At 66.0% G+C, this 55,400-nt stretch carries 54 protein-coding genes and 1 pseudogene (1 of these 55 running past the window's edge); 38 read left to right on the top strand and 17 right to left on the bottom strand.

All coding sequences use genetic code 11. The annotated features are described in order from the left end of the window. Positions 1-173 precede the first annotated feature (173 nt). From DNA98_RS11700 to DNA98_RS17820, 4 genes are read right to left on the bottom strand one after another with little or no spacing between them, the layout of a single operon-like run. Complete coding sequence (locus tag DNA98_RS11700; protein WP_110530884.1) at positions 174-563, bottom strand: hypothetical protein; 390 nt, start codon at positions 561-563, stop codon at positions 174-176. 55 nt (positions 564-618) lie between these two features. Next, on the bottom strand, positions 619-1,011 hold the full coding sequence (locus DNA98_RS11695) for a cytochrome c (protein ID WP_233493194.1): 393 nt from the start codon (positions 1,009-1,011) through the stop codon (positions 619-621). 28 nt (positions 1,012-1,039) lie between these two features. Beyond that, complete coding sequence (locus DNA98_RS11690) at positions 1,040-1,852, bottom strand: DUF5602 domain-containing protein (RefSeq protein ID WP_110530882.1); 813 nt, start codon at positions 1,850-1,852, stop codon at positions 1,040-1,042. A gap of 47 nt (positions 1,853-1,899) precedes the next feature. Next, positions 1,900-2,061 carry a hypothetical protein gene (locus DNA98_RS17820; protein ID WP_158531644.1) on the bottom strand — a complete coding sequence of 54 codons (162 nt, stop codon included), beginning with the start codon at positions 2,059-2,061 and terminating at the stop codon, positions 1,900-1,902. A gap of 29 nt (positions 2,062-2,090) precedes the next feature. Here DNA98_RS17820 and DNA98_RS11685 point away from each other — a divergent pair, with 29 nt between their 5' ends. The 10 genes from DNA98_RS11685 (at position 2,091) to DNA98_RS11640 (ending at position 13,792) form a co-directional block, all read left to right on the top strand. After that, positions 2,091-2,906: a 1,4-dihydroxy-6-naphthoate synthase gene (locus tag DNA98_RS11685; RefSeq protein ID WP_110530880.1), complete on the top strand. Its 816-nt coding sequence runs from the start codon at positions 2,091-2,093 to the stop codon at positions 2,904-2,906. A 65-nt stretch (positions 2,907-2,971) separates the two neighbouring features. After that, positions 2,972-3,613: a Crp/Fnr family transcriptional regulator gene (locus DNA98_RS11680; RefSeq protein ID WP_110530878.1), complete on the top strand. Its 642-nt coding sequence runs from the start codon at positions 2,972-2,974 to the stop codon at positions 3,611-3,613. Between the two features lie 77 nt (positions 3,614-3,690). After that, positions 3,691-5,205 carry a bacillithiol biosynthesis cysteine-adding enzyme BshC gene (gene bshC / locus DNA98_RS11675; protein WP_110530876.1) on the top strand — a complete coding sequence of 505 codons (1,515 nt, stop codon included), beginning with the start codon at positions 3,691-3,693 and terminating at the stop codon, positions 5,203-5,205. A 41-nt stretch (positions 5,206-5,246) separates the two neighbouring features. After that, positions 5,247-6,389 (top strand): SpoIID/LytB domain-containing protein, encoded by a 1,143-nt coding sequence (locus DNA98_RS11670; RefSeq protein ID WP_110530874.1) that lies wholly within the window; start codon positions 5,247-5,249, stop codon positions 6,387-6,389. A 95-nt stretch (positions 6,390-6,484) separates the two neighbouring features. Then, complete coding sequence (locus DNA98_RS11665; protein ID WP_110530872.1) at positions 6,485-6,886, top strand: hypothetical protein; 402 nt, start codon at positions 6,485-6,487, stop codon at positions 6,884-6,886. Between the two features lie 49 nt (positions 6,887-6,935). Next, positions 6,936-8,210, top strand: a complete 1,275-nt coding sequence (locus tag DNA98_RS11660) for a S41 family peptidase (RefSeq protein WP_110530870.1) — start codon at positions 6,936-6,938, stop codon at positions 8,208-8,210. 7 nt (positions 8,211-8,217) lie between these two features. After that, entirely contained in the window at positions 8,218-9,534 is a 1,317-nt protein-coding gene (locus DNA98_RS11655) for a S41 family peptidase (RefSeq protein ID WP_110530868.1), read from the top strand. A gap of 183 nt (positions 9,535-9,717) precedes the next feature. Further along, positions 9,718-10,860, top strand: coding sequence for a YbfB/YjiJ family MFS transporter (locus DNA98_RS11650; protein WP_199489390.1), 1,143 nt, complete (start codon positions 9,718-9,720; stop codon positions 10,858-10,860). A gap of 67 nt (positions 10,861-10,927) precedes the next feature. After that, entirely contained in the window at positions 10,928-13,081 is a 2,154-nt protein-coding gene (locus tag DNA98_RS11645; RefSeq protein ID WP_110530854.1) for an APC family permease, read from the top strand. Between the two features lie 72 nt (positions 13,082-13,153). Then, a complete protein-coding gene (locus tag DNA98_RS11640) occupies positions 13,154-13,792 on the top strand; it encodes a phospholipase A2 (protein ID WP_110530852.1) in 639 nt (212 codons plus the stop codon). Positions 13,793-13,806: 14 nt separating this feature from the next. Here the strand turns inward: DNA98_RS11640 and uvrA are convergent, their stop codons facing one another. The 6 genes from uvrA to DNA98_RS11610 form a co-directional block, all read right to left on the bottom strand. Further along, on the bottom strand, positions 13,807-16,749 hold the full coding sequence (gene uvrA, locus DNA98_RS11635) for an excinuclease ABC subunit UvrA (RefSeq protein WP_110530850.1): 2,943 nt from the start codon (positions 16,747-16,749) through the stop codon (positions 13,807-13,809). A 143-nt stretch (positions 16,750-16,892) separates the two neighbouring features. Further along, complete coding sequence (locus DNA98_RS11630) at positions 16,893-17,483, bottom strand: hypothetical protein (protein ID WP_110530849.1); 591 nt, start codon at positions 17,481-17,483, stop codon at positions 16,893-16,895. Between the two features lie 37 nt (positions 17,484-17,520). After that, entirely contained in the window at positions 17,521-19,512 is a 1,992-nt protein-coding gene (locus DNA98_RS11625) for a hypothetical protein (protein WP_233493193.1), read from the bottom strand. 71 nt (positions 19,513-19,583) lie between these two features. Next, positions 19,584-20,318 carry an ABC-2 family transporter protein gene (locus DNA98_RS11620; RefSeq protein WP_110530903.1) on the bottom strand — a complete coding sequence of 245 codons (735 nt, stop codon included), beginning with the start codon at positions 20,316-20,318 and terminating at the stop codon, positions 19,584-19,586. A 66-nt stretch (positions 20,319-20,384) separates the two neighbouring features. Further along, entirely contained in the window at positions 20,385-21,980 is a 1,596-nt protein-coding gene (locus tag DNA98_RS11615; protein WP_110530847.1) for a glycerol-3-phosphate dehydrogenase/oxidase, read from the bottom strand. A 27-nt stretch (positions 21,981-22,007) separates the two neighbouring features. Then, positions 22,008-23,009: an ATP-binding cassette domain-containing protein gene (locus DNA98_RS11610; protein WP_110530845.1), complete on the bottom strand. Its 1,002-nt coding sequence runs from the start codon at positions 23,007-23,009 to the stop codon at positions 22,008-22,010. 75 nt (positions 23,010-23,084) lie between these two features. Here DNA98_RS11610 and pdxH point away from each other — a divergent pair, with 75 nt between their 5' ends. Genes pdxH through plsY form a run of 3 tightly spaced genes read left to right on the top strand, consistent with a single transcriptional unit; the run spans position 23,085 to position 25,162 of the window. Further along, entirely contained in the window at positions 23,085-23,720 is a 636-nt protein-coding gene (gene pdxH, locus DNA98_RS11605; protein WP_110530843.1) for a pyridoxamine 5'-phosphate oxidase, read from the top strand. 9 nt (positions 23,721-23,729) lie between these two features. Further along, entirely contained in the window at positions 23,730-24,509 is a 780-nt protein-coding gene (locus tag DNA98_RS11600) for an ABC transporter permease (RefSeq protein WP_110530841.1), read from the top strand. Between the two features lie 32 nt (positions 24,510-24,541). Further along, positions 24,542-25,162, top strand: a complete 621-nt coding sequence (plsY, locus tag DNA98_RS11595; RefSeq protein WP_110530839.1) for a glycerol-3-phosphate 1-O-acyltransferase PlsY — start codon at positions 24,542-24,544, stop codon at positions 25,160-25,162. 160 nt (positions 25,163-25,322) lie between these two features. On the opposite strand, the gene DNA98_RS11590 is transcribed toward plsY, so the two are convergent. Continuing rightward, positions 25,323-25,946, bottom strand: coding sequence for a hypothetical protein (locus DNA98_RS11590; RefSeq protein WP_129865716.1), 624 nt, complete (start codon positions 25,944-25,946; stop codon positions 25,323-25,325). A gap of 99 nt (positions 25,947-26,045) precedes the next feature. Here DNA98_RS11590 and bshB1 point away from each other — a divergent pair, with 99 nt between their 5' ends. Then, positions 26,046-26,723 (top strand): bacillithiol biosynthesis deacetylase BshB1, encoded by a 678-nt coding sequence (bshB1, locus tag DNA98_RS11585; RefSeq protein ID WP_110530836.1) that lies wholly within the window; start codon positions 26,046-26,048, stop codon positions 26,721-26,723. A gap of 18 nt (positions 26,724-26,741) precedes the next feature. Here the strand turns inward: bshB1 and DNA98_RS11580 are convergent, their stop codons facing one another. Together DNA98_RS11580 and DNA98_RS11575 are read right to left on the bottom strand one after the other, a co-directional pair. Next, on the bottom strand, positions 26,742-27,611 hold the full coding sequence (locus tag DNA98_RS11580; protein WP_110530834.1) for an alpha/beta fold hydrolase: 870 nt from the start codon (positions 27,609-27,611) through the stop codon (positions 26,742-26,744). After that, the gene (locus DNA98_RS11575; RefSeq protein ID WP_129865715.1) at positions 27,608-28,279 is read right to left on the bottom strand and encodes a hypothetical protein; all 672 of its coding nucleotides are present in this window, start codon (positions 28,277-28,279) and stop codon (positions 27,608-27,610) included. The genes DNA98_RS11580 and DNA98_RS11575 overlap by 4 nt, the downstream gene beginning before the upstream one ends. 128 nt (positions 28,280-28,407) lie before the next feature. Here DNA98_RS11575 and DNA98_RS11570 point away from each other — a divergent pair, with 128 nt between their 5' ends. After that, entirely contained in the window at positions 28,408-29,010 is a 603-nt protein-coding gene (locus DNA98_RS11570) for a TetR/AcrR family transcriptional regulator (RefSeq protein ID WP_158531643.1), read from the top strand. 156 nt (positions 29,011-29,166) lie between these two features. Here the strand turns inward: DNA98_RS11570 and DNA98_RS11565 are convergent, their stop codons facing one another. After that, positions 29,167-32,472 (bottom strand): MDR family MFS transporter, encoded by a 3,306-nt coding sequence (locus DNA98_RS11565; RefSeq protein WP_110530828.1) that lies wholly within the window; start codon positions 32,470-32,472, stop codon positions 29,167-29,169. Between the two features lie 2 nt (positions 32,473-32,474). Further along, positions 32,475-32,900, bottom strand: coding sequence for a MarR family winged helix-turn-helix transcriptional regulator (locus tag DNA98_RS11560; RefSeq protein WP_110530826.1), 426 nt, complete (start codon positions 32,898-32,900; stop codon positions 32,475-32,477). A gap of 156 nt (positions 32,901-33,056) precedes the next feature. Between DNA98_RS11560 and argF the strand changes: the two genes are divergently transcribed. The 8 genes from argF (at position 33,057) to DNA98_RS11520 (ending at position 39,967) form a co-directional block, all read left to right on the top strand. After that, a complete protein-coding gene (gene argF, locus DNA98_RS11555; RefSeq protein ID WP_110530824.1) occupies positions 33,057-33,998 on the top strand; it encodes an ornithine carbamoyltransferase in 942 nt (313 codons plus the stop codon). A 17-nt stretch (positions 33,999-34,015) separates the two neighbouring features. Further along, positions 34,016-34,561 (top strand): Uma2 family endonuclease, encoded by a 546-nt coding sequence (locus DNA98_RS11550; RefSeq protein ID WP_110530822.1) that lies wholly within the window; start codon positions 34,016-34,018, stop codon positions 34,559-34,561. A 3-nt stretch (positions 34,562-34,564) separates the two neighbouring features. After that, positions 34,565-35,521 carry an N-acetyl-gamma-glutamyl-phosphate reductase gene (gene argC, locus DNA98_RS11545; protein WP_110530820.1) on the top strand — a complete coding sequence of 319 codons (957 nt, stop codon included), beginning with the start codon at positions 34,565-34,567 and terminating at the stop codon, positions 35,519-35,521. 163 nt (positions 35,522-35,684) lie between these two features. Continuing rightward, a complete protein-coding gene (gene bshA / locus DNA98_RS11540; RefSeq protein ID WP_110530818.1) occupies positions 35,685-36,935 on the top strand; it encodes an N-acetyl-alpha-D-glucosaminyl L-malate synthase BshA in 1,251 nt (416 codons plus the stop codon). After that, on the top strand, positions 36,926-38,074 hold the full coding sequence (gene argJ / locus DNA98_RS11535; protein WP_165364055.1) for a bifunctional glutamate N-acetyltransferase/amino-acid acetyltransferase ArgJ: 1,149 nt from the start codon (positions 36,926-36,928) through the stop codon (positions 38,072-38,074). Before bshA ends, argJ begins: the two co-directional genes overlap by 10 nt. An 84-nt stretch (positions 38,075-38,158) precedes the next feature. Beyond that, positions 38,159-38,623, top strand: a complete 465-nt coding sequence (locus tag DNA98_RS11530) for a hypothetical protein (protein WP_129865713.1) — start codon at positions 38,159-38,161, stop codon at positions 38,621-38,623. Between the two features lie 156 nt (positions 38,624-38,779). After that, positions 38,780-39,238, top strand: coding sequence for a hypothetical protein (locus DNA98_RS18100; protein ID WP_110530813.1), 459 nt, complete (start codon positions 38,780-38,782; stop codon positions 39,236-39,238). Positions 39,239-39,262: 24 nt separating this feature from the next. Further along, positions 39,263-39,967, top strand: a complete 705-nt coding sequence (locus DNA98_RS11520) for a hypothetical protein (protein WP_110530811.1) — start codon at positions 39,263-39,265, stop codon at positions 39,965-39,967. Between the two features lie 109 nt (positions 39,968-40,076). On the opposite strand, the gene DNA98_RS11515 is transcribed toward DNA98_RS11520, so the two are convergent. Beyond that, positions 40,077-41,360 carry an Nramp family divalent metal transporter gene (locus DNA98_RS11515; protein ID WP_110530809.1) on the bottom strand — a complete coding sequence of 428 codons (1,284 nt, stop codon included), beginning with the start codon at positions 41,358-41,360 and terminating at the stop codon, positions 40,077-40,079. A gap of 8 nt (positions 41,361-41,368) precedes the next feature. After that, positions 41,369-42,082 carry a manganese-dependent transcriptional regulator MntR gene (gene mntR / locus DNA98_RS11510; protein WP_110530807.1) on the bottom strand — a complete coding sequence of 238 codons (714 nt, stop codon included), beginning with the start codon at positions 42,080-42,082 and terminating at the stop codon, positions 41,369-41,371. A gap of 139 nt (positions 42,083-42,221) precedes the next feature. On the opposite strand from mntR, the gene prfA reads away from it, so the two are divergent. The 15 genes and pseudogenes from prfA to DNA98_RS11430 form a co-directional block, all read left to right on the top strand. After that, positions 42,222-43,316: a peptide chain release factor 1 gene (gene prfA / locus DNA98_RS11505; RefSeq protein WP_110530806.1), complete on the top strand. Its 1,095-nt coding sequence runs from the start codon at positions 42,222-42,224 to the stop codon at positions 43,314-43,316. Positions 43,317-43,431: 115 nt separating this feature from the next. Next, positions 43,432-43,899, top strand: a complete 468-nt coding sequence (locus DNA98_RS11500; protein ID WP_110530901.1) for an NUDIX hydrolase — start codon at positions 43,432-43,434, stop codon at positions 43,897-43,899. A 134-nt stretch (positions 43,900-44,033) separates the two neighbouring features. After that, the gene (locus DNA98_RS11495; RefSeq protein ID WP_110530804.1) at positions 44,034-45,464 is read left to right on the top strand and encodes a mannose-1-phosphate guanylyltransferase/mannose-6-phosphate isomerase; all 1,431 of its coding nucleotides are present in this window, start codon (positions 44,034-44,036) and stop codon (positions 45,462-45,464) included. 15 nt (positions 45,465-45,479) lie between these two features. Then, on the top strand, positions 45,480-46,547 hold the full coding sequence (locus tag DNA98_RS11490) for a glucose-1-phosphate thymidylyltransferase (protein ID WP_165364057.1): 1,068 nt from the start codon (positions 45,480-45,482) through the stop codon (positions 46,545-46,547). Next, on the top strand, positions 46,547-47,272 hold the full coding sequence (locus tag DNA98_RS11485) for a sugar nucleotide-binding protein (RefSeq protein WP_110530800.1): 726 nt from the start codon (positions 46,547-46,549) through the stop codon (positions 47,270-47,272). Before DNA98_RS11490 ends, DNA98_RS11485 begins: the two co-directional genes overlap by 1 nt. Continuing rightward, entirely contained in the window at positions 47,269-47,802 is a 534-nt protein-coding gene (locus DNA98_RS11480; RefSeq protein WP_233493192.1) for a dTDP-4-dehydrorhamnose 3,5-epimerase family protein, read from the top strand. Before DNA98_RS11485 ends, DNA98_RS11480 begins: the two co-directional genes overlap by 4 nt. Positions 47,803-47,860: 58 nt before the next feature. Continuing rightward, complete coding sequence (gene rfbB, locus DNA98_RS11475; protein WP_199489389.1) at positions 47,861-48,856, top strand: dTDP-glucose 4,6-dehydratase; 996 nt, start codon at positions 47,861-47,863, stop codon at positions 48,854-48,856. A 278-nt stretch (positions 48,857-49,134) separates the two neighbouring features. Next, positions 49,135-50,529 (top strand): UDP-glucose/GDP-mannose dehydrogenase family protein, encoded by a 1,395-nt coding sequence (locus DNA98_RS11470; protein ID WP_110530796.1) that lies wholly within the window; start codon positions 49,135-49,137, stop codon positions 50,527-50,529. After that, positions 50,530-52,848, top strand: a complete 2,319-nt coding sequence (locus tag DNA98_RS11460) for an NAD-dependent epimerase/dehydratase family protein (RefSeq protein WP_174720039.1) — start codon at positions 50,530-50,532, stop codon at positions 52,846-52,848. Continuing rightward, positions 52,845-53,843 (top strand): UDP-glucose 4-epimerase GalE, encoded by a 999-nt coding sequence (gene galE, locus DNA98_RS11455; protein WP_110530794.1) that lies wholly within the window; start codon positions 52,845-52,847, stop codon positions 53,841-53,843. Before DNA98_RS11460 ends, galE begins: the two co-directional genes overlap by 4 nt. After that, positions 53,840-54,229, top strand: a pseudogene (locus DNA98_RS11450) (HEPN domain-containing protein). The gene galE and the pseudogene DNA98_RS11450 overlap by 4 nt, the downstream one beginning before the upstream one ends. Further along, positions 54,177-54,545 (top strand): nucleotidyltransferase domain-containing protein, encoded by a 369-nt coding sequence (locus DNA98_RS11445; RefSeq protein ID WP_110530791.1) that lies wholly within the window; start codon positions 54,177-54,179, stop codon positions 54,543-54,545. Before DNA98_RS11450 ends, DNA98_RS11445 begins: the two are co-directional and overlap by 53 nt. A gap of 9 nt (positions 54,546-54,554) precedes the next feature. Continuing rightward, a complete protein-coding gene (locus DNA98_RS11440) occupies positions 54,555-54,866 on the top strand; it encodes a nucleotidyltransferase domain-containing protein (RefSeq protein WP_110530789.1) in 312 nt (103 codons plus the stop codon). 70 nt (positions 54,867-54,936) lie between these two features. Beyond that, the gene (locus DNA98_RS11435; RefSeq protein ID WP_233493191.1) at positions 54,937-55,167 is read left to right on the top strand and encodes a nucleotidyltransferase family protein; all 231 of its coding nucleotides are present in this window, start codon (positions 54,937-54,939) and stop codon (positions 55,165-55,167) included. Further along, a protein-coding gene (locus DNA98_RS11430; protein ID WP_110530788.1) for an HI0074 family nucleotidyltransferase substrate-binding subunit crosses the window boundary here: on the top strand, positions 55,155-55,400 show its 5' portion. 129 nt of this gene lie beyond the right edge of the window; the window shows 246 of its 375 coding nt (coding positions 1-246); it begins with the start codon at positions 55,155-55,157; the stop codon falls past the right edge of the window. Before DNA98_RS11435 ends, DNA98_RS11430 begins: the two co-directional genes overlap by 13 nt.

Genomic DNA, 55,400 nt, shown 5'->3' with positions numbered 1-55,400 from the left:
TCGGGACGGAGCAAGCTCCGTACACCCGGAGGTAGATTCCCTTTGGGACCGGCGGAGCCGGTACACCTAGGGGACCAATCCCCTTCGTACGACATGGGATGTACTGAGGATTGGGGTGGGGATACGCCGCACGCAAAACGCGGCGGATCGTCCCGGAGTGCTAGAGGAGGCGGTTAGAGCCGGCGATAGCGGGTCGAGAGCAGGTCATAAAACTGCTGCGCCTGCTCCTGCGGGGAGCAGTACACGAAGCCTACGTCGGTGCGGCCCTGGGCCGGGATTACCTGGCAGGTTACTTGCAGCCGCGCATCTTGCATCAAGAAGCTGAAGCTAGTGCCCAAGGCCAGCTCGGCCACAAAGGACACGCTCGAGCTGCCCCGGTCCACGATGCGGTAGTTGGTGTAACCGGCTCCGGGGTGGATGGTCGGCCCGAGTTGGACCAAGGCGTCGTAGAGTTGCTGCGGGCTGGCGGCAAACCCCACCGAGGGGACCTGGGTGGCCTGTTGGGGAGCACAGGCCGCCAACAGGGCCAGCAGGGCGAACAGGGCCAAAGTTCTGAATCGCATGGCTGCACTGTACAAAAGCCTGGCGTATCGCTTCAAGCATCGGCTAAAGGCGGGCTCAGGGCCCTCCGATGACGAGCCGATCGAGCCCATCCATCCGCAGCTCGGCCCCTGCGGCTGGGTAGCCGTTGGCTTGCAGGATGTAGGCCAGCAGCTCGAGGGTCTGCGCCTCGTTCAGGATTCCCGCCCGGCCCAGCGGCATCCGGCGGGCGATAAACTGCCCAAGCTCCTTGGCGCTTTTGCCCTTCCAGTGCTCGAGGAAGCGCGGCCCGCTAAGCGGGGGTCCGTAGCGCCCAGCCAGGCTCGCCCCGTGGCAGGCGGCGCAGAGCTCCAGGCTCAAGGCGCGACCGCGCTCGGCCTGGAGGGTGAATCCCCCGGTTTGCGCCAGGGCCACCAGTAGCAGGGCGAAGAGGCTGGGCAAGGCCAGAAGGTGGGTCGTGGCGAGTTTCAACAATGCACCTCGAGCCCGGCGAAGGGGGCTATTTGTCGGTCATGGTGAAGCCGCTGAACACGAACTGGTAGGCGTTGCTGGCGGAGTCGTAGGTCACGTCGAACCGGGTGGGATAGAGGGTCTTGCGGCCCAGCACCGGCGGACGCGGCACGGACATGCTCAAGGTTTGCTTCTTGAGCAGCAACTCGCGGGTGATCATCGGTTCCAAGAAGGCGAACTTGCCCGCATAAGCCCCGGCGATCATCACCTGGTCGAAGAGGCCGGGCTTGAGCTGGCCGGGAGCGGAAAACTCCGAGAGCGGTAGGGCGTGGAAGCCCATCAGCGGCACGCAGAATTCCTCGGGATTGGCCTGCGGCGGCACGGCGGGCGCATAGCCCTGGGGGGTCAGCTCGGGGGTGGGAACGGTCAGGTCCTTGCAGTCGATGGTCTTGGTTTCGCTGGCCGGGAGCCCGAAGAAGTGGAAATCGAAGTGCGGGGTCAGGTAGCGATCCGGCGGGTGGCCCAGCGGCTCCCACCACAGCTCCATGTGGTCGAGGAAGGTGGCTTTTTTGACCACGTCGGGGAACTCGAGGTTCACCTCCGGCCCCATCTGCATGTTCATCCCCTGGTGGTTGGGGTCAGCGGCGGGGGCTTTCTCGATACCGCTGAGGGGAATCGTCACCCCGGCTTCCATCACCTGCCCGTTCGCGCCCAACTTGGCCCAGCTCGAGACCTTGGCGCCGTAGAGCACCGCGCTCGGACCGGCCACAGTCTGCTGCGCCTGGCCGATAGCGAGGAGCCCGATGGTCGCCAATGCCCCGGCCCCCACGAGGGGGATGAGCCGCTTCGAGTACGCTTGCATCTTGACCTCCTGGGCCTTAGCCCGCGATCAGAATGCTCCGGGGGGTGTTAAATCGGCGTTATATTCCCCGCCCCTCCAAAAAACTGGCCTTCCTCGAGCCCCAGCGCCAGGTGGGCAGGCTGGGGCTCGGTCGAGGCCGGGTTGCCGCTGGGGGGCAATACGCTGAGCGAACGCGGCGGTTGCTGGGTCTGGTGATCTGGTTCCTGCACGGTCGCGGCTGGCCGGGTAGCATGGCCGGGTGGAACTCGGTTACTCTTTTTGTCCCAACGATACCTTCATCTTCTACGCGCTCGTCCACGGCAAGGTCGCGAGCCCTTTCCCGGTAGCGGAAACCCTCGAGGACGTGGAAACCCTCAACCGCTGGGCCATGGAGGGCCGCCTTCCCCTCACCAAGATCAGCTATGCCGCGTATGGGCGGCTCCGCGAGCGGTACGTGGCCCTGCGTTCGGGGGGGGCCCTGGGGCGGGGGGTGGGGCCCTTGTTGGTGGCCCGTGCCCCTGTGGATAACCTTGTGGATAAGCGCATCGCCATCCCCGGCACGAACACCACCGCGTCCATGCTCCTGTCCCTGTACGGCACCGGCTTCGTCCCGGTGGAGATGCGCTACGACCGGATCCTGCCTGCCGTGCAGTCGGGTCAGGTGGACGCCGGGCTTATCATCCACGAGTCGCGCTTCACCTACCCCCGCTACGGGCTAGTCAAGGTGTTGGACTTGGGCGAATGGTGGGAGGCGGAGACCGGGCTGCCCATCCCTTTGGGGGCCATCCTGGCCCGGCGCGACCTGGGCGAGGCCGCCATCCGCTCGCTGGACCGGGCGGTGCGAGAGAGCCTCGAGTACGCTTACGCCCACCCCGAGGAGACGGTGGCCTACATCAAGCGCTATGCCCAGGAACTCGAGGACGAGGTGATCTGGGCGCACATCCACGCCTACGTCAACGAGTTCTCGCTGGACGTGGGCGAGGAGGGAGAACGGGCGGTGGCCGAGCTATTTCGCCGGGCCGAGGCCAGGGGGCTCATTCCGGGCTCGAGCCAGGGCAATTTTCTCGCGCGGTGAGGGTCCCCGCCATCGTATCGCAGCATCCGGTGATCCAATCACAATTAGGCGATAAAGTAAGAGCCATGATTCCGCAGTTCCTCGCTGCGTTGCCCCCCGAAGCCCGTGGGGAGGCTGAGCGGGTTTTTCACCCGTTCTCGGCCCGGCGGGGCAGCTACTTGTGCTACCCCGAGGACGAGGCCCGCACGCTGTACTACGTGAAGGAGGGCTGGGTACGGCTGTTCCAGCTGGGCGCCCAGGAAGAGGAGATCACCCTCACGGTGGTGGGGACCGGGGAGATCTTCGGTGAGGCCGCGTTGCTCCCAGAGGGGCGCTATGGGGTGTTCGCCGAGCCGCTGGTGGACTCTGAGCTGTTCTCGGCTTCCCGGGAGGATTTGCAGCGGCTGATGTCCCGTTTCCCGGCGGCCCAGACCGCTTTTCTGATCCTGCTCTCCCAGCGGTTGCGCAAGGCCGAGGAGCGCCTGCGCGACCTGCGCTTCAAGGAGGTGCTGCCCCGATTGGCCAAAGCCCTGTTGGCGGCCATGCGCGAGGGGGAAGAAGGGTACGAGATCACCCTTTCCCACCAGGACCTGGCCCACCTCGCCGCCTCGACCCGCGAGACCGTGACCAAGGTGCTGGGCGAGTTGGCGCTCGAGGAGACCATCGAACTCGGCTACCGCCGCATCTTGGTCTTGCGCCCGGAGGAGCTGCGCCGGGTAGCGGGATAGGGGCAGGCAGCGCTCGGATTGTGATCTGCTGCAACCGGCCTTGCGGGAATTGTCCGATGCTCTGATGGAGATTTGCCGTGCCGACCACGTCCGAACGACTCCGCCCCTACCTGCCCTATGGCCTCGAGGATTTGCCCGAGCTGCTCGAGCGTCCCCGCCCGGCCCCTCGGGCCGAATTGATGGCCGGGCTGCTAGCCTACTTACACCGCATCGGCGCCCCCCCCGCCAGCCTCGCCGCCGCCCGCCGGTTGGGGGAACCGCATAGCCGGGCCATCGTCACCGGGCAGCAGGCCGGGCTCCTCACCGGCCCCGCCTTCACCTTTTACAAGGCCCACTCTGCCTTGGCCTTGGCCCGCCAGTACGACGCCCCTGGGCGGGCGGTGGTGGCGGTGTTCTGGGTCGCCTCGCAGGACCACGATACCGACGAGGTGCGCTCGGTGCGGCTGCTGGACCTGGACGAGCGCTTGCACACGCTCGGCCTCGAGCTGCCCCGTTCCCGCCCCACGGGCCGTATCCCTTTCGGCCCTTACCTGGAGCAGGTCTGCGCCTTGCTGGGAAGGTTTGGGGGGGTCCCTTCGGTGCGGGAGCGGATCTGCCGGGCGATGGTGGGGGAGTGGTCGTATAGCGAGGTGTTCGCCCGGTTGCTGCTGGAGTTTCTGGGAAGCGAGGGGCTGGTGGTCCTCGACCCCATGGCCCCCGAGCTGGCCCCGCTTTTCGTCCCGGCGCTCGAGCGCGAGATCGCCATGCCCTTGGCTTCCGCCGAAGCCATCAACCAGACCGCCGCCCGGATGCGGGCCGATGGGCTCGAGCCGGCGCTGGGCCGGGGTGAGGCCGCGACCAACCTGTTCCTCGAGGGCGAGGATGGGGTGCGCCGCCTGCTGCGTTTTCGGGAGGGCCATTTCGAGGACGGCGAGCGCCGCTATACCCCGGCCGACCTCCTGGCGATCCTGCACCGCCACCCTGCGCGCATCACCCCGGCGGCGGGGCTGCGCCCGGTGTTGCAAGACCTGGTGTTGCCCACCGCCGGCTTCGTGGTGGGGCCGGGCGAGCTCAAGTACGTGGCCGAGCTGGGCGGGGTCTACCGGCTGCACGGCCTCGAGCCTCCCGCGGTGATCCGGCGGATGGGGGCCACGGTGCTCGAGCCCCCTATCCGGCGCATCCTGGGGCGCTACGGCCTCGACCCCTGGGCCTTCCAGTCCGATCCCGAAGGGAAGTTCCTGGAGGCGCTGGCCCGGCAGCACGCCTTGGCCCGGCAGCTCGAGGCCTCCCTCGGCGAGATCGCGGCCAAGTTTGCCGAGGTTCAGGGCTTGCTGGCGCAGTTCGAGCCGACCCTAGAGCACTCCCGCCGCCGGTCCCAAAAACGCGTGACCCACGAGCTCGAGCGGTTGCACCACAAGCTCTTGCAGGCCGAGCTGCGCAAGGAGGGCCTCGTGCGCGCGCAGTTCGAGCGCCTCAGGCTCCACCTCACCCCGGGTGGTGCGCCCCAGGAGCGGGTTTATCCCTTCTTGATGTACCTCCTCAAGCACGGGGAAGGGGTGCTCGAGCGGTTGCGCCAGGCCCCGGCGGTGGGGAGTGTGGGGCTCGAGGTTTAGCCGTCACAGCCTCGAGCCCACCCCCGCGTATACTGTTTGGGATGACCCTGCCGCGCTGGCTCTTGGCCCTCGCCGTTTTCCTGGCCACGGCCCTGGCCCAGCAGCCCGACCTCTTGCTGCGGGTGCTGTTGCTGGAGGCCCCCAGCGCCCAAATAACCCTGGGAAGCCACCAGCGGATCACCGCGGGGGGCCGCCAGGCTTTTCCGGGCGGCCCGGTGGGCCTCGCCCAAAGCGGGAGCGAGGTGCTGGTAGACGGGCAGAAGGTCGGGCCCTGGGTCGAGCTGGCCGGGGATGGCTTCATCCTGGGGGATAAAGCTTACCGCGGGAGCCTTTTGGTGGTGGCCCAAAACGGGCGGCTGTTGCTGATCAACCGGGTCTGGCTCGAGGACTACCTGTTGGGAGTGCTGCCCGCCGAGGTTCCGCGCTCCTTTCCCGCTGCGGCGTTGCAAGCCCAGGCCATCCTGGCCCGCACCTTCGCCCTCAGCCGGCTCAACCCCAGCGGCCTCTACGACCTCTGCGCCGATGAGCGCTGCCAGGTCTATGGCGGGCGCGGGGTGGAGACCCCCGAACACACCGCCGCCGTGCAGGCTACCCGCACCCTCATCGTGAGCTACGCCAACCAGCCCATCGCCGCCGTCTACCACGCCGATTCGGGCGGTTACACCGCCGCCGCGGAGGAGGTCTGGGGCCGCTCGGTTCCCTACTTGTTGCCGCGCCCCGACCCCTACTCGCAAAGCCCCAAAAGTCCCTGGGCGCTTACCCTCTCGCCGGCTGCGGTGGCCCAGCGGCTTTTGGCCCAGGGGGCTGCGGTGGGGGAGGTGCTCTCGCTCGAGGTCCTTTCCTACACCGACTCGGGCCGCCCCTCGCGCGTCCGCGTGCGGGGTAGCCTGCGCGCCGTCGAGCTCGCCGGGGCCGAGGCCACCCGCTTTCTGCGGGGCTTGGGCTTGCCCTCCACCCGCATCTCGATCAACGGCTGGCAGGTGAGCGGGCGTGGGCTAGGCCACGGGGTAGGGATGAGCCAGTGGGGGGCCAAGGGCTTCGCCCAACAGGGCTGGGATTTCCGTCAAATCCTCGGCTACTACTATCCGGGCACCTTTCTCAGCAGCTTTGAGGTGGTAAGCGGTCTCCACGACAAGCTAGTGGCGGCGGGCTATCCGGTGGGGGCCACGGTCGCCCAGCGGTAGCCGGGCTTGGCCTCGACCTCCGTTTAATCGCATCTCCATCGTTAGAAACCCCCTTGCAGGGCGACGCTATTCTGATATTATCAGAATATATGCCCATGAATTATCCCGTTGACAAAATCCCCTTGCGCCACGGCAGTCGGGCGCTCGTGCTGAATGCCCCCGCGGGTTACCTCGAGGCTTGGCAAGCTGCTGCCCAGGGGGTGGAACTCCTCCGGCAGCCCCCCACCGGCGGGGCCAGCTGCGACGTGGTGAAGGCATTCGTGCGCTCCGAGGCCGAGCTTCGCGCCCTGCTGCCGGTCGCCCTGGGCGTCCTCAAACCCGGCGGGCAATTCTGGATCGCCTACCCCCGCCGCCCGGACAACGAGATGCACCGTGACACCGCCTGGGACGCGGTCTTCAAGGAAGGCTTGCGGGTGGTGACGGTGGTGGTCTTGGATGCGGAGTGGCAGGCCGTCCGCTTCCGCCCCCTCGGGAAAGGGAGGGCTCGAGCCCGTTGAGACCGCCCCGCAGCCATGCAATTAATCTTGCTCTGCGTATAGTTGAGCCATGCCGCCGTTCAACCCCCCGCTGGGTAGGTTGCTGCTCGCCGTTGGGCTAGCTCTTTCCCTTGCCGCCCGAGCGGCTCCTACCTCAGGGTCTTTGGCCCAAGCGCTGTTCGACCAGGGAACTTTTTTCCTGGGCTTTTACTATAACGGCCCGGCCCAGCTGCCTTCGTTTCGCGAGCTGCGCCGCCTCTACCAGCCCCAGCTCGACCAGGCCTGCGCCCCCGATAAGGACCGTTGCGGCTACGAGCCGGCCCGCCGGGTGCTCGAGGAGATCCTCCAGAAGCTGGGCGACCCCTTTACCCGCTTCGTCAGCGCCCGCGAGCTCGAGGACGCCCGCCGCTACGAGCAGGGCCTGGGTCCGGCGGCCCCGCGCATCGGGGTATGGGTCCGTGAGACCCCCAAGGGGTTGGTGGTGGTGGAGTCCTTCCCCGGCGAACCGGCTTTCGAGGCGGGGTTGCGCCGGGGCGACCTCGTCACCGAGCTGGCTGGGCAGCCCGCCACTTTGGCCAGGCTGGAGGAGCTAGAGACGGGCAGCGGGAGCCCCTTCACCCTCACCTACAGCCGCCAAGGGACCCTCCGGAGGGCGAGCCTCGCCGCTCGGGTGGCCCAACAGACCATGCAGCCCCGCTACGAGCTGCTGGGCAAGGTGGCTTACCTGAAGGTTTACCACTTCTATAGCTCTCCCCAGTTCAGCGTGGCCGAGCGCATCTACGAGGCCGCCCGGCGGGCCGAAAGCGCGGGGGCCAAGGGGATGATCCTCGACCTGCGCGATGCGCTCACCGGCTACGACGTAGAAGCCCTGCTGGCGGCGGGGGCTTTTATCTCCAAGTTCGGCTTCATCTACGACCAGCGCTTTCAGGGCCTCGACGAGACCGTGACGCTCGAGAACGGCCAGGTGTTCAGCCAACGCGAGGGGCAAGGGCGCGAGCTGGAGCGGGCGGTCCCCAACCCCTACCAGGCCAAGCTCCCGCTGGTGGTGCTGGTGAACCGCTACACGGTGAACTCCGCGGAGATGCTGGCCTACTTCCTCCAGGCGGCGGGGCGGGCCAAGGTGATTGGGGAACCTACCGCCGGGGCTTTGGGGGTTTCGGGCGACGCCGAGGGGCCGCTCATCAGCGGAGATTTCATCTCGGTCTCGAGCCTCAGGATGCGGGCTTTAGACCAAACCCCTTTCCCCCTCAAGGTGACCCCGGATGTGCTGCTGCCGGAGGATCTGGAAGCCCTGAGCCAGGGGCGCGACCTGGCGTTGGAAAAAGCCCTCGAGCTGCTGAAGTAGGGATTCGATGCAAAGGGATCTGATGCGCAAAACTCGCCGATTCGGCCTCGCCTTGATGGCGGTTTTCGCCACCTTGGGGTGGGCCAGCCCGGCCCAAGACCTCTTCGATCAGGCCAGCTTTTACCTCGAGTTCTACTACTACGGTCCGGCCAGCGCCGACCTGCACGCCCTCACCGCCAAGTACCAGAAGAGCTTGGATGCCGCCTGCGCCAACCAAAAGGAGAGCTGCCCCTACGACACCGCGGTGGGCGTGATCCAGCGCATGGTCAGTGAGCTGGGCGACGGCCATACCTACTACCAATCCCCGGAGGCGCTGGGGCGCTTCCGGCAAACTGGCCGTGGCCAGGTTCCTTCAGGGGGTTTACGGATCGGGGTGGAGCACCGGTCCATTCCTGGCTCGCGCGACCGGCTGGTGGTGGACGTGGTGGAGGGCAGCCCGGCGGACCAAGCCGGGCTGCAGTACGGCGACCGGATCGTGGCACTGAACGGTAAAGCCCTGGGCGAATACGCCAGCGACGACGAGGTCGCTCAGGCCCTCAGCCAGCTGGTCCAGAGCGGGCAGCCGGTGCGCCTCACGGTGCTGCGCGGCCCCCAGCGGCAGAAGCTCGAGGTTGTCGTGACCGGGCGCGAGATCAACCTGGCCCGGCTTCCCTCGCTCAAGATGCGCCCGGATGGGGTGGCGGTGCTGCGCATCCCCGACTTTCTGGCCGAGGGGCAGGTGGGGCAGCGGGTTCACGAGCTGGTGCAGCAGGCGCAGGCCGCCGGGGCGAGGGCTATGCTGCTCGATCTGCGTGGCAATAGCGGAGGCAGCGCGGTAGAGGCCCTCATCAGCATGGCGGCTTTCGTGGATAACCCCTATGTGCTTTTTACCGACCGCTACGACGTCGAGCGCAACGAGCTGGTGGTCCAAGATGGGCGGATCACCGCGCGCGACAAGAGCGGGGCCGAAGTGCTTCGCTTGAGCATTCCCAACCCGGCTCGCTGGAGGGGGCCTTTGGCGGTGCTGGTGAACGGCGAAAGCGCCTCCGGGGCGGAGTATCTGGCCTCTGCGATCCAGTTCGCCAAGGCTGGGGTAGTAGTTGGGGAGCCCACCGCCGGGGTAGGTAACACCACCACCCGCACCTTCGGCCTCATCAACGGGGGTGGGCTCAACATCTCCTACAACCGGGCCTTTCTGCCGGGGGGAAACCCTTACCCGGCCCGGGTCACGCCCGATATCGCGGCCCCCGACGACCTGCGCGCCCTGGCCGAAACCGGCCACGACCTGCCCACGGAAAAAGCCCTCGTGGCGTTGTTGCCCCGAACGCAGGGAGGGGGATTTTAGGGCCCTGGGGATCTCCCTCGAGCTCACCGCCAGCCCCAAGACCCGAGTGGGGGCTATACGCACGGGGCTGGGCCTCGACTGCGACGAGCGGAGCGCTGGGCGGGTTCTTCCCGCCTCGGTATAGTAAGGTGTGGAACCCGACCTGCTCGCCCAAGCGCGCGAACATCCCCGGGGGATGGCCCGGTGAGCCTGTTCCGTATGGCTTTGGGCCTGGCCCTGGGGCCGGCGGTGGCGCTGGGTTTCGCCCGCTTTGCCTACGCGTTGGTGCTCCCGGCCATGCGCGAGGATCTGCACTGGTCCTACGCTCAGGCCGGGGGGATGAACACCGCCAACGCCCTGGGCTACCTGCTGGGCTCGCTCCTGGCGAACCCGGCCATGCGGCGCTGGGGCTACCGGGCCACTTTCCTGGGTTCGCTGGCCCTCACCGCCTTGGCCCTCCTTTGCTCCGGCGTTGGCGAGAACTACTTCGGGTTGGTGGCGCTGCGGCTTCTGGCCGGGGTGAGCGGGGCGCTGGTCTTCGTCTCGGGTGGGGCCTTGGCCGCGCACCTGGCCTCGCGTGACCCCAGCCGCTCAGCGTTGGTGCTGGGGGTGTACTTTGGCGGGGTGGGCTTGGGCATCCTGGCCTCGGGGGTTTTCCTGCCGGTGCTGCTCGAGGATCGCCCAGGGGCCTGGCCGTGGGCTTGGGTGGCCTTGGGGTTGCTCTCGGGGGTGGGTGTCGGGGGGGCATACCTGGCCGCCCGGCGGGTCGAGGTACCCCCACCCGCCCTCGCGGGCAGCCAGGGCGGGAGCTTGGGGAGCTTACTGCCCACCGCTGTAGCTTATTTCCTCTTCGCGCTCGGGTACATCGTCTATACAACTTTTGTGATCGCTTTTGTCCGCGCTGAGTTGGGCGCCCTCGAGGTGACCCTCTTCTGGTCGGTGTTGGGGATAGCGGTGATGGCGGGCGGGAGGATATGGGGCGAGCGTATCCAGAAGAGCCGCGACGGGAGCGCGCTTAGCCTGGTCCTGTTCACGATAAGCGCTGGGGCGGCGCTCCCCTTGCTCTCCAGGGCTTTCTTGCCGATGCTGGGCTCGGCTTTGCTGTTCGGCTCGTTTTTGTCGGTGGTTACGGCCATCACCGCCTTGCTGCGCCGGGCCTTGCCTCCTGCGCAGTGGGGTTACGGGATCGCGGTTTTCACGGTGATCTTTGCGGCGGGGCAGAGTCTGGGGCCGTGGCTTGCGGGGCTTCTCACCGATGCTTTGGGGGGCTTGCAAGCGGGGTTTGCGGCCTCGGTGGGGGTGTTGGTGCTAGGGGGGTTGGTCGCCCGGCTGCAACGGCCGACCTGATCCCCTCGACCCACCGGCCACCCGCAAAACTTGTAGTTTCCAGTACACTTATTCGGTAGGCGATGCTATGGCCCAGTCCCAAACCTACTGGCGGCTTTTCCGCAAGCGCTTCAAAAAGTGGCTCACCGAAGGGCAGCACAGCCCAGGGGAAAGCTACCACCAGCCGGAAAAAGAGGTCCACCAGACCCACCCCTGGTACCGGGTGATGTGCCTGACCGGGGTGGATTACTTTTCCACCCTGGGCTATCAACCTGGCATTGCCGCGCTGGCCGCGGGGATGCTCTCTCCCTTCGCCACGTTGGTGCTGGTGCTGGTGACGCTTTTCGGCGCGCTGCCGATGTACCGCCGGGTGGCGGAGGAGAGCCCCCACGGGGACGGCTCGATCTCCATGCTGGAGCGGCTGCTGGGCGGCTGGACTGCCAAGGTGTTCGTGCTGGCCCTGCTGGGCTTCGTGGCGACGGGCTTTGTCATCACGATCACCCTCTCCGCCGCCGACGCCTCCAAACACATCATCGAAAACCCCTTTTGGCCTCGAGGCTGGAATTACCAGGTCGGCCTCACCCTGGTGCTGATCGGCTTGTTGGGGGCCATTTTTCTCAAGGGATTCCGCGAGGCCATCGGGGTGGCGGTGGTGCTGGTGGTGATCTACATCGGGTTGAGCCTAGCGGTGGTGATAACCGGGTTGCTGGAGGCTTTCCGGCACCCTGAACTCATCGCCCGCTGGACCGACCTCATCCACCAAAGCTACGCCAGCCCTATGGCGATGATCCTGGCCGCGCTATTGGTGTTTCCCAAGCTAGCCCTGGGGCTCAGCGGCTTCGAGACCGGGGTGGTGGTGATGCCCTTGGTGAAGGGCGACCCTGACGACGATCCGGCGCACCCCAAAGGCCGGATCCGCAACTCGCGCAAGCTGCTCACCACCGCCGCCCTCATCATGAGCGTGATGCTCATCACCAGCAGCCTGGTGACGACCTGGCTGATTCCCCCCAGCGAGTTCTGGCCCGAGACCTCGGTATCGCACGAACTGCGGGGTGGGGCCTCGACGGTGGACGTTCCCCTCAACGGCAACCCCCAGGACATCTACACCTACCGCGTTCCGAACCGTACCGGGAACTTCAGCGAGCGGATCTCGCTCGGCCCTCGAGGGAAGATCACCCTCTTGGTCAGCGTGGTCGAGGACGGCGGCGTTCGGCAGGTAACGGTGGTCAAGCCAGCGGGCCAGGCCAGCGGGCGGGCGCTGGCTTACCTAGCCCACCGCCACCTAGGCGAGCTCTTTGGCACCCTCTACGACCTCTCTACCATCCTGATCCTGTGGTTCGCCGGGGCCAGCGCCATGGCCGGGCTGCTCAACATCGTGCCGCGCTACCTTCCCCGCTACGGGATGGCCCCGGAATGGGCCCGGGCCACCCGCCCGCTGGTGCTCATCTACACCGCGATCTGCTTCGTGGTGACGCTGATCTTCCGGGCCAGCGTGGATGCCCAAGCTGCCGCTTACGCCACCGGGGTGCTGGCCCTGATGACTTCGGCGGCGGTCGCCGTGACCCTTTCCGCGCTGCACAAACGCCAGCAAGCCTCGCTGATCGCTTTTGGGCTGATCAGCCTGGTTTTCATATACACCCTGGTGGTCAACATCCTCGAACAACCCGGTGGCCTCCAGATCGCCAGCGTCTTCGTGGCCGCCATCGTGGTGGTCTCCTTCACCTCGCGGGTACTGCGCTCCACCGAGCTGCGGGTGAAAGAGGTGATTTTGGATGAGGAGGCCCGGCGTTTCATCGAAAGCATCCCGGGTGAGATCCGCATCGTGGCCCACCACCGCGAGACCGGTAAGGCCTACGAGTACATCGAGAAGGCCAAGCGGGTGCGGGAGTTCACCCACCTGCCCGCCAAGGAGCCCATCCTCTTCCTCGAGGTGGGGGTGATCGATGCCTCGGAGTTCTCCGGCACCCTCCGGGTGCGGGGGCTCGAGGTGGGGGATTACCAAGTGCTCCGTACCGAGGCTCCGGCGGTGGCCAACGCCATCGCCGCGGTGGCGCTGCACATTCGCGATCTCACCGGCAAGGTTCCCCACATCTACTTCCAGTGGTCCGAGGGCAATCCCGTGCAGCTGGCGCTGCGTTTCGTGCTTTTTGGTGAAGGGGACATCCCCCCCCTCACCCACGAGATCCTGCGCAAGGCCGAGCCCAACCTGAAGCGCCGCCCCATCGTCCACGTGGGCGGGTAGAACTATTACAATAGCCTCCTATGCTGAACTAGGTGCCCGCGGAGCCTACTTAGGCCGTCAAAGGAGGTAAAGATGCGTGTAGCGTTGTTGGTGCTTTTTTTGCTGCTGGCGGCGTGCGGATCGCAGACGAGCGCCCCTAGTTGGACCCTCGAGCGGATTGCCGCCCTCACCCCGGAGCAGATCGACGCCCTGAGCGAAGGGGAGCTGCAGGAGATCCAGGGCGTGCTGCAACCCGAGTTTGCCCGGGTGGAGCGCGAGCTCGCCCAGCTCCAGTCGCAATTGGAGGGGCTGAGCGGGATAACCGCCCAGGAGGCGCGCTGGCCCAACTTCGACTACACCGTCTACCTGGCGACCGCCATTCCGTACACTACCTTTTTCGCCCGTTACTACCGCGCCTACAGCGGCCCCGATTGGAGCAACAACGGGTGCAGCTATTCCCCTGACAAACCGCTGCTCCTCAACTTTAAAGACCCCTGCAACCACCACGACTTCGGCTACCGCAACGTGCCGCAGTACGCTCGAGGGCGCAGCGAGACCTATCGCAAGTACGTGGACGACCGCTTCTTGTCCAACCTGAAATCGGTGTGCGGCGACCTGCCCTGGTGGGACCCCCGTAAGGACCAGTGCTACGTCCTGGCCTACACCTACTACGCGGCGGTGCGAAACCTTGGGAAAGGGGCTTATTACAGCACCCCCCAGCGCTACCCCTGAGGGGGTCCGCCGGGTTAGTCCGCCGCTACCTGTAGGTTACGGGCGATCTCGGGGATTTTGAGCAGGAAGTGCCCGGTGGGGCTCCCGGCTTTTTGCGCGACCGCCTCGGGGGTCCCCTCGGCCACGATCTCGCCGCCCCGGGCCCCGCCCTCGGGCCCCAAGTCCACCACCCAGTCGGCGGTCTTGACCACGTCCATGTTGTGCTCGATCACCACCACGGTGTTGCCCGCGTCGACCAGCCGGTGCAGCACCGCCAGCAGCTTGGACACGTCCTCGAAGTGCAGCCCGGTGGTGGGCTCATCAAGGATGTACAGGGTACGCCCGGTGGCCTTGCGGCCTAGTTCGGTGGAGAGCTTGATGCGCTGGGCCTCCCCGCCGGAGAGGGTAGGGGAGGGCTGGCCCAGCTTCATGTACCCCAGGCCCACGTCCACCATCAGCTGCAGCTTACGGGCGATGGTGGGCACGTTTTGGAAAAACTCCAGCCCCTCTTCTACGGTCATGTCCAGCACGTCGGCGATGCTCTTGCCCCGCAGCTTGACCTCGAGCGTCTCCTTGTTGTAGCGCTTGCCTTTGCACACGTCGCAAGGCACATAGAGATCGGGGAGGAAGAGCATCTCGATCTTCACCGTGCCGTCACCGCCGCAGGCCTCGCAGCGGCCGCCCTTGACGTTGAAGCTGAAGCGCCCGCTCTGGTAGCCGCGCTTGCGGGCCTCGGGGGTCTTGGCGAAGAGTTCGCGGATCTCGTCGAAGATGCCGGTATAGGTGGCGGGGTTGGAGCGCGGGGTGCGCCCGATGGGGGACTGGTCGATCTCGATGACCTTGTCGAGGTGTTCTATGCCCTCGAGGCCGCTGAACTTGCCGGGGATGGTCTTGGCCCGCATCAGCTCGCGCGCCAGGGCTGCGTAGAGGATGTCGTGGACCAGGGTGCTTTTGCCCGAACCCGAGGGCCCCGTGATCGCCACGAACTTGCCCAGCGGGATGTGCAGGTCGATGCCTTTGAGGTTGTGCTCGCGGGCCCCCCTTACGGTGAGCCACTTGCCGTTGCCCTTGCGCCGCACCGGCGGCACCGGGATGCGTTTTTCACCCCGCAGGTAGGCCCCGGTGAGGCTCTTGGGGTGGTTGATGATGTCCTCGAGCTCCCCTTCGGCCACCACCTTTCCCCCGTGGACGCCCGCGCCCGGCCCCATGTCGACGATCCAATCCGCTTCGCGCATGGTCTCCTCGTCGTGCTCGACCACCAGAAGGGTGTTGCCCAGGTCGCGCAGCTTTTTGAGGGTCCCGATCAGGCGCAGGTTATCGCGGGGGTGCAGCCCGATGCTAGGCTCGTCCAGCACGTACAGCACCCCGGTCAGGCCGGAGCCTACCTGGGTGGCCAGGCGGATGCGCTGGGCCTCTCCGCCGGAGAGGGTGTTGGCCCCGCGGTCCAGGGTGAGGTAGTCGAGGCCCACGTCTTCCAAGAAACCCAGGCGGTTGTGCACCTCGCGCAGGATCGGCAGGGCGATCTGCCGCTGCATTGCGCTTAACTCGCGCGGCTCCGATGGGTCGGCCAGCCCTTCCAGGCGGATGCGGTGGGCTTGCATCCGCTCGGCCTCTTCCAGGGCCCGGCCTTCCGCCACCGCCTCGAAGAAGCGCTTGGCCTCGCGCACCGGCAGGTTGGAGACCTCGGCGATGTTGAAACTGCCCACCCGCACGCTCAGCACTTCCCGTTTATAGCGGGTCCCACCGCAAGCGGGGCAGGCCCTGAGGCTCATGTAAGCCTCCAGGGTTTCGCGCAAGCCCTCCGACTCGGTTTCGTTGTAGCGGGACTCGAGCCAGGGGATCACCCCCTCGTAGCTCACGCTGAAGCGCATAGTTTCGCGCCCGTTGCGCTTGAGCACCACCTCGAAGGGTTCCGGCAGGCCGTAAAGCACCGCCTCTTTGGCGCTTGGCGGCAGGTCCTTGAAGGGGGTGCGCAGGTCGAAACCCAGGTGCTCGGAGAGCGCGCGCAGCCGGTCCCAGAGGTAGCCCTTGCCGGTGTCGCGGCCCTTGGCCCAGGGGATGATCGCGCCCTCCGCCAGGGAGAGTTCAGGGTTGGCGACCAGCTCGGGATCGAACTCCCGTTTGTAACCCAGCCCCGAGCAGTCCGGGCAGGCGCCGTAGGGGGCGTTGAAGGAGAAGATGCGGGGCTCGAGTTCTTCCAGAATGCTGCCGTGTTCGGGGCAGGCGAACTTCTCCGAGTACAGCTCCTCGAGGCCGTCGTCGGGGTAGAGGACCCGCATCAGCCCTTCGCCGCGCAGCAGCGCGAGCTCCACCGACTCGGCCACGCGGGGGCGCTCTTCCTCCTTGAGCACCACCCGGTCCACCACCAGGTCGATGTCGTGCTTCTCGTACTTCTCCAGCTTGAGGTCGGCGGCCTCCTCGAGGGTGTAGATGATCCCATCCACCCGAGCCCGGGCGTAGCCCTCCTTCTGGAGCTGCTGGAAGAGCTTGCGGTACTCCCCTTTGCGCCCGCGCACCACCGGGGCCAGCAGGATGGCCCGGGTACCCTCGGGTCGGGCGAAGAGCTTGTCGGTGATCTCGCTGGCCGATTGCCGCTCGATGGCCCGCCCGCAGTGCGGGCAGTACGCGGTGCCCACGCGGGCGAACAGCAGGCGCAGGTAGTCGTGGACCTCGGTCACCGTGCCCACGGTGGAGCGGGGGTTGTGGGAGGTGGTCTTCTGGTCGATAGAGATCGCCGGGGAGAGCCCTTCGATGCTCTCTACCTCCGGTTTGTCCATCACCCCCAGAAACTGCCGGGCATAGGAGGAGAGGCTTTCCACGTAGCGCCGCTGCCCCTCGGCGTAGATGGTGTCGAAGGCCAGGGTGCTCTTTCCCGAGCCGGAGACCCCCGTGATCACCACGAATTTCCCGCGAGGCAGCTCGATCGTGATGTTCTTGAGGTTGTGCTCGCGGGCTCCCTTGACGACGATGCGGTCCATCCGAACGAGTATAGCACCGCTGTTGGGTATCCCCAAGTCTTGATTCTTTCATTCTGCTTGTGCCATAATCCCAGGTAAGGCTGCCTGCGAATGGCTCGAGGGGGTCCGAAGCACGGGAGAACTCCCTGGGCCGCTCCCCCGTTCTACCGGACGGAAAGGCTTTCCACCCAGACCAACTCGCAGGCCCCCTCGCCGGTGTCTTCGCGACTCAGGGAAGTATTCCAATAAAACCCCTCGGGACCCTGGGCGTTGACCAGATAGCCGCGTATCCGCACGATATGGCCCGGTTTGAGCCCCTTGAGCCGCCGTTCGATGTAGGCATTGGCCGGGATCATGTGCATGTTGGCGCTCGAGCGTTCGATCTCCTCGCGGGGGATGGGGTATGCCGAGGTCTGCCAGAAGTAGAAGCGGGCGCTTTGCCAGAAGCGGATGTGCCGCAGCACCGCGGTATCCGACATGCGGCCCCAACCCAGGACCAGATCCACCGGGGCGATGCGGGCCCCGGGGTCGTGATAGATATGCTTGAGAATAACGCGGGCCTCGAGCTCGAAGCTGGCCAGGGCAGTGAGGTGGATGCCGTTCTTCTCCAAACCCAGGGCTGGGGACAGCTCCACCTGGAGCGGAATCCTCGGCGCGACCACGCCGGGGGGGCGCTCGATAGGGCGGGCGTCCATGGAGCGCAGCAGGAAAAACCCAGCGATCCCCAACCCCACCATCCACCACAGCCAACGCATACTTTTCAGGATAGGGGCAAGGTGCAAACGGGGCGATTTACTCTTGGCCCAGCCAGTTCACGAAGGCATTCACCACGTCGCTATCCCCGATCAGCTCGGGGTTTTGCGCCGCCGCCTCGAAAAAAGCCCGCAGCACTTGTTCGTCGGCCCTATCCATCAACTCCAGCACGCTCTGCCCGGCGTAGGGGCCCTGGGTGAGGGGCTGGCTCAATCCCTGGAGTTCCCGTTGCCGCTGGGGGTTGTCCTTGGCCTCGTCGCGCAGGAACTGCACCACCTCGCGCAGCGCGGCGGTGGTGCGCTCGAGCAGGAGGCGATCCCCCTGCGGCCCCAGCATCTCCCCTTCGCTGAGCAGGGGCCGGTCGTTCAGGTCGCGGATTTGTAGCCCGGCCACATAGAGGCGCCGCGCCAGGCTAGGGGGGCTGGCGCTCACGCTTTGGGATAGCTTTTGGTCTCCGTAGAGCACTTCCAGGTAATAGCGCCCCTCCCGGGGCAGGGTTACCGCGGGGGCGGCCTCGATCCGTTCGGCAGTCATGGGCCGGAAGGCGATCTCCTTGCGCTGTTCCAGCAGCACCCGCCCGTTCTCGTCGAGAAGCCGCGTCACCAGCGGGGCGCGCATCAGGTAGGGGCTGCCCTCGAGCCTCACTATCGGGAAGACCGCCTCTCCGGCCCGGAAGGGTTGGGCGTCGGGGCCTGCGGGCTGGAGGGCGAGCTTTTCCAGGGAAATCCGGAGCTCGAGCTGGATTCGGCTGGCCCGCCGGGCCGCCGGGGCCAACGGGTGCTGGGGGTTAGCCTCGGCGAAGCGCTGATAAAAGGCCCGGGCCTGGGCCACTTCGCCACCTCGCTCCGCGAGGTAGCCCTGCCAGTAGGTGAGGAGCGGGTTCTTGGCTTTGGCCAGGTCTTCCAGCGCGGCCTCGAACTCCTGTTCGTCGTCGCGTTGCAGCGCCTGATCATAGGCCTGCTTAGCCCCGTACACATCCCCGTATAGGGCCTTGACCAGCCCCAGGTTGTAGGCCGGGGTGGGGCTGGACTCGCCGAGCGTAAGCGCCCTGCGGCTGGCCTGGATCGAGCGGGCCCGGTCCCCGGTAAGGTAGTAGGCCCAGCCCAGGTTGGTCCAGTAGAGGGGCTTTTGCGGCAGGAGGGCCAGGGCCTTGAGCAGCGCGTCGCGGGCTTCGCCGGGCTGGCCCTCGTCGAAGGCGGCAAAGCTCACCTCCTCCCAGGCGATGGGCAGCTCGGGGGCGATCTGGGCCAGCTTGCGGGCGGTCTGATGCCAATCCCCCTGCCCTGCCGAGCGCTGAATCAAGAGCGCGGTGAGCCGCTCGTAGGCCAGGCCGTCGGCCAGCTTGCGGGCCGCCTCGAGGGCCTGGGCTTGCCTCCCGGCGCCCAAATCGGCCAGGGCCTGGTAAGCCGGGGACAGGCGTCGCTGGGCCAGGTTGGTCCAGAAATCCAGCAGCGGCTTGGGCAGGAGGGCCGCTAGGTCGGGGGTAGGGGCTCTCCCCTGGCGGGTCTCGAGGGCGGCGGCATATAGCCCCCGCAAGGCCGCATCGGTGATCACCGAGAGCTCGCCCTGGCTCATCCTTTGGTAGGTTGCCTCCAGGCCGTGCGCGAGCCCGGGAAAGGGATGAGGGAAGAGACCCAGCTTTGCCTCGAGCCAGCGCTGGGCCAGCTCGAGGCGGCTAAAGCGGGCCCTGCGGCTTTCCTGGGGGGTGGAGAGGTAGATCGTGACCCACCCGTCTTGGCCCACCTCGCCCACCGCCAGCCAGTCCGCCCCGCTCACCTCGCGGGCCAGCCGGGCTCCGCCGAGGCTCTCGATGCGCCCGGAGGCGAGGTCGTAGCCATCCCGCCAGGGAAGGTCGGGGAGAAGGAGGGCGGCGAGCGAGGGCGGGGCCACCCGCAATCCCTCCGCCAGGGCGTGGGCCGCGCCCTGGCCGCCCGGCCCGGCGAAGGGTAATACCAAGCCTTTGGGGGGTTGCGCTAGCGCCAGACCCAGCAAGGCGGACATCCAGGCGAAAAGCCGGAGCAAAGCGGACATGGGGTTATGGTAGCAGCCTCGGGGCGGGTCGAACGTCATACGCCCTACGCCGTAGCTCCGACGCTTTCGATTTACGCCCCCATCCCGGAAAACTGCCGCAGCCCTTTGCGCCATAGCCAGCGGTTGAGGAGGAAGAAAAACAAGGCCCAGGCTAAGAGCACCAAAAACCCCTGCCCGATGTTGACCGGCTGCCCGGCCAGGATCGAGGCCGGGAAGTAGACCAGGTAAGGGAAAGGGGTGAGCAGGGCCAGGTTCCGCACCGCCTCCGGGAAGACCGAGAGCGGGGCCACCAGGCCGGAGAGGAAGAGGTAGAGGATGAACCAGCCTTCCTCCAGGCTGCTGGCCCGCTCGGTCCAGAAGGCTACTAGGGCAAAGGTATACTGCATCAAAAACCGCATCGCAAAGCTGGCCGCGGTGGCTAGCAGCCCAAGCAGAATCCCCTTCCAGCTCGGCGCGAAGAGGGCTCCCGGATACAGCAGGAAGAAGACCCCCAAGAGCAGCAGGGCGAAGGGCAGCCGGGCTACCCGCTCGGAAAGGTGCGCGGCCACGTGATCCCACACCGGGTCTATCGGCCGCAGCAGCTTGAAGGAGAGCCGCCCTTCCACCACCTCCCGTTCGAAGTCCCAGATCACCCATACCACCGTGAGCTGCCGCACCAGGAAGACCATCAGAAAGTAGCGGGCGAACTCGTCGGGGGTAAGCCCGAAGCCCCCGCCCTGGGCGGCCTGGGTCCACACCCCCATCAGGATGATCGGGAGCAGCCCGGCGATAGCCCACAGGATCAGCTCGGCGCGGTACTCGAGCATGTAGGCGTAGTAGACCTGGAGAAGGGTTTTAGCCTTGCGCCACACGTGGCAGTTTACTCCCAAAGGTTAGATCGCCACCGCCAGCCGTTCCTGGGCTTGATGCTCCTGGGCCGTGCGCTCCTCGGCTTTCCAGCCCAGCTCCTTCGCCAGAAGCCGGGTCACCTCGGGGAGGGCGGCCTGGGCGGCTTGGGTATCCAAAAAGGCCAACCGGGTGCGCCGGGCCAGCACGTCCATGGGGGTCTGGGCCAGCTCGTGGCGGGCGGCGTAGATCACCTCGCTGGCGATGTAGGGGTAGCCGGGGGCCAGGCGGAGGTTCTGACCGATCTCGGCGACCCGACCCGCTCGGCTGCCGTAGGAGCGGTGGAGGTGTTGGGCGATATCAGGCTCGAGGCCATACTCCTGAGCCAGCTTCTGAGCTCCATCGGGATCGAAGCCCCACCCGCCCACCAGCCGTCGCTCGTGGGTGCGGCTGGGCCCGGCGCGTAGGCCGAATCTCCCCACCGCGTAGTTCAGACAGTCCAGGGCCATCTTGCGGTAGGTGGTCCACTTGCCCCCGGTGAGCGTGAGGAGGCCGGAGGGGCTCTCCTCCACCAGATGATCGCGGGCCAGCCGGGCGGTATCGGCAGCTTGTGGCCGGGCGACCAGCGGCCTGAGCCCCGCCCACGCCGCCCGGACCTCCTCCCGGGGGATTCTACCCAAGTAGGGCTCGACCTGGCGCAGGATGTAGGCGATCTCCTCCTCGCGGGCCTTGGGGTGCGGGGTGGGCTCGGCAGGATCGTCGGTGGTGCCGACCAGGGTCTGCCCCAGCCAGGGCAGCACAAAGATTACCCGCCCGTCTTCGGTATGGGGGATCAGCAGCCCGGTATCGGGCGGGCTGTACTTTGGGTCAAGGACGATGTGAACCCCGGAGCTCGCCCTGACCAGCGCGGGGGCGGCGGGGTCGTCCAGGTGGCGGATGTGGTCGGAGAAGGGGCCGGTGGCGTTGATCACGACCTTGGCCCCTACCTCGAGCTCCTGCCCGCCCAGCCTGTCGCGTACCACCGCTCCGCGGAGCTTCCCATCCTGTTTCAGCAGGGCGGTGACCTCGGCGTAGTTCACCGCTACGGCGCCCTCTTCCAAGGCGGTCAGGATGAGCTCGAGGTTATACCGGGCGTCGTCGAACTGCCCGTCCTGATAGGCCACCGAGCCCACCAGTCCCTCCCTCCGCACCGCAGGGAAGCGGCGCCGGGTCTCCTGCGGGCTCAGGTAGCGGGATAGCGCCAGCCGGGCCTTCCCCGCTAGCAGGTCGTAGAGCTTGAGGCCGGTCCAGTAGTAGGGCATCTCCCACAGCTTGTACAGCGGGGTGAGGAGCCAGAGGGGGCGGGTCAGGTGGGGGGCCAGCCGGAGCAGCGTGGCCCGCTCGTGCAGGGCGTCGCGCACCAGGTTGAGCTGGACGCGGTCAAGGGTTTTGACCGCCAGCTCGAGGTAGCGCACCCCGCCGTGGATGAGCTTGGTAGAGCGGCTGGAAGTCCCCTCGGCAAAATCCAGCCGTTCCACCAGGGCCACCTTGAGCCCCCGCGTGGCCGCGTCGAGGGCCACGCCCGCGCCGCTTGCTCCCCCTCCGATGACCAGCAGATCGAAGCTTTCGTTGTTGAGACGCTCGAGCAGGGCAGTTCGGTTCATCTATCTAAGTTACCGCAATCTGCCCCCTCAGCTCGTCCGGGGGGCTTCGACTTCCGCTCCGCTCTCGAAGACGCGCCCGATGACCTCTTCCACCGCGGGCTCGCGCACCTCCAGGTCGGCCACCGGAAGCTCCTTGAGGATCTGGGCGATCCCCTCCACCAGCGTTTCCCGCCGCAGCAGAAGCCGGGCTTGGCGCACTTCGTACTGGGCCACCTCCCCGTAGCGCTCGAAGGTTTCGCGAGAGACCGGGCGCTCGAGCTCGAGGCGCACCTCGCGGTAAGGGGCGAAGCGCTCCAAAAGCCCCTGCAGGCCGCCGTCGTAGATGAGGGAGCCCCGGTGGATCAGCAGCACCCGCTCGGCCAGGGCGGTGATGTCGGCCATGTAGTGGCTGGTGAGCAAAATGGTGGCCCCATAACGGCGGTTATACTCGCGCAGGAATTCACGCACGGCGTTCTGGGCGTTCACATCCAGGCCCAGGGTGGGTTCGTCGAGGAAGAGCACCTGGGGACGGTGAAGGAGGGCGGCCAGGAGTTCAGCCTTCATCCGCTCCCCCAAGGAGAGCTTGCGCACCGGTTGGGTCAGCTTGCCCCCCAGCCCCAGCATCTCGGCCAACTCCCCAACCCGCTTCTTCAGCTCAGCATCGGGGATCTCGTACACCGCGGCGTTGATGGCGAAGGAGTCCCCCGCCGGCAGGTCCCAGATGAGCTGCTGTTTGTTACCCATCACCAGGGTGATCTTCCTGAGAAACTCGGCCTCGCGGCGGAAGGGGAGGTGTCCGGCCACCTCGACCCGCCCGGCGGTAGGGTGGATCAGGCCGGTGAGCATCTTGAGGGTGGTGGTCTTGCCCGCCCCGTTGGGCCCCAGAAAGCCCACGATCTCGCCCGGTTCGATCTGGAAACTCACCCCCTTGACCGCCTCGATCTGCCGGTATCTGCGCGCCAAAAAATGCCGCAGCGTGCCCGCCAGACCAGGGTCTTTGAGGGCCACCGGGTAGCTTTTGCTGAGGTTCTCTGCGCTGACGATAGCCACACGTACACTATAGAGCGCGGGGGAAAGCGTGGCCCGCCCTATAGCGCCTTGGGATGAACCATGTAACCTGTCGGCATGGACCTTCGCAACCTCCGCTATGACTACACCAAGGGCGAACTCCACGAAGCCGACGTTTCGCCCGATCCCGTTGAGCAGTTCGGGGTCTGGCTCGCGGCGGCCCTGGCCGCTGGGCTCGTCGAACCCTACGGCATGACGCTTTCCACGGTGGGGGAGGGGGGTCGTCCCAGCAGCCGGGTGGTGCTGCTACGGGGATTTTCTGCCGAAGGTTTCGTCTTCTATACCAACTACCACAGCCGCAAGGGCCGCGAGCTCGAGGCCCACCCCTACGCCGCGCTGAACTTCTGGTGGCCCTCGCTCGAGCGCCAGGTGCGCATCGAAGGCCGGGTGGAAAAAGTCTCCGCCGAAGAGTCGGACGCTTACTTTGCCGGCCGCCCCTACGAGAGCCAGGCGGCCTCGGCCGCGAGCCCCCAGAGCGAGCCTATCCCCTCGCGGGAGGTGTTGCTGCAATGGATTGAACAGACCAAGCAGCGCTATCCCAGGCAAGTTCCCCGGCCAGCCCACTGGGGGGGCTACCGGTTGGTACCGGATTACTTCGAGTTCTGGCAGGGCCGTAAAAGCCGCATCCACGACCGGCTGGCCTACACCTTGCAGCCGGACGGAGGCTGGAAGATTACGCGCTTGGCGCCCTAAGCTATAGCTGTGCGCTACGGTAAACTTCTGCTCCGCTTCTGGGGGAGTGCCCTGGCGGCGGAGCTCGAGTACCGGGGGAACTTTCTCTTGGCCGCCCTTGCCGCGGTCGCGATGCTGGCCGGAAGTGTGTTTAGCCTCTCGCTCTTGTACCAAGGGGGGTACCGCCCGGGAGGGTGGCGGTTTGACGAGGCCTTGCTGGTGTTGGGGGCGTTTACGATCCTCGAGGGCTTCTCCAACACCTTTCTGGGCCCCAACCTCAACCGCATCGTCGAGCAGGTGCAAAAAGGGACCCTGGATTTTGTGCTCCTGAAACCGGTGGACAGCCAGTTCTGGCTTTCGACCCGTTTCTTCTCGCCCTGGGGGTTGCCCAACCTGCTGTTTGGGCTAGGGGTTTGGATCTACGCCGGAAGCCGTTTGGGGATGGGGGTTCCCGACCACCTTGTGGGGCTTGGGCTGCTTGGGGTAGCGAGCCTGCTGCTGTACAGCTTGTGGTTCATTCTGGGTGCGACCAGCATCTGGTTCGTCAAGATCTACAACGTCACCGAGGTCCTGCGCGGCCTCCTGGAGGCCGGACGCTACCCCATCGGGGCGTACCCGGCCCTCTACCGCTTTTTCTTCACCTTCGTGGTTCCGGTGGCCTTCCTCACCACGGTTCCGGCGGAGGCCGCGCTGGGGCGGCTCGAGGGCCAAACCCTCCTCGTCGCGTTGGGCATCGCCCTGGGCATGTGCGCCTTCGCCCGCTTTTTTTGGCGGCTGGCCTTGCGCAGCTACACCTCTGCGAGCAGCTAATGTGGCTCATGCTCCGGCGGTAGAATTGCAACGTGGCCTGGGAGATCGTCATTGTCCTGTTGCTGGCATATTTGTTTGGCAGCATTCCGGCGGGAGCGCTGGTGGCGCGGGCCCGTGGGGTGGATATTCAGAAGGTCGGTTCGGGAAATATCGGCGCCACCAACGTGCTGCGCACCCTGGGACCGGGCCCGGCAGCGCTGGTGGCTTTTTTTGACGTGTTCAAGGGAGGGATCGCCCTCCTTATCGCTCGCTTGGCGGGATTGGACGGCCTGGTGGCGGGTCTGGTGGCGGTGGCGGCGGTGCTGGGGCACAACTACTCGGTCTTGCTGCGCTTCTCCGGCGGCAAGGGGGTTGCTACCAGTTTTGGCACCTTGCTGGTGCTGGACCCGCTGGTGGCCTTGCTGACCCTGCCCATCGGGGTGGCCACCATGGTCCTGACCCGTTACGTCTCGGCGGGAAGCATGATCGGGGGGGTGGCCTCGGTGGTGATCGCCCTAGGATTGGGGCGGCCTTGGTGGGAGGTCATCACCCTGGGGCTTTTGGCCGGGCTTATCTTCTTTACCCACCGCGAAAACATCCGGCGGCTTCAGGCCGGGACCGAACGCCGTTTGGGAGAGAAAACGGTGGCCTCCAAGCCGGAGGCCACCGGCTAGAGCCGGGAGTTCGCTTGCGCCGAAAGGAGCCTTTCGCTACCCCGCCTACCGGCGGCGAAAGAAGCGTCTCGCTCGGCGAAACTACGCCACCCCACGGCTTGCGCCGAAACAAGCGTCTCGCTCGGCGAAACTACGCCACCCCTCGCTCCGCTCGGGGAAACTACGCCTCGAGGTGCAGCTTTCCCCGGGCCGCCGCCACCGCGAGCTCGTTCCCCAGGGATTGCCGGACCGCCTGGTAGATCTCTTGCCAGTCGCTGTCGCTCAGCTCCGGGTTGGTAACCAGGCGCACCAGCAGGGCATAGGGGTGGGTCCCGGCGGCTAGGGCCATGGCGGTCTCGTCGAGTTGCTCGGCTCCTTTAAGGGCCCGCAGCATCCCGATGGCCTCGAACTGGATCTCCGAGAGGGGCATGAACTCGTCTTTGTTGACGTAGCTCAGGCTACCCACCTGCTCGAGCACGGCCATGGCCTTCTGGCGCTGGATTTCCATCTCGAGCCTTTGCTGGTGAACCTCGAGGGCCTGCATCACCTTAGGGACGCTCCGCTCGAGGTCACCCCCCACCAGCTTTTGTGCGCGCCGCCACCAATCCTCGAAAGCCTGGGCGGTCTGGGTAAGCCCTTGGGCGGCTTCCGCCGGGGCGGGAACCCCCTGGCCGAGCTGGGCTACCACCTGGCGTAACTCCTCGGCCAGCTGGTGCATGCGGTGCATGAGCCCCTGGCCCTCGTCCATCAACGACGCGGTCTGGGACAACCCGGCGGTTAGGTCTGTAGAGGGAACCGTGACCATACCCTTCACCATACCGCCCGGCGGCAAATTTTGCGGGTATTTTCTCACTGCGCCGCCTTCGTCTTGCATCCTCGAGGGATCAAGCGTATAACCCCTACTATGGCGCTTGATCTGCTGGTGATCGCCCCGCACCCCGACGACGCCGAGCTGGGCTGCGGGGGGATGCTGGCGCGGGCCAAGGCTGAGGGCTATAGCACGGCCATCCTCGAGCTGACCCGAGGGGAGATGGGCACCAAGGGCACGGTGCCGGAGCGGCTGGCCGAGGCCGAGGAGGCCGCCCGCATCCTGGGGCTGGACTACCGGGGCAACCTGGGGCTTCCCGATGGTGGCCTGGCCGATGTCCACGAGCAGCGCCTCGCGCTGGGACAGGCCTTGCGGCGCGTGCGCCCCAGGGTGGTGATCGCCCCCTGGTTCGCCGACCGCCACCCTGACCACGTGGCCGCCCACCATCTCAGCCGGAGCGCGGTGCATTTTGCCGGGCTGAGCCGGGCCGCGCTCGAGGGCCAGCCGCACAAGGTTGAGCGGATGTTCTTCTACCCCGGCAACTACGCGGCGACGCCCAGCTTGTTGGTAGACGTATCGGCCTACATCGAGACCTGGCAGGCCGCCGTTTTGGCCCATCGAAGCCAGTTCTATGGTGAGGCCGCCTCCGAGACCGTGAGCCTGGCCGGGGTGGAGGCGCGGCGGGCGTTACGCCGGGCCTGGGGCAATTACCTGGGCGTGGCCTACGCCGAGCCGCTGGTGAGCCTCCAGCCGGTGCTGGGGGTGCCGTGGTGATTCGTGGGGTAGATCTGATCAGGCCTTAGCCAGGAAATCGGTTAGCGTTGTGAAGAACACTTCGGGCTCCTCGAGCCAGGGGTAGTGGCCGCTGCGCTCGAAGATCACCAACCTTGAACCCCGGATCCCCTCCTGGATGGCTTGAGCTTGGACTGGCGAGCAGATAAAGTCGTGACGCCCCTCGATAATGAGGGTAGGAACGCTTATAGAGCCCAGCTTTTCTCGTACCAAAAAACGTTTGTCCGAAGCTCCGGCTGCGACAAAGGTGCTGAGAGGTATAGGATGAGACCGGACGTACTCGCGGTACACGGTCACCCCGTCCCCGACGGGGTCGAAGAAATACAGCGGCGCGATCATGTCTAGCCCCACCCCCAGGCTGGCGCCTGACAGCTGTATTTTGCCCTGGCGCCAATACATGAAGACTTGGGCCGCCTCGGCAAAGCGGGGGTCTTGGGCCAGAGTTGGCAGAGTGCGCTCCAGGTCTTGCTCCGGTTCTTCCACCCCCAGCTGCGCTCCCACTAACACGAGGTGAGATAGAGATTGCGGGTACTTCAGGGCGTAGTTCATAGCGATAAAGCCGCCGTGCGAGTGGCCTAGCAGGGCGAAGGCCTCCAGGTGCAAGTGGTGGCGCAGGGCCTCGAGGACTTCTACAAAGGTGCCCACCTGGATATCTTCTTGGCGCGGAGCTGCTGACTGGCCGCTGCCGGGGGTATCGTAATAGAGCAGGGTGAAGTGCCCCTCCAGGGGATTCAGAGTTTGCTGATAGAACGCACTGCCAAAGCCCCAGCCGGGTGACTGTACGACCAAGGGTGGACCGCTGCCCGTCACCTTGTACCAAACTTCCATATCACCCACCCGCAAGGTGTTTCCCCTCGGGTTAACGGTCATCGGCCACCTCCTGAGTGCTGAGCCGCGCCCCCCCACTGCCCCCAAGCTGCGGCCAAAGCCAGGGCTCCAAAACTCAGCGGGCCACCCGGCCAGGCGTGGGTTCTAAACACCGCAAGGCCCAACGCTGAGACGCCCAGTAACGCTACTAAACCCCACGAAGCCCCAGCCCGACGCAGGGTAAAGGCTGATGCTAGCGCGCCTACCAGCCAAGCGGTAGTTCCCACCACCGCCAACAGCGGTGAACCCATCCCGCCGATTATCGGATGGTTCCATACCGTTAGCAGCGGGGCTTGCCAGGCCGCCAGCGCCCCTGCGTTCTGAGCCGCCTCCACCAACACTCCGGTCGTTACCCCAGCGGCGGTGTCGAAGGCCACGAAATCTACCGCAAAGACGAACAAGGCAATTCGTGACAACACTACCATCGGGCCGCTAAGTCCAGCGGTGAGTAGCCCAAGGCTAAGGGCTGCCAAGGGAAACAGGGCGATCTGAAGATAATGCACCAGCAACCAGGTGGGCAAGCTTTGTCGGCTGAGTTCAGTGGGGTCACGGACATGGGGGTGAAACAGCTCGAGCACCGCTAGTGCCAGCGGAACCCCCACTACCGTGGCAGCTTTCGCCCATCGGGAAAAGGCGAACCTCGCTATCGAAGCCACACTACTTCCGGTCATGATACCCTCCTTGACGAGTCAGGAGCAACAGCAGACCGTGCCCAAGGGTGCCTTACCCAAACGCACCCCCTATGAGCTTTACACGATGTCAAGTCGGCGTGAGGCGAGTATAGGGTATGCTTGACGCAATGTCAAGTCCGCAAACCGATACCCGAGAGCGCATCCTCAGAGAGGCTTGGCGGTTGATGGAAGAAAAGCGGGGAGAGGGGGTGCGGATGAGCGATATTGCTAAGGCCGCGGGTATATCCCGGCAAGCGCTCTATCTGTATTTTCGTTCCCGCGCCGAGCTGTTGATTGCCACTACCCACTACCTCGACCAAGTGCGGGGTCTCGAAGAGCGGTTGCGCCAGGGACAACAAGCCGTCACCGGGGTGGAATCGTTCGAGACCTACCTCGAGATCTGGGGGAACTACATCCCTGAGGTTTACGGGCTGTCCAAAGCACTGCTCTCGGCCCGCGAGACCGACCCAGATGCTGCTGCCGCTTGGGACGACCGCACCCGAATGCTGCGTGAAAACAGCCGCAAAGTAATCAATTGTCTACTCCGTGACGGAATGCTGGCCTCCGGGTGGTCGCCGCAAGCCGCCAGTGACCTGCTGTGGGCGCTGATGTCGGTACAGACCTGGGAAAACCTGACTGTAGAGTGCGGCTGGAGCCACGAGGAGTACGTCCAACGAATGAAAGCGCTGCTCAAGCAAGTCTTGGTGCGGAGTCCAAAAGAGGACGTGTAGCGAGTTCCTCTGAGGTTACACCAAGATTCAAGGGCAGGGGCTTTTGCAGCCTCCTGCCCCAGCGCTTGGTTTAGAGCGGCGGTTGAAGCCTAGGGCATCGGGTTGCTCCAGGGAACCTCCATAGGAGAAGTGGTTGGCAACGAGTTGGGAACACTCCTAGTGCGCCGCCACAGGCGGCCCGGCCTGCCCGCCTCGAGCCCCAAAGCCGCCCCCGCCCCGCAGTTCGTCGTTGGGCAGCAGCCCGATGAAAACCAGCGAGATCAGCACAAAAGCCGCGGCGTAGAGGAAAATGTTCTTCTCGGCGTTGGTGATGCCGTTGTTCAGCGCGTTATGGAGCTTGGCCTTGGTCTGCTCGAGGTTGGCCACCACGGTCTGCGGCACTTCCACCAGGGCTTTTTGCTCAGCCGTCGCCAGGTTCTCCCGCACCGCCCGGATGGCTTTTTCCTCGGCGGTAGCCTGGGCTTGGCGCAGGTTCTCGACCACGGCCCGTACCGCTTGTTCGGTGGCCTGGGCCTGGGCTTGGCGCAGGTTTTCCCGCACCGCTCGTACCGCCTGTTCGGTGGCGCTGGTCTGGGCGGCCTGGAGGTTCTTCCTGACCGCTGCGATGGCCGCCTCGGTGGCCTGGGCCTGGGCTTGGCGCAGGTTTTCCCGTACCGCGGCAACGGCTGCCGCGATGGCCTGGCTCTGGGCCTGGGCCAAGCCCGCCTTGACCCCGGCAATAGCCTGGGCCAACGCCTCGGCCTGGGCCTGCTGTAAGCCAGCCTTGATTCCGGATGTGGCCTGCTGGGTGGCCGCCGCGACGATCTGCGGGAGCTGGGCCTCGAGCCCGGCTTTGACCTGGGCCAAGGCTGCGGGGCGGGCTTCCGGAGGGGGCGGGTTATCCAGGAGGGCCTGGATGCGGGGGTCCAGGTTGGGGGTGGCCCGCAGCGCCTGGGCGGCCTGGGCGTCGCCCTGGAGGGCGGCCTCGAGCAGGCTTTCGGTCTGGGCGAGCTGGGCCTGAACCTGGGCGGCGATCCCGCCCTGAGGGATTTGCCCCTTGAACCGGGCCGGGATCTGCGGGTTGTTCTGCACGGCCTGGTAAGCCTGGGGATCCCCGTTCAGCGCTGCGATCAAAAGCCCCTCGAGCTCCTTGAACTGGGCGGGGATGCCCCCCTTGACGAGGCGGGACTTGAGCTCGGCGGGGACCTGGGGGTTGCGGATGAGGGCGGTGTAGGCGGCCTCATCCCCCCTAAGGGCGGCCTCCACTTGGGCCTCGAGCGCTTGGAACTGGGCGGGGATGCCGCCTTTGATCAAGCGGGATTTCAGCTCGGCGGGGACTTGCGGGTTGCGCATCAGGGCGTTGTAGGCGGCGATATCCCCGCGCAGGGCGGCTTCGACCTGATCCCCCAGCTCCTTGAACTGGGCGGGGATGCCCCCCTTGACCAACTTGGACTTGAGCTCGGCGGGGACTTGTGGGTTGCTCACCAGGGCGTTATAGGCTCGCAGGTCTCCTCGCAGGGCAGCCTCCACCTGGCGCTCGAGCTCCTTGAACTGGGCGGGGATGCCCCCCTTGACGAGGCGGGACTTGAGCTCGGCGGGGACCTGGGGGTTGCGCATCAGGGCGTTGTAGGCGGCGATATCCCCGCGCAGGGCGGCTTCGACCTGATCCCCCAGCTCCTTGAACTGGGCGGGGATGCCCCCCTTGACCAACTTGGACTTGAGCTCGGCGGGGACGTTGGGATCGTTTACCAGCTCGGCGTAGGCCCTTTCGTCGCCTTTGAGCGCGGCGGTGACCTGGGCCTCGAGCTTTTGGAACTGCGCGGGGATGCCGCCCTTGACCAACTTGGACTTGAGCTCGGTGGGGACGTTGGGATCGTTTACCAGCTCGGCGTAGGCCCTTTCGTCGCCTTTGAGCGCGGCGATCACCTTAGCCTCGATGTCCTTGAACTGGGCCGGGAGCCCCCCTCTGACCAGCTTGCCCTTTACGTCCTCAGGGAGATCCTTGTTCGCCAGCAGCTCTTCGTAGGCCGCCTCATCTCCTTTGAGGGCAGCGACGATCTGGGCCTCGAGCTTTTGGAACTGCTCATCCAGGTTGGCCCCCGTGCCGCCTTCGTTGTTCCGCTGCATCAGCGCCCCGGGCTTGCACGAGGCGTTGTCCGGGAAGACCTTGCAGGTCTCGGCGTTGAGGTTTTGGGTGAGCACCGTTCCCAACAGCGCGATCCCGATGGTGGAGCCGATCTGCCGGATGAGCTGGGTGGCTGCGGTGGCCGAACCCAGACGCTGCGGCGGGATGTTGTTTTGCGCCGCGATCTGCAACAGCGACTGGGAAGGCCCCAGGCCGAGCCCCAGCAGGAAGAAGAAAACAATCGCCAGCCACAACGGGGTGTTCACGCTCAGCACGAAATGCAAGGTAAGAAAGACCGCCAGCAGCCAGAGGGTGCCGATGATGAGCAGGGGCTTGTAGCGGCCCAGCCGCCCCGAGAGAATCCCGCTCCCGGTAGCGCCGAGCACCACCCCTAGGGTCATCGGCAGCACCGTGACCCCCGAGGCCGAGGCCGAGACCCCCTTCACCACCTGCAGGTACAGCGGCAAGAAGGCCACCGCCCCCAAGAAAGCCGGCCCGTAGAAGAAGACGGCGATCGAGGCGATGCTGAAGGTGCGAATCTTGAGGATCGAGAGGTCGAACAGTGGGTGCTTCTCGCGGTTTTGCGACCAGACCCACAGCGCCAGGGCTACCGCACTCAGGGCGAACAGGCCCAGGATGCGGGGGCTGCCCCAGGGGTAGGTGCTGCCGCCCCAGGAGAAGGCCAGCATCAGCGGAACCGTCCAGGCGATGAGTAGCGCGGCCCCCAGAAAGTCGAAGCTCTCGCGGTGGTCGGGCCTCAGGCGGGGCATGAAGCGCCCGATGAACCACAGGGCCACTGCCCCTACGGGCATGTTGATGTAGAAGACCCAGTGCCAGGAGAGGTGATCGGTGAGGAGACCGCCCAGCCAGGGGCCGACCGCGCTGCTGACCCCGAAGACGGCGCCGAAGAGCCCCCCCACCCGTCCGCGCTCGCGCGGAGGGAAGAGCACCGCGATGGTGGTGAGGGCCAGGGCAAACAGCGCCCCGCCGCCGATCCCCTGAATGCCGCGGAAGATGATCAGCTCGGGCATGTTCTGGCTCAGCCCGCACAGCGCTGAGCCCCCCAGGAAGATCAGAATGGCGATGAGCAGGATGGACTTGCGGCTGAAGAGTTCGGTCAGGCGCCCGAAGATAGGGGCCGAGACCGTGGAGGCCAACAGATAAGCGGTAGTGACCCAAGCATATAGCTCGGTGCCGTTGAGGTCGGCGATGATCTTGGGCAGCGCGGTAGAGACGATGGTCTGGTCGAGGGCGGCTAGGAATAGCCCTAACATGATGCCGATAAGCGTCAGGCGGTTTTCGCGTGGAATTCCGTTGTGCGCCGGTTCGGCAGGAGCCGGGCGGATGGGTTCGGCCATAATCACTCCTTTCTTGCTTTCTCGGGATCGCTCTGGACGAGAATATCCAGCAGCTCGACGAACTGGCGGCGCTGCTCGGGGGTGAGGCGCTCGAGCCTCCGCTCCATCGCGCCCATAAGCAAGGTGCGGCTTTCCCTTAACACCTCGCAGCCTCGAGGGGTCAGCTCGAAGCGGTAGCGCCGCAGGTCGGAGGGATCGAGCGAGCGGACCAGCAACCCCTCGGCCTCGAGCCGCTTGAGCATCTGGCTTACCGTGGGGGCGGGCATCTGCGTCAGACGCACCACCTCGGTGGGGTGGTGGTGGTGCTCGATGCCCGCCAGCAGCCAGGGGTCGTTAGGGGCCAGCCCCAGGCGCTCGAGCTGGGGTAGGGTCTCATCTCGGAGGTCCCGCATGAGCTTCCACATACGGGTGAGTACCGTCCAAGACATAACCTCACCAATTTACTTTCAAAATGAACTATTGTCAAGAGGAAGTATTTGTGATTGAAAAATTGATTGCCAAATGGTAGCCGGCTGGGCCAGCGGGGTTTGGGCGTATAATCAAACTCTCGCTTGCTTAGTTATGCGAGCTTATGGAGGATTCCCGTGGTCGAAGCGAAGCCAACCGTCTCGAGCCTGAAGGGGCGCGATTTCCTCTCCAACCTCGATCTTTCCCCTGCGGAGTACCGCCTGGTCCTGGATACCGCCCACGCCATGAAGCGGGGGGAGTTCAAGGGCCAACGCCCCCTCGAGGGCCAAACCCTGGCCATGATCTTCGAGAAGCCCTCCCTGCGCACCCGCACCACCTTCGAGGTGGCCATGAACCAGCTCGGCGGGCACGCCGTCAACCTCACCAACGCCGAGATCGGGCTGGGCACCCGCGAGCCGGTGCGGGACATCGCCCTGAACCTCGAGCGCTGGGTGGATGGCATCATGGCGCGGGTCTACCTCCATTCCACGCTCGAAGAGCTGGCCCGCTACTCCTCCAAGCCGGTCATCAACGGCCTCTCCGACCTATTGCACCCGGTGCAGCTCCTGGCCGACTACCAGACCATCGAGGAGTCCTTCCCCGACACCCGCGGCCTGCGGGTGGCCTACATCGGCGACGGCAACAACATGGCCAACGCCCACATCCAGTGCGCGGTGCTCTCGGGGGCCAAGCTCACCATCGCCACCCCGCGCGGCTACGAGCCCAACGCGCTGATCCTGATGGAGGCCCTCAAGCTGGGGGCCGACATCACCCTCACCCACGACCCCCTCGAGGCCGCCCGGGGCGCCCAGGTGCTCTACACCGACGTGTGGGTTTCCATGGGCCAGGAGCAAGAAGCCAGCCAGCGCCGCAAGATCAAGGACTTCGCCGGCTTCCAGGTGACCCCGGCCATGCTGGATCTCATCGCCCCGGACGGCATCTTCCTGCACTGCCTGCCGGCCCACTACGGCGAGGAGGTGGTCGAGGAGGCCACCTTGCACCCCAAGAGCCGGGTCTTCGACCAGGCCGAGAACCGCCTGCACGCGCAGAAGGCGCTGCTGTACCACCTGCTGGGCTGAGGGGGTAGACTGAGATCATGGCGGTACGTGAGCCTCAAACTCTCTCTCGTCGCTACAAGTTGACGGTGGAAGACTTCTACCGCCTGAACTTGCCGCCGGACAAGCGCTATGAACTCATCGAGGGAGTCGTCTACGAAATGCCGGCCATAGGACCGCTTCACGCCACGCTGGTACGCAAGTTTCAGGACGCGCTCTACGAGAATTTCCGGGGCAGGGCCCTGGTTAGCACCCAGAACCCCCTCCGTTTGGGCCAGCACTCCATGCCCCAGCCCGACCTGGCCCTGATCCGGGTGGCCGATTATCGCCATGAACACCCTCAGGCCCAGGACGTGTACCTTGTGCTCGAGGTCGCCGTAACCACCCTCGAGGACGACCGCAAAAAGCTGGCCGTGTACGCGAAGGCCAGCATCCCTGAGGTCTGGATCGTAAACCCTGAGGCCTACCGGGTCGAGGTCTACCGCCAGCCCAAGGGCAGCCGTTACCTCTCCCGTCGGGATCACGACCCCGCCGAACCGGTAGCTCCCCTGGCTTTCCCTGACGCGCCTCTAGTACTGTCCTGGTAAACGATGAGAAAGCCGAAGATCTTCATCGACGGGGAAGCGGGGACCACCGGGCTACAGATTCGCCTACGGCTCGCCGGGCGCAACGACCTCGAACTCCTTTCGATAGACCCCGCCAAGCGCAAGGACGAGGCCGAGCGCAAGCGCCTCTTGAACCAGGCCGACGTGGCCATCCTCTGCCTGCACGACGACGTGGCCAGGGCGACGGTGGGCCTGGTGGAGAACCCCGACACCCGCCTCCTCGACGCCAGCTCTGCGCACCGGGTGGCCGAGGGCTGGGTCTACGGCTTCCCCGAGATGAGCTCCGAACAGCCGGAGCGAATCCGCCGGGCCCGCTTCGTCGCCAACCCCGGCTGCTATGCCACCGGGGCCATCGCCCTCTTGCGCCCGTTGGTGGACGCCGGGCTCTTGCCCCACGACTTCGCGGCCTCGGTGCAGGGAATCTCGGGTTACAGCGGCGGCGGGCGGCAGCTCATCGAGGCCATGGAGGGCCGCGGCGAGCACCGCCTGGCCGGGGATTACCGCGCCTATGGCCTCGAGCTGACCCACAAGCACGTGCCCGAGATGACCCAGTACTCCCGCCTGACCCACCCGCCCATCTTCACCCCCGCGGTGGGCCGCTTCGCCCAGGGCATGCTCATCGTGATCCCGGTGCACCTGTGGACCCTGCCGCAGCGGGTTAAGGCTGCCGAGCTGCACGCGGCCCTAGCCGAGCACTACCGGGGCCAGCGCTTCGTCACGGTGATGCCCCTGGAGACCTATGGCGCCCACCACCCCGTGCTCGACCCCCAAACCCTCAACGGTACCAACCGCATGGAGCTCTTCGTCTACACCAACCCCGAGCGCGAGCAGGCCCTGCTCATCGCCCGCTTCGACAACCTGGGCAAGGGGGCCTCGGGGGCGGCGGTGCAGAACCTCGACCTGATGATAGGGACGGAAAGGGCGTACAGCTATCGCCTTTAATTCCTAACCTCCCGCTCGAGGCCGTTCCGTACGCTGCTATGAGGCTGGCTGGGCCTTATCCCTCAGTCAACTCTCAGCTTCCGGGCATATTTTCTGCCCAGAGGCAAGACCCTGTCTGCCCGTTTTGAGCCGGGATTAGCGTCCCAAGGCGAGGAGGTGCTGGATGAACATAGCGATCTTGTGTCACGCCTCTGCGGGGGGCTCGGGGGTGGTCGCGACCGAACTGGCCCTGGCCCTGGCCAAGCGGGGTCATCAGGTCCACATCGTGGCCCCCAGGCGGCCCTTTCGCCTGACCCAGGAACCCGATTGGCGCAGCGAGAGCTTCTTCCAGGGCATGATCCGCAGGATCGGGCGGCTGTTGGGGGTGACCCCCGCGGATGCCGCCGTCGGGCGCGAGCACGTACAGTTCCACCAGATCGGTACGGTAGACTATCCCCTTTTCGACGACGCGCTCTCCACCCTCACCGCGGCCAACGCCCTGACCCGGCTGGTCGAGGAGCACCAGATCGAGATCGTGCATGCCCACTACGCCATCCCCCACGCCACCAGCGCCCTCCTGGCCCGCGAGATCACCCGCGGGGCTTTCCGGGTGGTGACCACCTTGCACGGCACCGACGTGACGCTGTTGGGCCTCGAGCCCGCGCTGAAGGACACCACCCGCCACGCCATCGAGGCTTCCGACGCGGTGACGGCGGTCTCGCACGACCTGGCCCGCCATACCCAGGCGGCTTTCGGCATCCACCGCCCCATCCACGTGATCCACAACTGGGTGGACCCCGAGCGCTTCAAGCCCATCCAGGATCCGCTGCTGCGGGCCCGCTTTGCCCAGCCCGATGAGGCCCTGCTCATCCATGTCTCTAACTTCCGCCGGGTCAAGCGGCCCCAGGACGTGATCCGGATCTTTGCCAAGGTCGCCGCCAAGCTCCCCGCCCGGCTCCTGATGGTGGGGGATGGCCCTGAGCGCCCGGAGTGCTTCGCGCTGGCCCAGGAACTCGAGGTGATGGGCCGGGTGCAGTTTTTGGAGTTCATCCCCGAGGTCGAGCGGGTGCTGGGCCTGGCCGACCTCATGCTGATGCCCTCCGAACAGGAGTCGTTCGGCCTGGCCGTGCTGGAGGGGATGGCCTGCGGGGTGCCGGTGGTGGCGAGCCGGGTGGGGGGGCTGCCGGAGGTGGTGGAGGAGGGAAAGACCGGCTACCTGCGGGCGGTGGGCGATATCGAGGGGATGGCCGAGGCGGCCCTCGAGGCCCTCTCCCAGCCGGTCCATCACCGGCGCCTGGGTGAGCAGGCGCGGGCCCGGGCGGTCGAGTGCTTTCACCCCGAGGTGATCCTGCCCCGGTACCTCGAGGTCTACCAGGAGGCCCTGGGCCTGCGGGCAACCCCTGCGCAGGGCGAAGGCGTTAAGCTATCGGCATGAGACTACCTATCGGCTTTCGCGCCGGATCCACGCGGGCGGGGATCAAACCCTCGGGCAAGCCAGACCTGGGCCTATTGGTCGCCGGGGTTCCCTGTACCTGGGCCTTCGTAGGCACGCTGAACCGGGCCGCGGCCCCTTGCGTGCACCGGGGGCGACAGCTATACGCCAGCGGGGGATTGCTCCAAGCGATCGTGGTCAATGCCGGCAACGCCAACTGCGCCACCGGACAGGCGGGGGTGGAGGCCGACCGCCGCATGGCCGAGCTGGCTGCGGCTCAACTGGGAATCGCTCCAGAGGCCGTCCTGACCGGCTCCACCGGGGTGATCGGCCAGCCCTTGCCCATCGAGAAGATCGCGGCGGGGCTGCCGCAGATCCAGCTAGGGCCCGAGGTGGATCCCTTCATGGAGGCCATCCTCACCACCGACTTGGTACCCAAGATGGCCGAAGCCGAGCTCCCCGGAGGGGCCCGGGTGGTGGGCATCTGCAAGGGCAGCGGGATGATCCAGCCCAATATGGCCACCATGCTGGCCTACGTCCTCACCGACGCCGCAGTTCCCCAAACCGAGCTCCGCCGGGGTTGGAAGGCGGTGGTGGACAGGAGCTTCAACCAGGTCACGGTGGACACCGACACCTCCACCAACGACATGGCGGTGCTCCTGAGCAACGGGGCAGCGGGGGAAGTCCCGCCCGCAGAGTTTTGGGCGGCGGTCGAGGGGGTGTGCGTCTCGCTGGCCCGGCAACTGGCCCGCGACGGCGAGGGGGCCACCAAGCTGCTCACCGTAAAGGTCAGCGGGGCCCGCTCGGACGAGGAGGCGCGTAAGGCTGCGCTGGCGGTGGCGGCCAGCCCTCTATGGAAGAGCGCCGTCTACGGCAACGACCCCAACTGGGGCCGGGTGATGATGGCCATCGGCAAATCCGGGGCCCACTTCGCGGTGGAGCGGGTGCGGATCTCCCTCCAGGGGATCCCCCTATATGCGGGGCGGGTGCTCGAGTTCGACCGCGTGGCCGCCAGCACAGCCATGCGGGCGGAAGAGGTAATCGTCGAGGTAGACCTAGGCGAGGGAGAGGGGCAGGGGGTAGCCTGGGGCTGCGACCTTACCGAGGAGTACATTCGCATCAATGCGCTCTATACGACCTGAAGTGCCCTCCATCATTAAGCCATTCTGAAGAAGTTGGTAGAAATCTGAAATCGCCCTGTGCTATCCTGGTGCGCGGAGGTAAGTATGATGAAACGCCTGTGGATCGCTTTGGTGGCCGCACTGGCGGTATCGGTGGCTTCAGCCCAGGGGAGGTTGTTTGGGGAGGCGCTCGGGGGTGAGCTGAGCCTGGTGCCGGGCTTTGGCCTTAGCCTAGGGGCAACCGTGGGGGCTGAGCGGCTGCTTGGCCCGCTGGATGCGCGGGGGGGAGTCGTCATTGCGGCGGCGGGAGGGGCGGCAAGTTTTGGCCTTTTCGCCGACGTGCTCTATCCGGTGCAGGCTTCCAACCTCAACTTCAACTTGGGCGGAGGGGTCGGTTTGACCGCAGGTGGGGCCACCGCTTTCGGACTACGCGGCATCGCCGGGCTCGAGTTCCCGCTAGAGAGGTATTTTTCCCTCCGTACGGAGCTGCAGCTAGGGGTGAGCTTCGCCGGTGGGGGCTCGGGGGTTGGATTGAGCATCGTGGTGGGCCCGCGCGTCTACTTCCCCTAAGCGGGTTTATGCTGACCTGAGGCGGTGCGCTGCGCACCGCCTTTTTTCGTGGGGCTGGGGCAGTAACGCTCGAGTAACGCCGAGCCGGTATAGTTCGCTCTAGGAGAGCAAGAGCAAAAAGTTGTATCTTTGGCTGACTCTCCTCGGAGGTATCAGATGAAAAAGCGGTTGGCGCTTCTCGTCGTCGTGGTTCTGTTCTCGTTTGCTGCTGCTCAATCCTCTGGATTCGGCATCTACTCGGGCTGGCCGACCTGGATCGGGGCTCAGTTCCAGACTGGGCCTTTCCGGGTGGGCGCGGGGCTGAGCGGGTTCGGTTTCGGTGGCGACGCGGCCTATATGATCGGCAAAAGCGCCCTGCCGGCAGCCCCAGGCTTCGACTTCAACTGGTACTTCGGCGCGGGGGCCGGGGTGGGTTTCTGGACGGCAGCCGGCTATACCGGGATCTATCTTTTTCCTCACGGCCTGGTCGGGCTCGAGTACCAGTTCCCAGGGATGCCCTTTAGCGCCTACGGTGAGGGTCAGCTCGGGGTGGGCATCGGATTGGGCGACCTGGCGAGTTGGCGTGGATTCGGTTTGGATTTCGGGGGACGGGTGGGCATCATTTTCCGCCAATAGCGGAAAAGCCCTATCATGGAGGGGATGCGCTTTGCTCCCCTCTTGTTGTTGGTTTTGCTCAGCGCCTGCACCCGTACCCAAGACCTCACCCCCCCGCTCTTGGGGGTGACCAGCCCGCCGGGCGGAGTGGTGGCGCGGGGCCGCTCGCTCAGCGTGGAGGGTTACGCCCTCGACGATAGCGGGGTGCAGAGCGTGCGGGTCTCGAGCGCCCAGGGAGAGCGCGAGCTCTTGGCGGCGGAGGAGCGGGGCAAGAAGCTGGTGAGCTTCAAATTCCGCCTGGAGGCTTTGCAATCGGGCCAGGTGGAACTCACCCTGAGCGCGACCAATACCGCAGGACTCACGCGAACGCTCAAGCTGCCGCTGGTGCTCGACGCGCAGCCGCCGGTGATCAAAATCGAGCGCCTCGAGCCGGTGTACGAGACGCGCACCCGTAGCCGCCAGGTGGAGGTGACCAAGCCCGCCGACCCCAACGACCCCACCTCCGCTCCCCAGACCGTCCAGGAGACCCGCACCGAAACTTTCCAGGTGCAAACCGGCATCCGCATCACCGGAAAAGTCTCCGACGATACCGGGGTCGACCGGGTAGCGCTCGAGTACGGAGGCCGCTTCAGCCCGCTCTCGCTGCCCAAGGGCAAGGATGTGCCCTTCTTCGTCGAGGTTCCCGCCAAGCGCGCCACCGTGATCGCGGTGGACGCGGCGGGCAACCGGGCTAGCCGGGACGTGCCGTGAGCCTCAGGGGGGGCGGGGGCATTGGGCGGAGTTCGCGGTACGCGGTGGATCGCATAACCAGGCCCCGGCCATAACCGAGCCGGGGCGTGAAGATGCGCACCCACTGTCCTTATCCTCCCAGGAGGGTTTGGTAGAGCAGGTAGAGGTTGAGCCCGATGATGAAAGCGGCGATAACCCAGCCAGTGTAGGTGACCAGCTTGGAGTTGGCCAGCTCGCCCATGATGCGCCGGTTGGCGGTGAAGAGCAGCAGGGGGATCAGGGCGAAGGGGATACCAAAGGAGAGCACCACCTGGGAGAGTACCAGCACATTGGTGGGGTCGAGGCCCAACAGGATCACCACGAAGGCCGGGAGCATGGTGATCAGCCGGCGCAGCCATAGGGGAATCTGGAACTGGACAAAGCCCTGCATGATGACCTGCCCGGACATGGTGCCCACGGTGCTTGAGGATATTCCAGAAGCCAGCAGGGCCACCCCAAAAGCTAGCGCGGCCAGCGGCCCCAAAAGGGGAGTGAGGGTCTGGTAGGCGGTGGTGAGGTCGGCTATATCCGATTTCCCCGCCGCGTGAAAGGTGGCTGCCGCCGCGGCCAGCATGGACATATTGATGAGCCCGGCGATGCTCATGGCGATCACCACGTCGAGCAAGTTGAACCGGAGCAACCGCCGTTTGAGCCGCAGATCAGCGGTCGGGACACGGCTTTTGGTGAGATCCGAGTGCAGGTATATGACGTGGGGCATCACCGTGGCCCCGAGGATACCTACCGCCAGGTAAAGGCTTTCGCCCCCTTGGAAGCGAGGTATGAGGCCTTGGGCGAACTCCAGGCCCGGTTTGGAGAGGAAAAGCTGCACCACGTAGGCCAGGGCGATCACCCCCACGAAGACCGCGATGACGGCCTCGAGGGGACGGAAACCGTAGCGTTGCAAGGCCAGGATGCCGAAGGCGGCAATCCCGGTGAGCACCGCCCCCCAAAACAGCGGGATGCCAAAGAGCAGGTTTAGGGCTAAGGTGGCGCCCAAAAACTCGGCCAAATCGGTGGCCATGGCGATCACTTCGGCTTGTATCCAGTAAAACCATACCAGAGGGCGGGGCCACTCCTGCCGGATTACCTCTGGGAGGTTGGCCCCGGTTACGATCCCCAGCTTCGAGGACAGGAACTGGATCAGCATGGCCATGAGGTTGGCGGCGAGGATGACCCATAGCAAAAGGTAGCCGAACTTGGCTCCGCCCTGGATGTTGGTGGCGAAGTTGCCAGGGTCAATGTAGGCCACGCTGGCCACAAAGGCCGGGCCCAGAAAGGGCAGGAGCCGAGCTAGGCCGCGCTTGTGGCTGGGCCGCTCGAGCACCGCCATCGCGTGCTGTACGATTTTTTGATCGGCGTTGGGGTTGGTAAACATGGTTGGCCTCAGCGGTGTCTATCCTCCTGCGGCACCACCCAGACAATTTGGGCCAGCGAGGAGGGCAGCAGAAAGCGTTCTTCCAGGTGTTCGCGGCGGACTTCGATGCGGAGGCCCTCGGGGGCGTGCTCGAGCACCCCCACCCAAGCCCCGGGGCGCAGGTGAAGGTGGGCCAGCAGGTTGAGGCTATCGTGGTCTTGGGTCAAAACCCGCGCCACCAAGCCGTGTTGACCCACCGCTAAAGCCGTCAGGCGCTGGGTGGGGGCATCCTGAGGAAGGGTTAGTTCCACGCTAGGGATGGGATCGCCGTGGGGGTCGTGCGAGGGGTGGCCCAGCCACTCGGCGATGCGTGCCTCGAAGGCTTCGGAGATGTGGTGCTCGAGCCGCTCGGCCTCGGCGTGGACCTCCTCCCAGCCGTAGCCCAGGGCCTGGTGGAGGTAGGCTTCCAAGAGCCGGTGGTGGCGCAGCACCTCCAGCGCCACCTTGTACCCGGCCTCGGTCAGGCGCACCCCTTTGTAGGCCTCGTACTCCACCAGCCCCAGTTCGGCCAGCTTTTTGAGCATCCCCGTCACCGAGGCCGGTTTGATCTCCATCTGGTCGGCGAGGGCCTGGGTCGAAACAGAGTGCGTCTCCTCGAGCTTTTCTCCACCCCCCAGCAAGAGGATTTGCTTGAGGTAATCTTCCTGGGCTTCAGACAGAGGAGGGCGGGCGGGATGGGTCATGGGACTTCCTCACGGGGTTTAGGATTTCCTAAAGCCATACACCCTACAGTTTAGGCTTGCCTAAAAACCTTGTCAAGCCGAGGTCCCCGGGCGTTCAGGGTTCAGCGTTTAGCGGTATCCTGTAGAATAGTGATCTTTGATGCTAGAAAAACTCGAGTCCCTAGAACAGGAGTACCAGAGCCTGGAGGCTGCCCTCGCCGATCCGGCGGTGCTCAGCGATCAACGGGAGTACCAGCGCCTCTCCAAGCGATACGCCGAGATGGGCGAGCTGGTGGCTACGATCCGCGAGTACAAAAAGGCCCTCTCGGATCTGGAGGAGGCCAAGAGCCTGTTGCACGACCCCGACATGGCCGAGATGGCCCGGTTGGAGGTGGAGGAGATCCGGCGGCGCCTCCCCGAGCTGGAAGCCAAGCTCGAGCTGCTGTTGCTGCCCAAAGACCCCCTCGACGATAAAAACGTCATCGTGGAGATCCGCGCCGGGACCGGGGGGGAGGAGGCCGCCCTTTTCGCCGCCGAGCTGCGCGACATGATCATGGAATTCGCCCGGCGCAAAGGCTTCCGCACCGAGATCCTCGACATCAACCTGACCGATCTGGGGGGAGTCTCCAAGGTCTCCTTCGAGGTCATCGGGGCCGGGGCGTACGGGGTGCTCAAGTACGAGGCCGGGGTCCACCGGGTGCAGCGGGTTCCCGCCACCGAGGCCCAGGGGCGCATCCATACCTCCACCGCCACCGTGGCGGTGATGCCGGAGGCCGAGGAGGTGGACGTGGAACTCGACCCCGCCGACCTGGAGATCACCGTCTCGCGGGCTTCCGGCCCGGGCGGGCAGGGGGTGAACACCACCGACTCGGCGGTGCAGGTGCTGCACAAACCCACCGGGATGATCGTGAGCTGCATGGAATCCAGGAGCCAGATCAAGAACAAGGAGAAGGCCCTCACCATCCTGCGCTCGCGGCTTCTGGAGATGAAGCGGGCCGAGGAGGCCGCCCGCCGCCGCGAAGACCGCCTGGCCCAGATCGGGGCCGGGGAGCGCTCGGAGAAGATCCGCACCTACAACTTCCCCCAGTCCCGCGTCACCGACCACCGCATCGGCTTCACCACCCATAACCTCGAGGGGGTGTTGTCGGGCGACCTCTTCGAGCTGCACGAGGCCCTCAAGCGGGCCGATCAAGAACGCCAGCTCGCCGCCATCGCCGGGGAGACGTCCCTCACCCTGCGCAGCAGGGAGGCGTGATGCTCGTGGTTTCCCGCAACCTCGCCTCGAGGGTGGGCGGGGGGGAGACAAGCTCAGGGGGAGGAGTCCCCCGGTGCGGGCGGCTTTCCCTGGGGGGTGATCCGTGAGCCACGGCCTGCGGCGCGAACTGCTGGTAGCCGCAGCAATCCTGATGGACAAGCAAGGTCGGGTATTGCTGGTGGCGAACGACTGGAGCCGCAGGGGTCGGGTGCGCTACACCCTGCCCGGCGGCACGGTGGAGGCGGGCGAGACCCTCATCGACGCCCTCAAGCGGGAGGTGCGTGAAGAGACCGGCTTGTGGGTGCGCGGCGTGGAGCACCTGGCTTACGTGATCCAGGTCGAGGATGCCCGCAAGCACGAGCGCACCGTGGCCTTGGCCTTCCGCGCCACCTACGACGGCCTGCTGAACCCCCGGGACCCCGACGGGCACATCGTCGAAGCGCGGTTTTTCACCCCTCAGGAGGTGGCGGCCAAGCTCGAGGAGCACCGCCCCCTGCGCGAGCCGTTGCTGGATTACCTCAAGGGGGAACGGGGCCGGTTTTACGCCTACGGGAGCTGGGGGGGGGAGGGTATCCGGATTTAGGCCGTAACCCCTCCGTTTCCTGGCTCCTCCCTCCCGAGGCCTTACGTAACGCCAGGGGCTCTTCATGCTGATGCGGTCGGGCCGGGTGGGTTCACGACGGGGTTATGGGGGCCGGGTAGAGTAGGATCGGTAAGATGATCGCGGTGATTCTCTCCGGGGGAGCGGGGACGCGGCTGTGGCCGGTCTCCCGCGAACTCTACCCCAAGCCTTTTATGCGCTTGCCCGACGGGCAGAGCCTGTTGCAGAAAGCCCTGCTGCGGGCGGTGCGCCTGCCGGGGATCTCCGAGGTGCTCACGGTGACCGGGCAGGAGCACTACTACAGCACGCTCAACGAGTACCAGGCGCTGAAGATCGGGGACTATCCCCCGTTGGCTTTCGTGGTCGAGCCGCTGCGCCGCAACACCGCCCCGGCCATCGCCTTGGCCGCCCTCTCGGTGTCGGAGCGCCACGGGGCCGACGAAACCCTGTTGGTGCTCTCCGCCGACCACTTGATCGAGGATCCCCAAGCCTTTGCTGAGGCCGTCGAGCGGGCTAAAGCCGCAGCCCAGCGGGGCTACCTGGTCACCTTTGGCATCCAGCCCAGCTACCCCGCCACCGGGTTCGGCTACCTCGAGCAGGGCCAGCCCCTGGCCGAAGGGGTGTATGCGGTGCGGCGCTTCGTGGAAAAGCCCGACGCCCCTCGGGCCAAAGCCTACCTCGAGCAGGGGGGCTTCTACTGGAATGCGGGGATCTTCTGCTTCCAGGCCGGGGCCTACCTGGAGGCGGTGCAGGCCTACGCCCCTGAGGTCTACAGGGCGGTGCTGCGCTGCTGGGAATCGAGCCCCCGCGAAACCCCCCAGTACCTCGATGCCCAGACCTTCCGCGCCGTTCCCAGCATCTCGGTGGACTACGCGGTGATGGAGAAGGCCGAGCGGGTGGCGGTGGTTCCCGCTGGCTTCGGCTGGAGCGACCTAGGGGCGTGGGATGCCGCTGCGGAACTGGTTCCCGCCGATCCAGAAGGCAACCGGGTGCTGGGTGAGGCGGTGTTGATCGACACCCACAACACCTTCGTGCAGACCGAGGGGCGGTTGGTGGCGGCCATCGGGGTGGAGGACTTGGTCATCGTGGATACCCCAGACGCGCTGCTGGTCACTCGGCGCGACAAAGTGCAGGACGTGAAGAAGGTGGTCGAGCGGCTACAGCAGGCCCAGCACGAGACCGCCCGCGAACACCGCACCGTGCAGCGCCGCTGGGGGAGCTACACCGTGCTCGAGGAGGGCCCCCGCTTCAAGATCAAGCGCTTGGTGATCCGACCGGGCCAGTCCCTCTCGTACCACCTGCACCACCACCGCAGCGAACACTGGACGGTGGTCTCGGGCACGGCGCAAGTCCTGAAGGAAGACCAGACCCACCTGCTGCGTACCGATGAATCCCTCAGCGTCCTGGCCGGGACCCCACACCGGCTGGCCAACCCCGGCCTGATCGACCTGGTCATCATCGAGGTGCAAAGCGGGGAGTACCTGGGCGAGGATGATCTGGTGCGCCTCGAGGGCGCCGTGGCAGAATCCGCTTTGGCGGGGGATTAGGCTATGGATAGAGATGTGAAAGGACTCGTTCTCTCCGGCGGCAAGGGCACCCGGCTGCGCCCCCTGACCCACACCCGGGCCAAGCAGCTCATCCCCATCGCCGGCAAACCCAACCTCTTCTACGCCCTGGAGGATCTGGTGGAGGCGGGTATCCGCGAGATCGGGGTGATCTTGAGCCCCGAGACCGGCCACGAGGTGCGCGAGGCCCTGGGCGACGGCTCCCGCTGGGGAGCACAGCTCACCTTCATCGTGCAGGAGGCCCCGCTGGGCATCGCCCACGCGGTCATGACCGCGCGGGAGTACCTGGGCGAGAGCCCCTTCGTGCTCTACCTGGGCGACAACCTGCTCTCCGGCGGCATCCGGCACCTGGTCGAGGAGTACCGGCAGACCCAGCCCCAGGCCATCGTGCTGCTGACCGAGGTCGAAGACCCTCGGGCCTTCGGGGTGGCGGTGCTCGACGGGCAGGGCCGGGTGGTGCGCCTGGTGGAGAAGCCCAAAGACCCCCCCTCCAACCTGGCGCTGGTGGGCGTCTACCTCTTCAGCCCGGCCATCCACGAGGTCATCGCCACGCTCAAGCCCTCCTGGCGCGGGGAGTACGAGATCACCGAGGCCATCCAGGGCCTGGTCGAGCGCGGCCAGAGGGTGGTGGCCCACCAGGTGCGCGGCTACTGGAAGGACACTGGCAAGCCCGAGGACCTCCTCGACGCCAACCGCCTGGTGCTCTCCCAGATCACCCGCCGGGTGGAGGGGGAGCTCGAGCAGGCCGAGGTGGTGGGCGAGGTGGTGGTCGAGCCGGGCGCCCGCATCGTGCGCTCGACCGTGCGCGGCCCGGCTTTCATCGGGGCGGGCAGCCTCATCGAGGACAGCTTCATCGGCCCCTACAGCGCCATCGGCAAGGGGGCCAAGGTCATCGGCAGCGAGCTGGAGTACTCCATCCTCATGGACCAGGCCGAGGTGCGCCAGCTCGCCTACCGCCTCGACGCCAGCATCCTCGGCCACGGGGTGGTGGTGGACGGCCAGGGCAGCCCCCGCCGCCACACCCTGCAGCTGGTGTTGGGCGACCGCAGCCAGGTCAAGCTGTGATGGGCCCGATCCTCATGACCGGAGGCAGCGGGCGCCTGGGCAGGGCGTTGCGCGCCCTGATGCCCGGGATCGTGGCCCCGCCCCGCCGCGAGCTCGACGTCACCGACCCCGAGAGCGTGCGAGCTGCGCTCGAGCGCCACCAGCCCAAAGTCTTCCTCCACGCGGCGGCCTACACCGACGTGGCCAGGGCCGAACGCGAGCGCGCGGCCTGCTGGCGGGTCAACGTGGAGGGAACCCGCAACGTCGTGCGGGCCCTCCAGGGGAGTGGCGTCTTCCTGGTCCACATCTCCACCGACTACGTCTTCTGGGGCGACCGCGGCGGCTACCGCGAGGACGACCCCATGGGCCCGGTGCGCAACCACTACGCCCTCTCCAAGCTCGTCGCCGAGGAGGTCGTGCGCGTCTTGCCCCGACACCTGGTCATCCGCACCTCCTTCCGCCCCTCGCCCTGGCCCTACCCGGTGGCCTACACCGACCTCTACACCAGCCAGGACTACCTGGAGGTCATCGCCCCGGAGGTGGCCCTGGCCTTGGAACACCTGGGACAGATCCCCTTCGACACCCTGCACATCGCCACCGAACGCAAATCGGCCTACGAGCTGGCCCGCCGCACCCGGGAGGACGTGCTACCAGGGCTGCGCGCGGACTCGCCGGTGGCGCTTCCCGAGGACATCTCCCTCGACAATCGGCGCTGGCAAAGCCTCAAGCGCGAATGGAGAAGATGATGCTTGACCCTGACGTATTCGCCTCCCTCCGCATCCAACGCTACGATCCCCAGCCCGAGATCGCCGGGGCGTGGCACCAGCCCCTGCGCAAGCACCGCGCGCTCGAGGGGGCCTTCATGGAACACCTGCGGCTGGAGGGGGGCCAAGTAGAAGGCCTGCCGGTGGGCTTTGAGCTGCGGCAGGTCTCGGTCTCCTGGGCGGTGCCGGGGCGGATCAACGCCTTTCACCTCCACCCCAAGCGCCCCCAGGACGAGCTGTGGTGCGTGATCGAGGGCGAGCTCAAGGTGTGGCTGGTGGACGTGCGCAAGGATTCTCCCACCCTGGGGAACCGGCGGGCCTACCTGCTCTCCGGAGAGGCCCCGGCGCTGCTCTACATCCCCAGCGGGGTGGCCCACGGCTACCGCGCGGGGGTTCGTGGGGCGACCCTGATCTACGCCATGAACAGCCAGTTCGACCCCCAGGACCCCAACGAGGGCCGCCTGCCCTGGGACTATTTCGGCGCTGAACTATGGGAGGAAGACCGTGGCTAGCCAAGGGAAGGGCCATCGGCCCCCGGCTGACGCCGGTACTCAGAGGAGCTTTAGACGGGTGATGGTGACGGGAGGGGCCGGGTTTATCGGTTCCAACTACGTGCATTACGCCCTCGAGGCCCATCCCGAGTGGGAGATGGTGGTCTTCGACAAGCTCACCTACGCGGGCAACCTGGAGAACCTCGAGCCAGTGCGTTCCCGCATCGAGTTCGTCCAGGGCGATATCGCCGACCCCGAGGCGGTCCGCGAGGCCCTCGCCGGGGTGGAGGCGGTCGTGAACTTCGCCGCCGAGAGCCACGTAGACCGCTCCCTCCTCGACCCCCGACCCTTCGTCAAGACCAACGTGGAGGGCGTCCTGGTGCTTTTGGAGGAAGCCCGCAAGGCCGGAGTCCGCCGCTTCCTCCAGGTCTCCACCGACGAGGTCTACGGCGACCTCTCGGGCACCTCTCATCACTCCCTCGAGGCCGACCCCCTGCGCCCCCGCAGCCCCTACGCAGCCAGCAAGGCCGCCGCCGAGCACCTGGTGTATAGCTACGGGATCAGCTACGGCCTGGACGTGGTGGTGACGCGGGGCTCCAACACCTATGGCCCCTACCAGTACCCCGAGAAGATCATCCCGCTCTTCATCACCAACGCCCTCGAGGACAAACCCCTGCCCCTCTACGGCGACGGTTCGGCGCTGCGCGACTACATGCACGCCTACGATCACGCCAGCGGTATCGACCTGGTGCTGCACCGGGGGAACTCGGGCGAGGCTTACAACCTGGGGGCCCGCGAGCAGGTACCCGGCACCCGGGTGGCGCGGCGGGTGCTCGAGCTGTTGGGCAAGCCACCCACGCTGGTCAAGTTCGTAGCGGACCGCCCCGGCCACGACTACCGTTACTCCGTAGACCCTTCCAAGGCCGAGGCGCTGGGCTGGGTGCGCCGCTACACCTTCGAGGAGGGCCTGGCCAGGACGGTGCAGTGGTACCTAGAAAACCGGGGCTGGTGGGAGCGACTACGTTCCCAGCGCCATCACCAGGAGCTGATGCAGCGCTGGTACGCCAGCCGATGACGCCTTATCTGGTAGCTTGATTTACCGTACTTATGTCGTACGTCGTACGCTATACGCCAAACGCAAGACGTAGGGTACCGCCCTCCCTCTCACTGCTGACTTCTCGCTCCTTTCTTCTCAAACATGAGGGACGATCCCACGTCCCGCCAGGGGACTCCGGTGGCTTGGGGTGAGGGAAAGTATGAATCAGGGAAAGGTGGGGTTTGGATTAGCCTCGGAAAGGCCTGGTGCCTTGGTTATACTAGCTCCGGTCGGTTGGGGGTTTCCCCGGGTGAGATATGAGAATCGCCATCATTGGAACAGGGTATGTAGGCCTTACTACAGGGGTGACCCTGGCCTACGCGGGTCATGAGGTCATCTGCGTAGATGTGGACGCGTTCAAGCTGGAGAAGCTGCGCCAGGGGCAGGCTCCTATCTACGAACCGGGCCTCGAAGAACTGCTGGCTTTGGCCCGGGAGAGGATACAGTTTACCGAAGACTATGCCCAGGCCATTCCCCAGGCGGAGGTGGTGTTTATCGCCGTGGGCACACCCCCCTTGCCCGACGGCAATCCCGATCTGCAGTACTTGCGCCAGGCCGCCCGCTCGGTGGGGGCACACCTAGGCCCAGGGTTTACCGTGGTGGTCAACAAGTCCACCGTGCCCATCGGCAGCGGGAACTGGGTAGAGAGCCTGGTACAAGAAGCCTATGCAGCGCGCAACGGCCAAAAACCCCAGGGGCAGTTCGCGGTGGCTTCCAACCCCGAGTTCTTGCGCGAGGGCTCGGCCATCCACGATAGCCTCTACCCCGACCGGGTGGTGGTAGGGGCCGAGGATCAGCGCGCACTCGAGGTGCTCTACACCCTCTACCGGCCCATCCTCGAGCAGACCTTCACCCCCCCCGCGTTCATCCCCCGCCCCGAGGGGCTGCAGGCGGTGCCCTTCATCGCCACCGACCTGGCCTCGGCGGAGCTGATCAAATACGCGGCCAACGCGTTCTTGGCCCTCAAGATCAGCTTCATCAACGAGATCGCGGCGCTGGCCGAGCGGGTAGGGGCCGATGTGACCCAGATCGCCAAGGGTATCGGCCTCGATGCCCGCATCGGCACCCGCTTTCTCCAGGCGGGCATCGGCTGGGGCGGGAGCTGCTTTGGCAAGGACACCGCGGCCCTCATCGCCACCGCCCAGGATTACGGCCTTTCCATGCCCATCGTGGCCGCGGCCCGCGAGGTCAACTACCGCCAGCGCGAGCGGATCGTGGAGAAGCTGTTGGCCGAGCTGAAGATCCTCAAGGGCCGCACCGTTGGCCTCTTGGGGCTGGCCTTCAAGCCCCATACCGACGATCTGCGCGATGCCCCCGCCCTGGATATCGCCCGTAGGCTCCTCGAGCGAGGGGTGCGGGTGCGGGTGCACGACCCCGTTGCCATGGAAAATGCCCAGCGCCTCTTCCCCGACTTGGAGCTGCGCTACTGTGCGGATGCTCTCGAGCTCGCCGAGGAGGCCGACGCGCTGGTCTTGGTCACCGAGTGGCCCCAGTACCGCGAGTGGCCCTGGGAGCGGGTGGCTTCGCGCATGCGCCGCCGGCTGCTGCTGGATGGGCGGAACTTCCTCGACAAGGCTGCCCTGGCCCGCCTGGGCTTCCGCTATGTGGGCGTAGGGGTGTCGGAGCCCTTGGTGCAGAAGGTGGAAGGCTAAATGCGCATCCTGCTCACCGGCGCTGCCGGTTTCGTGGGCAGCCACCTGGCCGAACGCCTGCTCCGGGAAGGGCACCAGGTCCTGGGGGTGGACAACTTCTGTACCGGAGGGCGGCACAACCTCGGGTACCTCATCCCCTTCGGGGGCTTCAGCTTTCTCGAGGCCGACGCCGCGAGGCCGCTCGAGGTGGCGGGAGACTTCGACTGGGTGATGCACCTGGCCTCTCCGGCCTCCCCTCCCCGCTACCTGAAGCGGCCCCTCGAGACCCTTTTGGTCAACGCCGAGGGCACCCGGCACCTGCTGGACTTGGCTCGAGCGCGTGGAGCAGCCTTCTTCCTGGCCTCGACCAGCGAGGTCTACGGCGACCCGCAGGTCCATCCCCAGCCCGAGGGGTACTGGGGCCACGTCAACCCCATCGGCCCCCGCTCGGTCTACGACGAGGCCAAGCGCTACGCCGAGGCCCTCACCCTGGCCTACCACCGGGTGTATGGCCTTCCCACCCGTATTGTTCGCATATTCAACAGCGTCCTTGCGGACGAGTACCTCTTTTTCTTCAACGATAGCGAGGCCCATCTGGAAACGGCCCAAGCCTATGCCGAGCGGTTGGGCTTGGCCCCGGGGGTTCCCAGGGAAGTCCTGGTACCCGCCTTTGATCCGAACACCCTTCGGCTAGAGCTTAAGCGGGCCGCGTACTTCATCGGACACCCGGTCCAGCAGGAGGCCTATGAGGTTCGCCTGCGCTACGGCCGCACCGTCAAGGTAACGGGGGACCATAGCCTCTTTGTCCGGGGCCCCGACGGAAGGCCCGTGGCCAAGCCTGTTCGGGAGCTTAAGCCAGGGGACTACGTGGCCGTGCCCGCCCGTCTCCCCGTTTTGGAGCGGGACCTCGAGGTCCTGGACCTTGCCCAAATCTTCGCCTCTTTAGACGGCTCTCCGCAGTGGCTGTGGCGCTGGGCGGTGCGCCATCCTTCCTTTTCCCACCGCATTGAGGCAGAAAGGGAGCGTATTCACGAGATAGCCCTAAGCCAGGGGCGTTTCCGGGGAGCCAACGCTCGCAACTCCGCCGTTTGCGCCACGAAGCGGTGGATGCGCCAAGGGCTTGTTCCCCTCGCCGTGCTCCAGGCCTTGGGCTGGGAGATACCCGACGGGGCGGAGTTTGGCCTCTACGGAGACTCCCACCTCTGGTTGCCCAACAGGGTGCGGGTGACAGATGACCTCTTGTGGCTTTTCGGCCTGTATCTGGCGGAGGGAGGGGCGTATGGGGACAAGGGCAGGTACTTCATCACCTTTTCCTCCGACGATGCCTTTATCAGGAGAGCCAAGGGCATCCTGGAAACCCATTTCAGGGTAAGGGTGAAGTATGTCCCTCCCGCTTCCCACCGTGCTCCAGGGATTTACGTCCACTCCAAGGCCCTTTACATCCTTTTCACCCGCGCTCTAGGGCTAAGGAAGCGGATTCCCCCCTGGGTGTTCCAGCTCCCCCTTTCCCGCCTGAAGCATTTTTTGGAGGGCTACCGTTGCGGGGACGGCACCCATAGCGGCAAGAAGCTGGGCAACGAGCTTGTGTTTGACACGGCCTCGGAGGAGATCGCCTATGGCCTCGTCTACCTCCTCCTCCGCTTCGGCATTGTGGCCAGCGTGGGCCGCCACGAGTCCTGGGTGGGCAAAAAGCTTACCGCCACCAAGCGGTTTCCTTTTTACCGGGTGACCGTGTGCGCCTTGGACAACTTTGACCTCCTCTCTTGGGACCGAGGCGTGCGTCAGAAGCTAGACGCCCGAAGGGAGGGGGATATCGTCTGGAGCCAGGTCAAGGAGGTCCGGCCCTGCCTTGTCACGGCCACGGTCTACGATTTCTCCGTACCGGGGGCGGAAAACTTTGTCGCTGGAAACGGCGTTTTCTGCCACAACACCTACGGCCCGCGGATGGACCCCGAGGACGGGCGGGTGGTCACCAACTTCATCACCCAGGCCCTGCGGGGCGAACCGCTCACGATCTATGGCGACGGCTCCCAGACCCGCAGCTTTCAATACGTGGACGACTTGGTGGAGGGGATCGTGCGCCTGATGGGGGTGGATTACCCCGGGCCGGTCAACCTGGGCAACCCCGAGGAATACACCATGCTCGAGCTGGCGGAGCTGGTGCGGGAACTGACCGGCAGCAAGGCGGGGCTCGAGTTCCGGCCACTGCCCCAGGATGACCCCAAGCAGCGCCGCCCGGACATACGCCTGGCCCGCGAGCTTCTGGGCTGGGAGCCAAGGGTTCCGGTTCGGGAGGGTTTGCTGCGCACCATTGCCTACTTCAAAGCGGAGGGGGTATGAGCATGCGGGTCTTGGTGGTAGGAGGGGCGGGCTACATCGGCAGTCACACGGCCAAGGCCCTGCACCAAGCCGGGTACACCCCGGTGGTCTTCGACAACCTGAGCATGGGGCATCGCTGGGCGGTGAAGTGGGGACCTCTGGTGGAGGCCGATCTGGGCGATCAGCCCGCGATTGTGCGGGCGCTCGAGGATCACCGTATCGAGGCGGTGGTTCATTTTGCGGCCAACGCCTACGTGGGTGAGTCCATGCAAAACCCCGCCAAGTATTTCCGCAACAACGTGGTGGGAACCCTCAACCTGCTCGAGGCCATGCACCAGGCCGGGGTGCGGCAGGTGGTCTTTTCCTCTTCCTGTGCCACCTATGGCCTCCCCCAACGGCTGCCCATCCCCGAGGAGCATCCCCAAGACCCCATCAACCCCTACGGCGAGTCCAAGCTCATGGGCGAGAAGATGCTGCGCTGGTTTGGGGAGTGCCACGGCCTGCGCTGGGTCTCTTTGCGCTACTTCAACGCCGCCGGGGCCGATCCCGAGGGGGAACTGGGCGAGGTGCACGACCCGGAAACCCACCTCATCCCGCTGGTGATCGAGGCGGTCTTGGGGAAGCGGCCTCCGGTACAGGTGTTTGGCACCGACTACCCCACCCCCGACGGCACCGCCATCCGCGACTATATCCACGTGACCGACCTGGCCGAGGCCCACGTGCGTGCCCTGCAATACCTGCAAGATGGTGGGGCTTCTACCGCGCTCAACCTGGGCACCGGGAAGGGGCACAGCGTGCGGGAGGTCATTCGCATGGTTGAGGCGGTGTCTGGGCGGGCAGTGCCGTTCACCCTGGCCCCCCGGCGGCCCGGGGATCCGCCCGAACTGGTGGCGGATGCGGCCAAGGCAGAGCGGGTGCTGGGCTGGAGGGCTGGCCGGAGCTTTGAGGACATCGTGGAGACTGCCTGGCGCTGGCACAGCCGCCCCAGCCCGGACTGGAGTATGCTGAGGCGGTGAACCGCGCGCCCGACTGGCTGCGCCAGGCCGAGCACGACCTCGAGCTGGCCGGCATTGCTGCGCGTGCCGGTCGGCACGAGTGGGCCTGTTTTGCTGCGCAACAAGCCGCAGAAAAAGCGGTCGAGGCGCTGCACCTGCATCTGGGTCAGGAGGCTTGAGGACGTCTGGTGGCCCGGCTTCTGGCGGAGCTTCCGCTGGCGGTGCCCCCGTTGCTCATCGAAAAAGCCCGCTCCCTGGATGCGCTCTATATTCCCACCCGCTACCCGGACGCCTATCCGGAGGGCGCTCCTGCCGAGCACTACGGCCCTTTGCAAAGTAGGGAGGCTTTGGCGTATGCCGGTGATATCCTTGCGTTCGTCCACGCTCAGATGGCCCCGCCGGGATGAGGTTTTTTCGGCCTTAGAGGCTTGGGTTCGCACCCTGGAAATCCCCGGTCTGTTGGCAGTAGGGGTGTTTGGCTCTTATGCCCGGGGGGATTACGGGGTGGGCAGCGACCTCGATCTTCTCCTTATCCTAAACTCCAGCCCCCATTCCTTTGAGCGACGCATAGCCCTGCTTCCTTTGGAAAGCCTGCCGGTGCCTGCGGAGGCGCTGGTCTACACTGTAGAGGAGTGGTGCGCGCTGCCCCGGCAAAGCCCTCGCCTAGCCAAGACCCTCGAGCGCGAGGCGGTCTGGATATGGGGGCAGGCAGGCTTCTGCTAGAATGCCCGCGTGGGCTGGCTCGAGGCGGTACGGGAACGCTTGGGTGCAATGGGGGTGGAGCGGGTTTACCTCTTTGGCTCCCACGCGCGGGGCACGGCCACCCGGCGCTCCGACCTGGACCTCCTCGTGCTCTGGGAGACCGACCTGCCCCCCCTGGAGCGCATCGGCCAGGTGCTCTGGGCGCTGCGCGACCTTCCCTTTGCGGTGGAAGCGGTGATCCTCACCCCGCAGGAGTTTGCAAACCGGCGCGAGCTGCCCTTCCTGCGGGGGGTGATGAAGGAGGCTAAGCTCATCTATGAGTGTGGAGAAACAGCGGCGTGAGGCCTTATGAACCCCCACCCGATCTGGCCGCTTTGCGGGCCATACTGGAGAGTTTTTTTCCGGCCTGCCGGTGCGGGTTTACCTCTTCGGCTCGGCAGCCCGCGGAGCCCTGCGCCGGGGTTCCGACCTGGACGTGGGTATACTGCCGCTGGCTCCCCTTCCGGTAGGCCTGCTGTCCCAACTGCGGGAGCGCTTGGAGGAATCGAACCTGCTGTTTCGGGTGGACCTGGTAGACCTTTCGCAGGCTCCGCCGGAACTGGTGCGGCGCGTAGAGACCGAGGGAGTGCGATGGATCGGTTAGCCCAGAGGCTCTCTATCGCCCGCAAAGCCCTAGAAACCCTGGCGGAGCTGCCGCTGGAGCCTTCTGCGGACGCCGTGATTCGCGATGCAGCCATCCAGCGTTTCGAGTACACCCTGGAGGCCGTGTGGAAAGCTGCCCAGCTTTACCTTAGGGAGTGCGAAGGGATAGACTTGGCCTCGCCTAAGGGCGTGGTGCGGGCTTGCTATGAAGCCGAGGCGCGTTGGGGCATGCAG

Origin of the sequence: Meiothermus sp. Pnk-1 (genome assembly GCF_003226535.1) — a bacterium.
Classification (GTDB): Bacteria; Deinococcota; Deinococci; order Deinococcales; family Thermaceae; genus Allomeiothermus.
Note: the sequence above shows the minus strand (reverse complement) of the source record. Positions and strands in the feature narration are given on the sequence as shown.

Excerpts from the sequence above, each read along its gene's own strand:
- DNA98_RS11630 (WP_110530849.1), bottom strand. The coding sequence starts at position 17,483 with ATGCGTTGGCTGTGGTGGATGGTGGGGTTGGGGATCGCTGGGTTTTTC.
- DNA98_RS11550 (WP_110530822.1), top strand. The coding sequence starts at position 34,016 with ATGGCGGTACGTGAGCCTCAAACTCTCTCTCGTCGCTACAAGTTGACG.
- DNA98_RS11515 (WP_110530809.1), bottom strand. The coding sequence starts at position 41,360 with ATGTTTACCAACCCCAACGCCGATCAAAAAATCGTACAGCACGCGATG.
- DNA98_RS11700 (WP_110530884.1), bottom strand. The coding sequence starts at position 563 with ATGCGATTCAGAACTTTGGCCCTGTTCGCCCTGCTGGCCCTGTTGGCG.
- DNA98_RS11445 (WP_110530791.1), top strand. The coding sequence starts at position 54,177 with ATGCCGGTGATATCCTTGCGTTCGTCCACGCTCAGATGGCCCCGCCGG.
- DNA98_RS11655 (WP_110530868.1), top strand. The coding sequence starts at position 8,218 with ATGCAAAGGGATCTGATGCGCAAAACTCGCCGATTCGGCCTCGCCTTG.
- pdxH (WP_110530843.1), top strand. The coding sequence starts at position 23,085 with ATGGACCTTCGCAACCTCCGCTATGACTACACCAAGGGCGAACTCCAC.
- bshB1 (WP_110530836.1), top strand. The coding sequence starts at position 26,046 with ATGGCGCTTGATCTGCTGGTGATCGCCCCGCACCCCGACGACGCCGAG.
- uvrA (WP_110530850.1), bottom strand. The coding sequence starts at position 16,749 with ATGGACCGCATCGTCGTCAAGGGAGCCCGCGAGCACAACCTCAAGAAC.
- DNA98_RS11575 (WP_129865715.1), bottom strand. The coding sequence starts at position 28,279 with ATGACCGGAAGTAGTGTGGCTTCGATAGCGAGGTTCGCCTTTTCCCGA.
- DNA98_RS11665 (WP_110530872.1), top strand. The coding sequence starts at position 6,485 with ATGAATTATCCCGTTGACAAAATCCCCTTGCGCCACGGCAGTCGGGCG.
- DNA98_RS11570 (WP_158531643.1), top strand. The coding sequence starts at position 28,408 with ATGTCAAGTCCGCAAACCGATACCCGAGAGCGCATCCTCAGAGAGGCT.
- prfA (WP_110530806.1), top strand. The coding sequence starts at position 42,222 with ATGCTAGAAAAACTCGAGTCCCTAGAACAGGAGTACCAGAGCCTGGAG.
- DNA98_RS11615 (WP_110530847.1), bottom strand. The coding sequence starts at position 21,980 with ATGAACCGAACTGCCCTGCTCGAGCGTCTCAACAACGAAAGCTTCGAT.
- DNA98_RS11560 (WP_110530826.1), bottom strand. The coding sequence starts at position 32,900 with ATGTCTTGGACGGTACTCACCCGTATGTGGAAGCTCATGCGGGACCTC.
- DNA98_RS11565 (WP_110530828.1), bottom strand. The coding sequence starts at position 32,472 with ATGGCCGAACCCATCCGCCCGGCTCCTGCCGAACCGGCGCACAACGGA.
- DNA98_RS11470 (WP_110530796.1), top strand. The coding sequence starts at position 49,135 with ATGAGAATCGCCATCATTGGAACAGGGTATGTAGGCCTTACTACAGGG.
- DNA98_RS11460 (WP_174720039.1), top strand. The coding sequence starts at position 50,530 with ATGCGCATCCTGCTCACCGGCGCTGCCGGTTTCGTGGGCAGCCACCTG.
- DNA98_RS11620 (WP_110530903.1), bottom strand. The coding sequence starts at position 20,318 with ATGCTCGAGTACCGCGCCGAGCTGATCCTGTGGGCTATCGCCGGGCTG.
- argC (WP_110530820.1), top strand. The coding sequence starts at position 34,565 with ATGAGAAAGCCGAAGATCTTCATCGACGGGGAAGCGGGGACCACCGGG.
- DNA98_RS11495 (WP_110530804.1), top strand. The coding sequence starts at position 44,034 with ATGATCGCGGTGATTCTCTCCGGGGGAGCGGGGACGCGGCTGTGGCCG.
- DNA98_RS11660 (WP_110530870.1), top strand. The coding sequence starts at position 6,936 with ATGCCGCCGTTCAACCCCCCGCTGGGTAGGTTGCTGCTCGCCGTTGGG.
- mntR (WP_110530807.1), bottom strand. The coding sequence starts at position 42,082 with ATGACCCATCCCGCCCGCCCTCCTCTGTCTGAAGCCCAGGAAGATTAC.
- DNA98_RS11640 (WP_110530852.1), top strand. The coding sequence starts at position 13,154 with ATGCGTGTAGCGTTGTTGGTGCTTTTTTTGCTGCTGGCGGCGTGCGGA.
- DNA98_RS11680 (WP_110530878.1), top strand. The coding sequence starts at position 2,972 with ATGATTCCGCAGTTCCTCGCTGCGTTGCCCCCCGAAGCCCGTGGGGAG.
- bshA (WP_110530818.1), top strand. The coding sequence starts at position 35,685 with ATGAACATAGCGATCTTGTGTCACGCCTCTGCGGGGGGCTCGGGGGTG.
- DNA98_RS11645 (WP_110530854.1), top strand. The coding sequence starts at position 10,928 with ATGGCCCAGTCCCAAACCTACTGGCGGCTTTTCCGCAAGCGCTTCAAA.
- DNA98_RS18100 (WP_110530813.1), top strand. The coding sequence starts at position 38,780 with ATGAAAAAGCGGTTGGCGCTTCTCGTCGTCGTGGTTCTGTTCTCGTTT.
- DNA98_RS11690 (WP_110530882.1), bottom strand. The coding sequence starts at position 1,852 with ATGCAAGCGTACTCGAAGCGGCTCATCCCCCTCGTGGGGGCCGGGGCA.
- DNA98_RS11520 (WP_110530811.1), top strand. The coding sequence starts at position 39,263 with ATGCGCTTTGCTCCCCTCTTGTTGTTGGTTTTGCTCAGCGCCTGCACC.
- DNA98_RS11670 (WP_110530874.1), top strand. The coding sequence starts at position 5,247 with ATGACCCTGCCGCGCTGGCTCTTGGCCCTCGCCGTTTTCCTGGCCACG.
- DNA98_RS11530 (WP_129865713.1), top strand. The coding sequence starts at position 38,159 with ATGATGAAACGCCTGTGGATCGCTTTGGTGGCCGCACTGGCGGTATCG.
- DNA98_RS11580 (WP_110530834.1), bottom strand. The coding sequence starts at position 27,611 with ATGACCGTTAACCCGAGGGGAAACACCTTGCGGGTGGGTGATATGGAA.
- DNA98_RS11485 (WP_110530800.1), top strand. The coding sequence starts at position 46,547 with ATGGGCCCGATCCTCATGACCGGAGGCAGCGGGCGCCTGGGCAGGGCG.
- DNA98_RS11625 (WP_233493193.1), bottom strand. The coding sequence starts at position 19,512 with ATGTCCGCTTTGCTCCGGCTTTTCGCCTGGATGTCCGCCTTGCTGGGT.
- galE (WP_110530794.1), top strand. The coding sequence starts at position 52,845 with ATGAGCATGCGGGTCTTGGTGGTAGGAGGGGCGGGCTACATCGGCAGT.
- DNA98_RS11480 (WP_233493192.1), top strand. The coding sequence starts at position 47,269 with ATGATGCTTGACCCTGACGTATTCGCCTCCCTCCGCATCCAACGCTAC.
- DNA98_RS11590 (WP_129865716.1), bottom strand. The coding sequence starts at position 25,946 with ATGGTCACGGTTCCCTCTACAGACCTAACCGCCGGGTTGTCCCAGACC.